The sequence below is a fragment of the Clostridium sp. BSD2780061688st1 H5 genome, from assembly GCF_005845155.1.
Taxonomy (GTDB): Bacteria; Bacillota; Clostridia; order Lachnospirales; family Lachnospiraceae; genus Claveliimonas; species Claveliimonas intestinigallinarum.
Window position 1 is genome coordinate 1 of sequence record NZ_SPGT01000012.1, and the last position, 53,105, is coordinate 53,105.

At 52.8% G+C, this 53,105-nt stretch carries 48 protein-coding genes, 1 tRNA gene and 1 other RNA gene; 4 read left to right on the forward strand and 46 right to left on the reverse strand.

Going from position 1 to position 53,105, the window contains the following annotated elements; all coding sequences use genetic code 11:
• Positions 1 to 105: 105 nt before the first annotated feature.
• Positions 106 to 1,878 (reverse strand): B12-binding domain-containing radical SAM protein, encoded by a 1,773-nt coding sequence (locus tag FGQ86_RS09030; protein ID WP_243127203.1) that lies wholly within the window; start codon positions 1,876 to 1,878, stop codon positions 106 to 108.
• Positions 1,879 to 1,964: 86 nt separating this feature from the next.
• On the opposite strand from FGQ86_RS09030, the gene ffs reads away from it, so the two are divergent.
• An RNA gene (ffs, locus tag FGQ86_RS09035) (signal recognition particle sRNA large type) lies at positions 1,965 to 2,226 on the forward strand.
• A gap of 108 nt (positions 2,227 to 2,334) precedes the next feature.
• On the opposite strand, the gene tadA is transcribed toward ffs, so the two are convergent.
• The 22 genes from tadA to FGQ86_RS09145 form a co-directional block, all read right to left on the reverse strand.
• A complete protein-coding gene (gene tadA / locus FGQ86_RS09040; RefSeq protein WP_033126175.1) occupies positions 2,335 to 2,835 on the reverse strand; it encodes a tRNA adenosine(34) deaminase TadA in 501 nt (166 codons plus the stop codon).
• A gap of 102 nt (positions 2,836 to 2,937) precedes the next feature.
• Complete coding sequence (locus FGQ86_RS09045) at positions 2,938 to 3,924, reverse strand: hypothetical protein (RefSeq protein ID WP_033126174.1); 987 nt, start codon at positions 3,922 to 3,924, stop codon at positions 2,938 to 2,940.
• Positions 3,925 to 3,999: 75 nt separating this feature from the next.
• On the reverse strand, positions 4,000 to 5,418 hold the full coding sequence (locus FGQ86_RS09050) for a deoxyguanosinetriphosphate triphosphohydrolase (protein ID WP_138303581.1): 1,419 nt from the start codon (positions 5,416 to 5,418) through the stop codon (positions 4,000 to 4,002).
• A gap of 16 nt (positions 5,419 to 5,434) precedes the next feature.
• Positions 5,435 to 6,574: a hypothetical protein gene (locus FGQ86_RS09055; RefSeq protein ID WP_138303583.1), complete on the reverse strand. Its 1,140-nt coding sequence runs from the start codon at positions 6,572 to 6,574 to the stop codon at positions 5,435 to 5,437.
• A 185-nt stretch (positions 6,575 to 6,759) separates the two neighbouring features.
• On the reverse strand, positions 6,760 to 7,386 hold the full coding sequence (locus FGQ86_RS09060) for a 4'-phosphopantetheinyl transferase superfamily protein (RefSeq protein ID WP_033126171.1): 627 nt from the start codon (positions 7,384 to 7,386) through the stop codon (positions 6,760 to 6,762).
• Positions 7,364 to 7,846: a SprT family zinc-dependent metalloprotease gene (locus tag FGQ86_RS09065; RefSeq protein ID WP_242842846.1), complete on the reverse strand. Its 483-nt coding sequence runs from the start codon at positions 7,844 to 7,846 to the stop codon at positions 7,364 to 7,366. Before FGQ86_RS09065 ends, FGQ86_RS09060 begins: the two co-directional genes overlap by 23 nt.
• A gap of 46 nt (positions 7,847 to 7,892) precedes the next feature.
• Positions 7,893 to 9,638, reverse strand: coding sequence for a glycoside hydrolase family 2 TIM barrel-domain containing protein (locus FGQ86_RS09070; RefSeq protein WP_138303585.1), 1,746 nt, complete (start codon positions 9,636 to 9,638; stop codon positions 7,893 to 7,895).
• A gap of 22 nt (positions 9,639 to 9,660) precedes the next feature.
• Positions 9,661 to 10,377: a hypothetical protein gene (locus FGQ86_RS09075; RefSeq protein WP_138303587.1), complete on the reverse strand. Its 717-nt coding sequence runs from the start codon at positions 10,375 to 10,377 to the stop codon at positions 9,661 to 9,663.
• Entirely contained in the window at positions 10,338 to 10,676 is a 339-nt protein-coding gene (locus tag FGQ86_RS09080) for a hypothetical protein (protein ID WP_138303588.1), read from the reverse strand. Before FGQ86_RS09080 ends, FGQ86_RS09075 begins: the two co-directional genes overlap by 40 nt.
• Positions 10,677 to 11,028: 352 nt before the next feature.
• Entirely contained in the window at positions 11,029 to 11,445 is a 417-nt protein-coding gene (gene atpC / locus FGQ86_RS09085) for an ATP synthase F1 subunit epsilon (protein ID WP_033126169.1), read from the reverse strand.
• A gap of 46 nt (positions 11,446 to 11,491) precedes the next feature.
• Positions 11,492 to 12,889 carry a F0F1 ATP synthase subunit beta gene (gene atpD, locus FGQ86_RS09090; protein ID WP_138303590.1) on the reverse strand — a complete coding sequence of 466 codons (1,398 nt, stop codon included), beginning with the start codon at positions 12,887 to 12,889 and terminating at the stop codon, positions 11,492 to 11,494.
• Positions 12,890 to 12,900: 11 nt separating this feature from the next.
• Positions 12,901 to 13,794 (reverse strand): ATP synthase F1 subunit gamma, encoded by an 894-nt coding sequence (gene atpG, locus FGQ86_RS09095; protein WP_033126167.1) that lies wholly within the window; start codon positions 13,792 to 13,794, stop codon positions 12,901 to 12,903.
• 12 nt (positions 13,795 to 13,806) lie between these two features.
• Positions 13,807 to 15,321 carry a F0F1 ATP synthase subunit alpha gene (gene atpA, locus FGQ86_RS09100; protein WP_138303592.1) on the reverse strand — a complete coding sequence of 505 codons (1,515 nt, stop codon included), beginning with the start codon at positions 15,319 to 15,321 and terminating at the stop codon, positions 13,807 to 13,809.
• Positions 15,318 to 15,854, reverse strand: coding sequence for an ATP synthase F1 subunit delta (gene atpH, locus FGQ86_RS09105; RefSeq protein WP_052084052.1), 537 nt, complete (start codon positions 15,852 to 15,854; stop codon positions 15,318 to 15,320). Before atpH ends, atpA begins: the two co-directional genes overlap by 4 nt.
• Positions 15,832 to 16,335, reverse strand: coding sequence for a F0F1 ATP synthase subunit B (atpF, locus tag FGQ86_RS09110; protein ID WP_138303594.1), 504 nt, complete (start codon positions 16,333 to 16,335; stop codon positions 15,832 to 15,834). The genes atpH and atpF overlap by 23 nt, the downstream gene beginning before the upstream one ends.
• A gap of 51 nt (positions 16,336 to 16,386) precedes the next feature.
• On the reverse strand, positions 16,387 to 16,614 hold the full coding sequence (atpE, locus tag FGQ86_RS09115) for an ATP synthase F0 subunit C (RefSeq protein WP_033126164.1): 228 nt from the start codon (positions 16,612 to 16,614) through the stop codon (positions 16,387 to 16,389).
• Between the two features lie 37 nt (positions 16,615 to 16,651).
• A complete protein-coding gene (locus FGQ86_RS09120) occupies positions 16,652 to 17,314 on the reverse strand; it encodes a F0F1 ATP synthase subunit A (protein WP_138303596.1) in 663 nt (220 codons plus the stop codon).
• Positions 17,315 to 17,708: 394 nt separating this feature from the next.
• A complete protein-coding gene (locus FGQ86_RS09125) occupies positions 17,709 to 18,215 on the reverse strand; it encodes a DUF2798 domain-containing protein (protein WP_138303598.1) in 507 nt (168 codons plus the stop codon).
• Positions 18,216 to 18,496: 281 nt separating this feature from the next.
• Positions 18,497 to 20,029, reverse strand: coding sequence for an FtsX-like permease family protein (locus FGQ86_RS09130; protein ID WP_138303601.1), 1,533 nt, complete (start codon positions 20,027 to 20,029; stop codon positions 18,497 to 18,499).
• Positions 19,975 to 21,723, reverse strand: coding sequence for a MerR family transcriptional regulator (locus tag FGQ86_RS09135; RefSeq protein ID WP_171031531.1), 1,749 nt, complete (start codon positions 21,721 to 21,723; stop codon positions 19,975 to 19,977). Before FGQ86_RS09135 ends, FGQ86_RS09130 begins: the two co-directional genes overlap by 55 nt.
• A 692-nt stretch (positions 21,724 to 22,415) precedes the next feature.
• Entirely contained in the window at positions 22,416 to 23,540 is a 1,125-nt protein-coding gene (locus FGQ86_RS09140; RefSeq protein WP_138303605.1) for a hypothetical protein, read from the reverse strand.
• Positions 23,541 to 23,674: 134 nt separating this feature from the next.
• Positions 23,675 to 23,747 (reverse strand) — tRNA-Lys (locus FGQ86_RS09145).
• A gap of 177 nt (positions 23,748 to 23,924) precedes the next feature.
• Here FGQ86_RS09145 and FGQ86_RS09150 point away from each other — a divergent pair.
• Positions 23,925 to 24,440 (forward strand): DUF6512 family protein, encoded by a 516-nt coding sequence (locus tag FGQ86_RS09150; RefSeq protein ID WP_138303607.1) that lies wholly within the window; start codon positions 23,925 to 23,927, stop codon positions 24,438 to 24,440.
• 186 nt (positions 24,441 to 24,626) lie between these two features.
• On the opposite strand, the gene FGQ86_RS09155 is transcribed toward FGQ86_RS09150, so the two are convergent.
• From FGQ86_RS09155 to FGQ86_RS09175, 7 genes are all read right to left on the reverse strand, one after another.
• On the reverse strand, positions 24,627 to 25,838 hold the full coding sequence (locus FGQ86_RS09155) for a DUF1002 domain-containing protein (RefSeq protein WP_243127204.1): 1,212 nt from the start codon (positions 25,836 to 25,838) through the stop codon (positions 24,627 to 24,629).
• A gap of 212 nt (positions 25,839 to 26,050) precedes the next feature.
• On the reverse strand, positions 26,051 to 26,365 hold the full coding sequence (locus FGQ86_RS09160) for a thioredoxin domain-containing protein (protein WP_033126195.1): 315 nt from the start codon (positions 26,363 to 26,365) through the stop codon (positions 26,051 to 26,053).
• A gap of 26 nt (positions 26,366 to 26,391) precedes the next feature.
• A complete protein-coding gene (locus FGQ86_RS16595; RefSeq protein WP_255349848.1) occupies positions 26,392 to 26,526 on the reverse strand; it encodes a hypothetical protein in 135 nt (44 codons plus the stop codon).
• A gap of 55 nt (positions 26,527 to 26,581) precedes the next feature.
• Entirely contained in the window at positions 26,582 to 27,265 is a 684-nt protein-coding gene (gene trmB, locus FGQ86_RS09165; RefSeq protein ID WP_138303609.1) for a tRNA (guanosine(46)-N7)-methyltransferase TrmB, read from the reverse strand.
• Between the two features lie 61 nt (positions 27,266 to 27,326).
• Positions 27,327 to 27,482 carry a hypothetical protein gene (locus tag FGQ86_RS16225; RefSeq protein ID WP_171031532.1) on the reverse strand — a complete coding sequence of 52 codons (156 nt, stop codon included), beginning with the start codon at positions 27,480 to 27,482 and terminating at the stop codon, positions 27,327 to 27,329.
• Positions 27,472 to 29,391 carry a 1,4-alpha-glucan branching protein GlgB gene (gene glgB / locus FGQ86_RS09170; RefSeq protein WP_033126157.1) on the reverse strand — a complete coding sequence of 640 codons (1,920 nt, stop codon included), beginning with the start codon at positions 29,389 to 29,391 and terminating at the stop codon, positions 27,472 to 27,474. The genes FGQ86_RS16225 and glgB overlap by 11 nt, the downstream gene beginning before the upstream one ends.
• A 124-nt stretch (positions 29,392 to 29,515) precedes the next feature.
• Positions 29,516 to 32,722 carry a hypothetical protein gene (locus FGQ86_RS09175; RefSeq protein ID WP_243127205.1) on the reverse strand — a complete coding sequence of 1,069 codons (3,207 nt, stop codon included), beginning with the start codon at positions 32,720 to 32,722 and terminating at the stop codon, positions 29,516 to 29,518.
• Between the two features lie 1,111 nt (positions 32,723 to 33,833).
• Here FGQ86_RS09175 and FGQ86_RS09180 point away from each other — a divergent pair.
• Positions 33,834 to 34,394: a biotin transporter BioY gene (locus tag FGQ86_RS09180; RefSeq protein WP_033126155.1), complete on the forward strand. Its 561-nt coding sequence runs from the start codon at positions 33,834 to 33,836 to the stop codon at positions 34,392 to 34,394.
• Between the two features lie 34 nt (positions 34,395 to 34,428).
• On the opposite strand, the gene FGQ86_RS09185 is transcribed toward FGQ86_RS09180, so the two are convergent.
• From FGQ86_RS09185 to FGQ86_RS09255, 16 genes are all read right to left on the reverse strand, one after another.
• On the reverse strand, positions 34,429 to 36,423 hold the full coding sequence (locus FGQ86_RS09185; RefSeq protein ID WP_033126154.1) for a beta-propeller domain-containing protein: 1,995 nt from the start codon (positions 36,421 to 36,423) through the stop codon (positions 34,429 to 34,431).
• A 16-nt stretch (positions 36,424 to 36,439) separates the two neighbouring features.
• Positions 36,440 to 36,922, reverse strand: a complete 483-nt coding sequence (locus FGQ86_RS09190) for an RNA polymerase sigma factor (protein WP_033126153.1) — start codon at positions 36,920 to 36,922, stop codon at positions 36,440 to 36,442.
• Positions 36,923 to 37,079: 157 nt separating this feature from the next.
• Positions 37,080 to 39,359, reverse strand: coding sequence for a hydratase (locus FGQ86_RS09195; RefSeq protein ID WP_138303613.1), 2,280 nt, complete (start codon positions 39,357 to 39,359; stop codon positions 37,080 to 37,082).
• 461 nt (positions 39,360 to 39,820) lie between these two features.
• A complete protein-coding gene (locus FGQ86_RS09200) occupies positions 39,821 to 40,915 on the reverse strand; it encodes a helix-turn-helix domain-containing protein (RefSeq protein WP_033126151.1) in 1,095 nt (364 codons plus the stop codon).
• A 4-nt stretch (positions 40,916 to 40,919) separates the two neighbouring features.
• Positions 40,920 to 41,075 (reverse strand): hypothetical protein, encoded by a 156-nt coding sequence (locus FGQ86_RS16230; RefSeq protein WP_156111852.1) that lies wholly within the window; start codon positions 41,073 to 41,075, stop codon positions 40,920 to 40,922.
• Between the two features lie 85 nt (positions 41,076 to 41,160).
• A complete protein-coding gene (locus FGQ86_RS09205; protein ID WP_033126150.1) occupies positions 41,161 to 41,592 on the reverse strand; it encodes a hypothetical protein in 432 nt (143 codons plus the stop codon).
• Between the two features lie 197 nt (positions 41,593 to 41,789).
• Entirely contained in the window at positions 41,790 to 42,902 is a 1,113-nt protein-coding gene (gene ugpC, locus FGQ86_RS09210; RefSeq protein ID WP_033126149.1) for a sn-glycerol-3-phosphate ABC transporter ATP-binding protein UgpC, read from the reverse strand.
• Positions 42,903 to 43,071: 169 nt separating this feature from the next.
• Positions 43,072 to 43,923: a 16S rRNA (cytidine(1402)-2'-O)-methyltransferase gene (gene rsmI, locus FGQ86_RS09215; RefSeq protein ID WP_033126148.1), complete on the reverse strand. Its 852-nt coding sequence runs from the start codon at positions 43,921 to 43,923 to the stop codon at positions 43,072 to 43,074.
• 9 nt (positions 43,924 to 43,932) lie between these two features.
• Positions 43,933 to 44,700 carry a tRNA1(Val) (adenine(37)-N6)-methyltransferase gene (locus FGQ86_RS09220; protein ID WP_138303615.1) on the reverse strand — a complete coding sequence of 256 codons (768 nt, stop codon included), beginning with the start codon at positions 44,698 to 44,700 and terminating at the stop codon, positions 43,933 to 43,935.
• Complete coding sequence (locus FGQ86_RS09225) at positions 44,690 to 45,601, reverse strand: stage 0 sporulation family protein (protein WP_033126146.1); 912 nt, start codon at positions 45,599 to 45,601, stop codon at positions 44,690 to 44,692. Before FGQ86_RS09225 ends, FGQ86_RS09220 begins: the two co-directional genes overlap by 11 nt.
• A 5-nt stretch (positions 45,602 to 45,606) precedes the next feature.
• Positions 45,607 to 46,596, reverse strand: coding sequence for a DNA polymerase III subunit delta' (gene holB / locus FGQ86_RS09230; protein ID WP_033126145.1), 990 nt, complete (start codon positions 46,594 to 46,596; stop codon positions 45,607 to 45,609).
• Positions 46,583 to 47,170 (reverse strand): guanylate kinase, encoded by a 588-nt coding sequence (locus FGQ86_RS09235; RefSeq protein WP_138303617.1) that lies wholly within the window; start codon positions 47,168 to 47,170, stop codon positions 46,583 to 46,585. The genes holB and FGQ86_RS09235 overlap by 14 nt, the downstream gene beginning before the upstream one ends.
• Positions 47,163 to 48,587: an aminotransferase class I/II-fold pyridoxal phosphate-dependent enzyme gene (locus tag FGQ86_RS09240; RefSeq protein WP_138303619.1), complete on the reverse strand. Its 1,425-nt coding sequence runs from the start codon at positions 48,585 to 48,587 to the stop codon at positions 47,163 to 47,165. Before FGQ86_RS09240 ends, FGQ86_RS09235 begins: the two co-directional genes overlap by 8 nt.
• 18 nt (positions 48,588 to 48,605) lie before the next feature.
• On the reverse strand, positions 48,606 to 49,955 hold the full coding sequence (locus FGQ86_RS09245; protein WP_138303621.1) for a glucose-6-phosphate isomerase: 1,350 nt from the start codon (positions 49,953 to 49,955) through the stop codon (positions 48,606 to 48,608).
• A gap of 123 nt (positions 49,956 to 50,078) precedes the next feature.
• Positions 50,079 to 51,122: a cell envelope integrity protein TolA gene (locus tag FGQ86_RS09250; protein WP_033126141.1), complete on the reverse strand. Its 1,044-nt coding sequence runs from the start codon at positions 51,120 to 51,122 to the stop codon at positions 50,079 to 50,081.
• A gap of 126 nt (positions 51,123 to 51,248) precedes the next feature.
• Positions 51,249 to 51,956: a 5'-methylthioadenosine/adenosylhomocysteine nucleosidase gene (locus FGQ86_RS09255; RefSeq protein ID WP_138303623.1), complete on the reverse strand. Its 708-nt coding sequence runs from the start codon at positions 51,954 to 51,956 to the stop codon at positions 51,249 to 51,251.
• A 453-nt stretch (positions 51,957 to 52,409) separates the two neighbouring features.
• On the opposite strand from FGQ86_RS09255, the gene FGQ86_RS16235 reads away from it, so the two are divergent.
• Positions 52,410 to 53,105: hypothetical protein (locus FGQ86_RS16235; protein WP_171031533.1), on the forward strand; the 696-nt coding region annotated here is incomplete at its 3' end.

The following is a 53,105-nucleotide window of genomic DNA, read 5'->3' on the forward strand; positions in this document are numbered from 1 at the left end:
AGTTTTCAAGGTACTGATTGCAACGAAAAGTCGTTGCCACTTTTTTACTTGACTTTCTTTAATAGTTAGTCTTATTTTTCAGCCGCTCCCTACATTGTAAACGTTTTATTTTTCAATTGCAATATGAATTCCTCTTCCGTCATTTGTGAGGGGATCCCTGTGTCTGTAGTCAAAGAGCACATACTCCCCCTTCAGGGGAAAATACTCCAGGTGGGTCATCCTGCGGAGCTGATTTTTATCTGCCCCTTCGCAGTCCTCCAGAAATCTGTGCTCCCGGGCTTCTGTCTCATAAAAGCCGCGGACCCACTGTCCGTCCGCCCGGGACTCACCCGCAAAGGCCGGCCGGCTTTTGGCGTTCTCCCGAAGATAGTAGTCAAAAATGAGCCGCTCCCTCATCTCCCCGGCATCCTCCGGCCAGTTTTCCCTGACAAAGTCAAGGAGGATCTCATAGCGGGCCGCCCGGGCGTGCTGCACCTGATCCAGCCCCTCCCGCTCATAGAAAGCCGCAAGCCTCCTGTAGAGGGCAAAGGGCGAGGGCTCCCGCAGCTCCAGCAGCTCCAGGGCTGTCCTGAACTGGCCGCTGTTATAGTAGAGCTCAGTCATCTCCTCCACCCCTTTTAGGATCAGCACATCCCCGTAGGACAGCCACCTTGTGGAGAGCACCTCATAGGGCGGGGTGTCGCGGCAGAGCAGGCCGTATGCCTCCTTCATTTTCTCCATGCGGGAGCCCTTCAGGATCTTGAGAAAGCCGAGCTGCAGCTGGTCGGGACGGAGGGCGTAGACCCTGTCAAAGGAGCGCCCGAAGCTCTCCAGATCCTCCCAGGGGAGACCGGCGATGAGATCCAGGTGCTGGTGCACGTTTCTCCCTTCCCGCACGTTTCTCACATTTTCCTCCAGGCGGGCAAGATCCATGGTCCTTCGGATTTCCCGGATGGTCTCCGGGTTGGTGGACTGGACGCCAATCTCCAGCTGGATCAGCCCGGGTCTCATGGATCGGAGCAACTCCAGTTCCTCCTCGTTCAAAAGGTCCGCCGAGACCTCAAAATGGAAATTCGTGATTCCGTTGTCATGCCGGCGGATGTATTTCCATATCTCCAAGGCGTGGTCGTGGCGGCAGTTGAAGGTCCGGTCCACGAATTTCACCTGCTCTGTCCCTGCGTCCAGGAAAAACTGAAGCTCCCGTTTCACCAGAGAAAGGCTTCGGAACCGGAGTCTCTTGTCAACAGAGGACAGGCAGTAGCTGCAGGAAAAGGGGCAGCCTCTGCTGCTCTCATAATATACGATCCTGTGCCTGAAATCTGTCATATCCTGGTAGACAAAGGGAATTTGATCCATGTCCAGAGGCTGTCTCCACGGATTATCCCGGATCTGCCCCCGGCTGTCACGCCAGGTGATGCCCTCTGCGTCCTCCAAATCTGTCCCCGGGCCCGCTTCTCTTGCTGCCCGGGCTCCCGCCAGAACCGCGAAGGTCTCTTCCCCCTCGCCCTTCATGATCCCTGTCACCTGGGGAAACTGCTCCAGCAGCCGTACCGGGTCGTAGGACACCTCCGGCCCTCCCAGCCAGATTTCCGTGTCCGGCAGCACCTTCCCAAGCTCAGGCAGAAGGGAGCGGATCATCTGGATATTCCAGATGTAGCAGGAAAAACAGAGAAGGTCCGGCCTTCTTTTATAAATGTCTTCCATAATGCGGTCCGGCTGTTGGTTGATGGTGTACTCGCCGATCTCAATTTCCACTTCGCCGGCGGCATGGCCGGCAGAACTGACAGGGCTTTTGCTCTGTCGCAATCTCGCGTCCGCATAGGCTTTCAGGCTGTACACGGCCAGGTTGGAGTGAATATATTTTGCATTGACTGCTGCTAACAATATCTTTCTCATCATGCCTGTTATTTTACTATATTCCATCGGGTTTTACAATAAATCCCGCATCCATTGACATTTTCAAAAAAACAGGGTAAAATATAGACTCGTGCAGCCGGGGCGGTAGCGGTGCCTTGTACCTGCAGTCCGCTATAGCAGGGGTGATATTGCGCGGAGGGCGAAAGCTGGCAGAGCTGCCCTTGGTAAGTGACGTTGATATCCGGGTCTCACGCGACGGAAATCCGTGAACCGTGTCAGGTCGGGAACGAAGCAGCACTAAGCGGAACCTTTCGGGTGCCGTGAGGGTGCCTGGGTTGAGTAAACTGCCAAGGTAACGTCTGTTGGCCTGGTTCGAAGCGCAATGCACGAAAAAAGCTTTCTGCCATGCTGCCGCGGGCAGGGTGGTCATATATAAACTATAAATCCATTCACATTTTTTAGGGAAAAGAGAGCAGCGTCCCATCTGCTACGGATCAGTCAATCCGCCACAGATGGGACGCTGCTCTTTTTCTCTTTTTTCTTTCTCTCCCTCAGCCCCCGGAAAAACTGCTTCATGAGGGAGCTGCACTCTTCCTCCAGCACACCAGACGTGATCTGAGCCTGATGGTTGAACCTGTCCATCTGGAGCAGATTTAGAATAGAGCCGGCGCACCCCGCCTTGGGGTTCATGCACCCGATCACCACCCGGTCCATCCGGGACTGGACAATGGCGCCCGCGCACATCTGGCAGGGCTCCAGCGTCACATACATGGTGCATCCCTCCAGCCGCCAGTCCCCCATCCTACGGCTGGCCTTGCGGATGGCCGTGATCTCCGCGTGGGCCAGAGGATTTTTGTCTGTGTTCCGCCGGTTGTAGCCCCGGCTGATGATCTTTCCCTCATATACGATCACGCAGCCGATCGGGGTCTCGTCCAGCGCGTACGCCTTCTTTGCCTGTTTAATTGCCTCTTTCATATATTTTTCATCTACACTTTGCACATTTACACACCACTTTATCCAAAATTGTACACCAGTTTTTTCATTCCAGACGTAATACTTTTAAAAAGTATTACGTCTGGAATTGAAATTGTTCCAATTGTGTCACCGCCTCACCGGGCGGCACCAGTACCCGAAGTCTTCCTCCCTGTTTGTCTCCTCTTCGGTCAGCTCCACGTCCCCCTCATCCGGCCGGACAAATCTTGGAAAACCGAAGGCCTCCGCCGCCTGCGCCTCCCGGGGATGATAGATGCCGGGCACTCCAAGCCAGCACTTTTCTCCCTCCTGTATCAGCAGAAGGTGATGATAGCTGTAGTATCCGTGGAGGAGAAAGCTGTTGTTGGCCAGCCGCCACTCGCAGCGCTTCAGCTGAGCGATATCCCTGCGCTGGATCTTGATACAGCGCAGGGATCCAATAGGCGGGTCTCCCCCGGTCCTGTTCGGGCGCTCCTGCCGGGGCATTTCCTCCGGAAGGTCTGTCTCCTCCTCCGAGGCCAGCGCTTCCGGCTCCGCCTCTTCCTGGCTGTCCGCCAAATCCATGGAGCTGTCCTCGCCGCTAGTCCCGTTTGTGTCCGGGACATTGCCATCCGGAATATCTTCATCCGGGACATCCTCTCCACTCTCCTCCAGGGAACTTCTCTTTCGCATTTCTTCCTCGTCCTGCGCAGCCTTCCGGGCCGCCAGACTGGCAAGATCCGGCTCCGGCTCGTCTCTAAAGACCTGCATCCGCTCCACCGCCACAGGCATGTCATCCCAGACGGCGGCAAATCTCCTGTGTCCTGCATTTTCCAGTATAACGCCCTCGATCAGCGGATAGTTGGACGGCCGCCCGGTGTCCTCCGGAGTAAAAGTCAGCCGGGAATTGACAGCCGGGTTCACATGGTCGATGTCTCCCTGCCAGAGCCCGATACACTGTCCTTCCTTCACATAAAAAATGTACACCTTTAGCCTTTTGTCTTCCGTGAGGTGCAGCCCTTTTCCATGAATATGCACTATCGTGGACTCATCCGTCTGCTCCACCTTCACAAAGCCCACGTTGCGGATGCGTTTTCCATCCTGATATTCATACAAATAGCGAATAAATCGTTTCAAACCTCCACTTCCATTCTTTGTCTGGTTATCACAATCTATTCGCCTGGATACCGGAAAATACCTGTTCTTCCTTTGTCAGAGGATCGCCTTCAGCTCCTGGTACAGTCTCTTGGCGTAGCTGTCTGTCATGCCGCAGATAAAATCCGTGACAAGGAGAAGCCGCAGGTACAGCTTTTCCGTATCAGTCTTTCCTCTTGCATGATAGTGGTAGGCGTCCTTGTAGTTGCTGGAAATAAAATACACAAGTCTCCTGTCAATAGAGTTTAAGGCGCTGTCGTCCTCGTCATAGTGGATGACCGCCCTCACGAAGCTGTCCATGAGATAGTCCAGTATGCCCGCCTCCACCAGCTCCATGAGATAGATCTGCCTGGTGGAAAACACACGCCGCATAGCCACGTCTCCCAGCAGCTCCATCAGCTCCTCTGCAAACGTATGGTAAAACAGGTCCGAAGAGTAGCTCCCCTCCATGATCGCCTCGTAGTTAGAGGTAAATCCGTACGTGGCGCAGGAGATGAGGAATCCCTGCACCCGGACGATCCAGTTCTTGACCGCATACTCCTCCGGATGGTCCACTCCCTTCTCCACACCCCGCCGGTACAGCTCCTCCAGCTTTCCCGCCGGGTCAAAGATGACTTTATTGTTGTTTTGAATACTTTTCAGTTTCTTCAACTCCTCCATCAGCATATGGTAGGAGATGAATCCCTTGACAAAGGCGTCCTCTATGTCCGCCGTCTTGTAGGCGATGTCGTCTGCCGCCTCCAGGATAAAGGTCAGCGGATGCCGTCTCCCGTTTGTCCCTGTCTCCCGCTCAATCCGGTGAAACAGCTCCTCATCCGCCAGATAGTAGCCGATCTTTTTCCTCTTGATATCGCCGCAGTCAGCGTCGATCCCCAGCGAGGAGACCGGATACTTCACGATGGTGTTCAGCAGGGCGTAAGTGAGGTTCATCCCATTCTCATCTACGAGAAAATGCAGCTTTGTCACAAGCCGGAAGGCCTGGGCATTTCCCTCAAAATGGTAAAAATCCTGCTTCATCTGCTCTGTCAGTACCTGCTCCACCGGCTCTCCTCTGAAGATCAGCCGGGGAAGATTTCTCTCAAACCACTCCCGTATGGCCACCTCCCCGAAATGTCCAAAGGGCGGGTTGCCGATGTCGTGGATCAGCCCGGCGCACTGCAGGATGCTGCAGATATCTTCCTTCATCTGCGGGGTAAAGGAAGGATCCTTTTTATATGTAAGAATATTTTCGCCGATATTCTGTCCCAGCGACTTGGCCAGGGAGGACACCTCCAGAGAATGAGTCAGCCGGGTTCTTATGAAATCACTCTTATCCAGCGGAAACACCTGAGTCTTGTCCTGCAGCCTCCTGAAGGAGGCACTCCCGATGATCCGGTGATAATCCTTTTCAAATTCGCTGCGCAGATCCGAAGAGCCAGGATGTCTCTGGCCACTCCCCCTGCTTCTCTTCGGAGATAAAAGCTGCTCCCAGTTCACGGTCCTCTTCCTTTCTTTAATCGAGATAAATGGGCGGCTCGTAGTCATTTCCAAGAAGAGCCTTCTTCCTCTCCTGATAGCCGAGGAAGGCCCACTCTGTCATGTCTGTCCACTGGTGGCTGCTCCTGTCATACACCTGAACGTACCCAATCCTCTTGGGATGCATGCGCACAGTATTGGACTCATACTCATGCCCTGTGTAGGGATTAACCTCTCCCTTTTCCAGATCCTCTTCCTCATCTCCGCCAGCCTGCAGCATCTCTTCTCTCGTCTCCTGGGTATACACCGGCGTCTCTGCCGCTCTTTCTTCCAGGGTCTCCTCTGCGGCCGTCTCCAGTGCCTCATCAGGAACCTCTTCCGGCTCCTCCTGAAGCTTTACATCCTCACGGGCTGCAGCCGGGGAAGTAGCCTGCCGCTCTGCCTCTGTCTGGGCGACATGCTCCTTAGGCTCTTTTCTGGTACGTCTCTGAAAGAAATCTCTCCAGCTTCCCCTTGCCTTTTTGGCCGGGCGCTCCTGAGGCGTCTCTTCCGCCGGCACTTCCTCTACTATTTCTTCTACCGTTGCTTCTGCCGCCATCTCTTCCGGCGCGGCATCTTCCGGCATTGCTTCTTCTGAAGCCGCCTCCACTGACGCCGCCGGCTCCTCTGTTTGCTCCTCTGCCACAGAAGCTTCCGTCACACGCTCTTCCGCCACGACAGCTTCTGCCGCGTCCTCCTGCTCCGGCCGGGCAGCATCCAAAGCAATCTCTTCACCCAGGAGCTCTTCCTTTTCCTCCAGGAGCTGGTCCAGACCACTGTTGAGATCCACCAGCTCACCGATGGTGATATCCCGTTCCACAGGATGACGGTGTTTCTTTCCCTTCTTCTTTTCGAGGCGCAGCAACTCGGCCTCCGTGACATGAACACTCTCCTCATCTGTGTTCTCCGGCTGCCTTGCGTCACCAAGTATATTCAGCTGAAACGGACAGCCAAGTATCTCCGCGATCATGCGCATGTCCTGCTCCTGGAAATTGTCCCTTCCAAGGCGCTGCGTAAGATTCTGCCTGGACATCTTCTTCCCCGTCCGCTCTTCTATCATTTCCGCGAGTTCTTTGATCGTCATGCCTTTCCGGCTTAAGATAATTTTGACCTGTTCTCCGAATGTAAGATCTAACATGATATTCCTCCTTATTCAATTAAATTATACTCACCCTGCACAGCTTATGGCTCTTCGTTTTGTAAACTTCAGAGTTTCTTCATAAACCTATGCTTTTCCCTCTTCTTATTTTAGCAAAACATATACTGTACGTCAATCCGGGTTTTGCTCCATAAACCTTCCCCTGTCTGCTTTGCTCCGCGCCTTTACTCCAGCAGCTCCTGATATATCTCCCCGAACTCTCCGTCTGTGCTGCACACGGCAATCCTGGCATTGATCCCCGACACTTGATACTCCCTGTAATAATATCTTTCCGGATACTGCCAGGGCTTCCTCACAAGGAAAGGACGATCTTCTCCGTCAAAGCCTATCTCAAAGCTCCTCGTATCCAGCCCCATCCCTCTGCGCACTGCCTTCATAAAGCTCTCCTTCAGTACCCACAGGCGGTAGAAAGCCTCCGCCCTCTCCCGCTCTGACGGCTGTCCCTCGACCCAGGCAGTCTCAGAGGGAAGGAAAAAACGTCGGGCCACCCGCATCCGGGCCTCCTTCACGGTCTCAATGTCGCACCCCACCTTCTCCTCCCTCTCTGTAGAAATGCTGCACAACACATAGTCCCCGGAGTGGGACAGGTTAAAGACCTGATCCGGGCCGGCCCCATATCGCTTCCGCATCTTCTCCAACAGCGCCCAGACGCCCACGCTCTGTGCCCGGTCCTGGGGAAAACGGAGTTGATCCGCCTTCTCCCTGCGGAAATCCGGCGCCTTCTCATAGTATTTCCTGTAAATTTGCTCCTCCCTGAGAGGAGAAATATCAGCTATCCACGTGTAAACCATTTAATTTCTTCTTTCTCTCCTTCCAGTCCGGCAGAAATTTTGTCATACAGCTCTTAAACCGCTGGTTGTGGCTGGGCTCAATCAGGTGGCAGAGCTCGTGCACGATCACATACTCTAGGCACTCCTCCGGACAAAAGACAAGTCTGGTATTCAGCCGGATACGCCCCGTGCTCACAGTACAGCTTCCCCACCTTGTCTTCATATCCCGCAGGGTCCAGCCGGACGCATGGACGCCCATGATCGTCTCCCACTTTTGGGCATAGCCAAGAACCTGCCTTTTCATTTTTTCTATCTGCTCCTCCGACACAGGCGGGTGCTCGCAGGTCACCCGGGTCCGCTCCAGATGCCGGCGCATCCAGCCCTCCTTCTCGTACAGGAACCGCTCCACCCGCTCCCTGGGCGTCCTAAAGGGGACTGTCACCAACACTTCACCCTGTTCCGGGCGCACATACAGATTCATATTTTTTATTTTCCGATACTCCATGCGGACTTTGATCCCATGGATATCAAATACTGCATTTTTCATTCCACTCTTTCAGCACATTCTCATCTATCTTCAGTATCTCCCTGTCATAGGTGTAAATGCCGTTTACTTCCTCCTCTACATCTGAGAGCTGGGTATAGATGGTAACGGACAGCCCTTCGCCTATATGAGAGGCAACCTCCTTTATCAGCTGGCCATAGCCCGCGCTTAGCTCCTTTTTGCTCCCGTAAATTCTGTAGCCGTAGACCTTTCCCGACATGCTGTGCTCCCTGCACCTCCAGCAGAAGCCGCCGAATTCCGTCAGCGCCTGGACGCGTTCTTCCCTCCAGAAGCGCAGCTTAAAAAAATAGTTATGTATGCTCCGGAAATCTCCGCCGCCCTGGTCAAACCATCCGCTTGCCTGGTCAATGAGCCGGGAAGGATCCATCTCCCTGGCCAGCCGCGTCACTTCCTTTGCGTCAAACTGTCCCCAGCCCTCATTGAACAGAACCCAGGTGACAATGGAGGGATGGTTCCAGAGCAGGCGGATCGTCTCCTTCATCTCCTCCACAAACTGCTGCCGTCCCTTCTCCTCCTTCCGTCCCAGAAGCCCGTAGGTACGGTCTGTCATACGGATATGAAATTTCTCCAATCCGTTTGCCAGGTAGGTGACATACCATTTCCTGTAAGGACGGCCTCCGCAGACCATGTCCTGCCACACCAGCATCCCAAGCCGGTCACAGTGATAGTACCATCTTTCCGGCTCGATCTTGATGTGCTTTCTGAGCATATTGAACCCGAGACGCTTCATTTCCCTGATGTCAAATTCCAGGGCCTCATCGCATGGCGCCGTGTACAGTCCGTCGGGCCAGTACCCCTGATCCAAAACGCCCCTCTGGAAATAGGGCCTGCCGTTGAGAAATGTCCTAGGGATACCCTCCGCATCTAAAGAAACGGAAATCTTTCTCATGGCAAAATAGCTGTCAACCCGGTCCTCCCCAAAGGTGACGCTCAGGAAATAAAGAAAGGGATCCTCCGGTGTCCAGGGATGCATCCGGGGCACCGGTATGCGGATGGGCTCATTGGCTTCCCCCTCCACCTCCCAGGGCTGCGTCTCCTCCGAAGACACAGCAACAGAAACCTGGCCCCGGTCGGCGCAGCAGACCGTGACCTCCACCATTTTCTCATCGTAGAGAGGCGTGATCTTCAGCCTGTCCACGTGCGCCTCCGGCACTTCCTCCATCCACACAGTCTGCCAGATCCCGCTCTGAGCTGTGTAGAACATGCCTCCCCTCTGCAGCTTCTGTTTTCCTCTGCTGTAGTAGGACTGATCCGTAAAATCCCGCACGCCCACGATGAGCTCATTTTCTCCCTTCCTCAGGAAATCTGTCACATCCACGGAAAAAGGCAGATAACCTCCCAGATGCTTTTTCGCCAGTCTCTTGTTGACGTAGACAGCGGCGAACTGATCCACTGCGCCAAAGTGGAGGAGCCAGCGCCTGCCCGATCTTCTCTCCACCTCTCCCGGCAGCATCCGTCTGTACCAGAGCACCTGGCTCGGATGAAGGCTCCTCTCCACCCCCGATAGGGGGGCCTCCGGGGAAAAAGGCACAAGGATACGCCCCGCGTACCGCTCCGGCCTCTTTCCTTTCCCGGTGATCACATAATCCCAGTATCCGTTCAGATTGACATAGCTCTCCCTTCGCATGGAAGGCCGTGGATATTCTGCCAGTACCTGGTCCGGGTGCTCCAGCACCTGGTCTGTCCAGCGGGTTTTCAGTTTCTTCATGTCTGCCACACCTCCGCTTCTGTCATTCCTTCAGCTTCATTAATATCTCCTCGCAGGATGCATGGGGATATTTTTGCACGATCCTGTAAATCGCCTCAATGGCCTGGGGTTCTTCCTCCAGATCTGCCGCCGTTTCTTCCAGGCTTTTATTTCTCCTGCATTTCTTTTGGATAAGCTCAATAAGGTTTAGATTTTTCCCTTCGTCTCTCCCTTTTTCTATTCCCTTTTCTATCCCGATTTCTTCTACATAATCACTCAGATTGCACATTTGCTCCAGCTCCTTTCCAAGGCTGTACTCCATCTCTATCTGGAAATCATTTTCCAGTTTTTCAATTTTATCTCCCGTTCTCAAAGACGGAGACAGAAGTACATTCAGCATCCTCGTTAGCTCCTGCCCGTCTTCCGCCCCGTCACACAAACAAATGCAGATCACTGACAGCTTGTCATAGCTGCCTGGACGATCCGGAATCCCCGGTACAATATCCTTCTTTCCGATTGAATATATGGAAATGGCATTTCCTATGTACTTTGGGGCATTCATACAAATCCATATGGAGTAAACCTTCTTTATACTGTCATAATCTGAACCTGTAAATTCCGTTCCCAATTGCGATGAAATCAGCCTGGCCCCATAAAATATTCCCCGTGTAACAAGGTTATAACCCGGATAAAATTCTTTTTGTGCTTCAATATTGATGATCAGCTTAATCTCTGTTTTTCTCCGGGCGGGAATGAGCATGTGAAGCCGTATATCAAAATAAATGGCTCCTTCATCCGGCTGCTGTCTTCGTTTGCATCTCCGACCACCTGCTCCGGCAGTCTGTTCGTCCTTCCAGGCTCCACCCGCACGTTGGACACTTCAGGCTCTCCGCATATACATGCTTTTATCTGAGATACAGACAGCTCCTGACACTCCTGCACTGTGCGCTTCAATATCCAGGCAAGGATCGTCCTGTTTGACAGCACTTTCTTACACTGGGCGTCATACTGAGACTTTCCTTCTGCCAGCGCGATATCCTCCGCAAGCATATTTCTCATAGGCAATTTCCTTTCTTCAATTATAGCGAAATTTACTACATGTCACAAGGCTGATATTCTGCTTCAGAAGCCGAAGCAAAAGAACGACCAATTCATAATCAAGCGGCTTATGAACGGCGAAATGCCATGCCGCTTAAGATAGTATTAACATAACACAATTCTGAGAAAACGTCAAGCAGCTTGCGCTGGCATGAAGTGTCGACCAGATCTACTACGCCATGCCGACTTCCACTACGCTTCGCTCCGTGTCAGTCTCGGGCGTTCGCCCTATGGAAATCAAAAAGGATGCAGCCACTTTCATGCCAGCATGAAGTGTCTGCATCCTTTCCGATTTCCGCATGGCTCATTGCCATCAGATATTCCAATGTTTATCTCGGGAGGTTTTTAGGCGGGTCATGGCGCGGGCCAGGGATGCCTGGGACAGGTAGTATTCCTGGATGCTCTGCTTCTGGCGCAGGCGCTCCTCAGCTCTCTGGCGGGCTTCCTCAGCTCGCTTTACATCAATGTCCTCAGGCCGCTCCGCCGAGTTCACAAGGACGGAAACACGGTTGTTGATGATCTCAGCAAACCCCCGGGACACAGCGGCTGTGATCCATTCGCCCTCAGGAGTCTTCAGATGGAGCTCCCCGTTTACCACTGCCACGATCATGTTTTCATGATGGGCCAGGACACTGAACTCTCCGTCCTCAATGGGAAGGATCAGGTTCTGGCATTTTCCCTCGTAAAAAACCTTATCGCTGGATATAACCTTCAAAAAAAATGTGTTCATCTAATTTCACTCCTTCTGCCGGACAAAAGGCACTGCGCGGCCGCGCTTAAGCCTGCTCAGTCTTTGCCTTCTCGATAACCTCGTCAATAGTTCCGACATTAAAGAACGCATTCTCCGGATACTCATCCATCTCGCCGTCGATGATAGCCTTAAAGCCGCGGATGGTCTCCGACAAAGGCACATATTTTCCCGGTGTTCCGGTAAATGTCTCAGCCACAGAGAAGGGCTGTGACAGGAACCTCTGGATCTTTCTGGCCCTGCTGACTGTCAGCTTATCCTCCTCTGACAGCTCCTCCATACCGAGGATAGCGATGATATCCTGCAGCTCCTTATACTTCTGGAGAATCTCCTGCACCCTTCTGGCCACTTGGTAATGCTCCTCGCCCACCACGTCAGCCTCCAGAATACGGGAGGTGGACTCCAGCGGATCTACAGCCGGATAGATACCCTGCTCCACGATCTTTCTGGAAAGAACTGTGGTGGCATCCAGATGGGAGAATGTGGTAGCCGGAGCCGGGTCTGTCAGGTCGTCCGCAGGCACGTACACAGCCTGCACAGATGTGACTGACCCGTTCTTCGTGGAGGCGATACGCTCCTGGAGAGCGCCCATCTCATTTGCCAGAGTGGGCTGATATCCCACGGCTGACGGCATACGTCCAAGAAGGGCAGACACCTCAGAACCGGCCTGTACAAAACGGAAAATATTGTCAATAAACAGCAGCACGTTCTGGTGCTCCTCGTCACGGAAATACTCAGCCATAGTAAGCCCTGTCTCCGCCACTCTCATACGGGCTCCGGGTGGTTCGTTCATCTGTCCGAACACAAGGGCCGTCTTATTCAGGACTCCTGACTCGCTCATCTCTGTCCAGAGGTCATTTCCCTCCCTGGAACGCTCGCCCACGCCGGTAAAGATAGAATATCCGCCGTGCTCCGTGGCGATGTTGTGGATCAGCTCCTGGATCAGGACTGTCTTTCCCACACCGGCGCCTCCGAACAAGCCGATCTTTCCGCCCTTTGCGTAGGGGGTCAGAAGGTCGATGACCTTGATGCCTGTCTCCAGCACCTCCACAGCCGGGCTCTGATCCTCAAAGCTGGGAGCCTTTCTGTGGATTACCCAGTGTTCTGAATCCTCCGGAATCTTCTCCTTATCGTCGATGGTTTCTCCCAGCACGTTGAAAAGTCTTCCAAGGGTCTGCTCGCCAACCGGAACCTTGATACCCTCCCCGGTGGCTGTCACCTCCATCCCTTTGTAGAGGCCGTCGCTGGAAGCAAGCATGATGCAACGCGCAACATTGTTTCCAACATGCTGAGCCACCTCCATGACACAGCGCTTTCCACCGTTGTCCACTTCCAGTGCATCCTTGATAAATGGAAGATCTTCCCTGCTATCGAACTCAACGTCTACAACAGGTCCCATGACCTGTACAATTCTTCCTTTTGTCATAGTGTTTTATCTCACTTCCTTTTCTGTGCGTTGGCACCGCCGATCACCTCTGTCAGCTCCTGGGTGATGTCCGCCTGCCTTACACGGTTATAGGTTACATTTAATTCATTCAGCATATCCGTGGCGCTGTCCGTGGCATTCTGCATTGCCTGCATACGGGAATTCTGCTCGCTGCAGTAAGACTCCACGAGGCAGCCGTAAATGATGCCGATCAGATAGTTGGGGACAATATTGTCCATGACCTTGTGGGCGGAGGGGTACAGGGTGACTGCCTCTCTGTACACGCCGGCCATGGCCGCCATCTTGTCGGACGCAAAGTTGACTCTCTGCAGAGGCAGAAGCTTGATCTGCTGCGTCTCAGCCTGGAGCGCGTTTTTCATCCGGGTGTAGATGATATAAATGTCATCCAGCTCTCCCGCCTCAAAAAGCTCCACCATCTTGACGGCGATCACTCTGGCCCGGTACAGGTTCGGATCCTGCACGGTATACTTGAATTCAGAATCCAGCTCATCCTCTCTCTTAGAGAAATACTGCCTTCCCACTTCACCCAGGACAAACATCTTGTGTTTTCCCGGCTGCCCGATCAGCTCCTCCGCCATCTTCAGCACATTGTGGTTGTATGCCCCGGCAAGACCTTTATCCGCCGTGATGACAATACATCCGACCTTCCTGTCCTTTGCCGGGATCTTCTCCCTGCGGTCAAAGAAATGGCTGTGCATATCCGGCACGTGCCGCAGGATCCGGGTGATCTCCGCCTGCATGGCGTAGAAAAAGGGCTCTGTGTCCGCCAGCTTTTTCTTCGCCTGCTTCATCTTGGAGGAGGAAATCAGGTACATGGCGTTGGTGATCTTCTTTGTCTCCTGGATGCTGGCCATCCTCTCTTTCAATTCTCTTGCATTTGCCATAATAACACCTGCTTACCTTTTCTCTTTAAATTCCTTTGCGGCATTTAAAATCTGCTCTGTCAGCTCATCATCCAGGATCTTCTTCTCCTCAATGGTCTGACAGATCTCAGGATGACTGTTCTCAAAAAATGCAAGCATATCTGTCTGGAACTGTTTTACCTTGTCTGTATCTACATCCAGCATGAGCTTGTGGGTGGCTACGCACAGTGTGATAACCTGCTCGTGAAGGCTCAGCGGATTTCCAAGAGGCTGCTTCAGAAGCTCTGTCAGGCAGCTTCCGTATTTCAGCTGGGTCTTTGTGACATCGTCCAGATCCGAGCTGAACTGGGTAAAGGACTCCAGCTCCCTGGCCTGAGCCAGGTCGATACGCACGCTTCCGGACGCCTTCTTCATAGCCTTAGTCTGGGCAGCGCCTCCCACACGGGACACAGAAAGTCCCACGTTGACAGCCGGACGCATACCGGCGTTGAAAAGGTCGCTCTCCAGGAAGATCTGTCCGTCCGTGATGGAGATCACGTTTGTCGGAATGTAGGCGGAAACATCTCCCGCCTGGGTCTCAATGATAGGCAGCGCCGTGATGGAACCGCCCCCCGCCTTCTCGCTCAGGCGGCTGCTTCTCTCCAGCAGTCTGGAGTGGAGATAGAAGACATCTCCGGGGTACGCCTCACGTCCCGGAGAGCGTCCCAGCAGCAGGGAAATGGCACGGTAGGCCACCGCATGCTTGGACAGATCGTCGTACACGATCAGCACGTCCTTTCCCTGATACATAAAATATTCCGCCAGCGCGGTTGCCGCATAGGGCACAATGTACTGCAGCGGCGCGCACTCGCTGGCCGTTGAACAGAACACCGTAGTGTAGTCCATGGCGTCGTGGGACCGCAGCGTGTTTACAAGCTGGGCCACTGTGGATGCCTTCTGTCCAATAGCCACATAGATACAGATCACATCCTTCCCCTTCTGGTTGATGATGGTGTCTGTAGCAATGGAGGTCTTGCCCGTCTGCCTGTCGCCGATGATCAGCTCACGCTGTCCACGGCCGATAGGGAACATGGAATCAATGGAGAGGATGCCTGTCTCCAGCGGCACGCTGACTGATTTTCTCTCCACAATTCCGGGCGCCTCCTCCTCCACCGGACGGTATCCGTCCGCCTTGATCTCGCCTTTTCCGTCTATAGGGGAACCGAGGGCGTCCACAACCCTTCCAATGTAACCCTCTCCCACGGGGATACCGGCTTTCTTTCCGGTACGGGCTACCTTTGTCCCCTCTCTGATATCGGAGTCGTCTCCAAACAGGATACAGCTCACTTCATTTGTCTTGATATCCTGCACCATGCCCTTCAGCCCTGTCTCCAGGGTGACGATCTCACCGTACATGGCATGGTCTATTCCATAAACGGAGGCAATTCCATCTCCAACAGAGACAACATAGCCAACTTCCTGGTCTCTGCTGATCACATCATAATTTTCTATCTCTTCCTTAATGATAGAGATAATCTCATCTGAGTTGATCGAACTCAAGTTTTTCACCTCCAGGTCAATTTTTGTTCTAATCGTTTCAGCCGTCCCTGCATGCTGTAATCATACTCCCGGCCATTCACAAGGAGAAGAAATCCGCCGATCAGCGACGGCCTCTCTTCCATCTCCCAGACCACGCCTTTCGCGTGAAATTCTCTGCGCACAAACTGCTCCATACCCTTTTTCTGTTCCTCGGTGGGCGGAACCACATAGGCCAGGTGAGCGGTTACGATGCCGGCCATCTCATTTTTATACTGATGATATGCCCTGAAAATCTCCTGCATGATGCCGGCCTTCCCGTAGTCTGTGGCCACCTTCAGGAAATTCCGTATTCTCTCGTCAAAGATCCGGTCAATGACCTTATGTTTCTGGTCTTTTGTCACGATAGGACTTTCCAAAACCGAGACAAGAGCGGGGGCCTCTGAAAATATCTCTTCCGTCCCCCCGATCACTTCCTCCGGGAGCTCCATGTCAAACAGCACCCTGGCATAGCGGATCGCCGCCATAGAGCAGTACGCAGTTTTATTTGTCTTCGCTGTCTTCATGGGGATCACCTGCTTCTTTCAGAAATTGGTCGTAGACAGCCTGGCTGCCCTTCTCGCTGCAGCTGTCCATCATGATCTTCTTTGCAGCGTCCATGGCAAGCCCCGCGACCTCTGTCTTCATCTGTCTCAGTGTCTGTTCTCTCTCAAGATCAATGGTCTCCCTGGCTGTCTTCATGATCTTTCCGGCCTCGTTGTCCGCATCCTTCAGTATGCGGTCATACTCCTTCTTAGCGTCTGCTTTGGCCTGCTCGATCATACGCCGGGACTCATCCTTTGCTCCGCTCAAGGCATCCTCATACTGACTTTTAAGCTCCATTGCCTTGGCCTGCTGGTCGTTGGCATTCTGGATACCGTCAGCGATCATCGCCCTGCGCTTCTCCATGATATTCATGATCGGACCGATCAGAAATTTGCGCAGCAGCAGATAGAGAATGACCAGGTTTATCATTTCCAGGACAAAATTAAAGTCTAAACTCAGCACTTTCTAGTACCTGCCTTTCCTGTAATCCAACTTCATGTTCTGACAATATTTCTACTGAAGGAAGAAGATCACAAGAAGGCCGATGATGAAGCCGTAGATAGCTGTTGCCTCCGCAAGGGCACATCCAAGGATCAGTGTCTTGCTGATCTTGCCCTCAGCCTCAGGCTGTCTCGCAATGGCCTCTGCTGCCTTTCCTGTTGCGATACCGATACCTACACCTGCTCCAATACCTGTAAGTACAGCGATAGCTGCTCCGATTGCAATAATTGTTCCTGACATAATCTTCAATCTCCTTTTCTTTTAATCTCTTTGCTTACTATTCCATCTCTTCATTCATAAACAGGGCAGTCAAAAATACAAACACATACGCCTGCAGAAGTCCGTCGAATATATCAAAATAGAAACTCAACGGAATAGGTACTAATAATGGAACCACCGCTTTGACCAGCTCCATTACCACAAATCCTCCCAGCATGTTGCCGAAAAGCCGCATACACAGCGACAGGGGGCGGATAAAGACCTCCATCACCATGATCGGCGCAACAAAGGGAACGGGCTTGGCAAAATGTCCAACCCAGTGTTTCAGGCCGTTTCTGTGTATGCCCGAATACTCAATGAGGAGCATACTCATAATGGCCAGCGCTGCCGTCACATTCAGATCCTTTGTGGGCGGTTTAAAGCCTACCAGTCCGATCACATTGGAAACCGCAAGGTAGAGGGCCACGGTAATCAGATAAGGGATATAGCGCCTGTTTTCTTTTCCAATGATGCCTTCAAAGAAATCCTGCGCCCATCCGACTGCTGACTCCAGCGCAAGCTGGACTTTCCCGGGATTTTCCACTTTTAAGTTTCTAACAAAGATGACAGACAGGACCGTCAGGACCGCCATGATGATCCACGTCACAACAATGGACTCATTCACGGAAATACCGCCGAAAACGGGGATCTCAAAAACCGGCGTACAATTCAGTTCTTCCATCAGTTTTTCAGTTAATTCTCCCGTATTATCCCCTTCCTTCTCTTATTTTTTTCTTGTGAATATTACTGCTAACAAATTCATTTGTCAACAAATTTTGCTTTTAGCTTTCGCCCCGGATTTTCATTGTTTTTTTATGGATTTTTTCTGCTTTTTTTCTTTCTTTCCGCACAAAATTATGTGTTTTTTGCAAGGAAAATCGCCTTATCCGCAAATGCATTTTTTTCAAGATTATTTTTTACCAATTTATCACTTTTTTAAATTTTCATTTTCGGCATTTCGATGCATTTTCCCCTGTCATATTTTTTCAACGATATGCAATACCGCTATGTTCACCCACAAATTCCGGGGGGATTTCCCTGTTTTTTACAAACTGCCGTCCCGTCGCAGCGCTCTGCTACATCTCCGGCTGTGCCGCCTCCATCAGAATACAGCCTTCCGGGAAGGCTTTTCTGAACAGGAAACGCACCAGCGGCCCAGCGATCAAAAGCTGGAAGGGCAGCGCCATGACAAAGTTCTTCGGAATGTTTGTCAGCCAGATGGAGAGCACCGGGCTCCACTGTCCTGTCCTCACGCAGGTCTCCGCCGCCCCGTAGAAGGACATGATGATAACCATGGGCACTACCATGCAGCTGGACACAGCGATGACTGTCTTCAGAGGGCTGGGAACTCCGGGCTTCACCAGATAGCGGAAGGCAAACCCCTTGGCCAGCCCCGACACAAGGAACCAGTCGCAGGCCATAGCGAACACGTAGGCGATGGGAAGGCCCATCCAGGCGTCCTTAAGGACAGACAGGGAAAGCTCTCCCTGATGGATTGCTACATTATAGATGCTCATCCACAGCACCATTGTAAAACACATCAAAACTGTATAAATCAGACTCTCTCTCTTATTCTTTGGCATATTTTTCCTCCTGTTGCTTCTATAATAATGATTCAGTGTGCTGCCAAAAATGCCTGCACATTTTTGCTGTACTATCTTATCACCCGGGCGCCGGTGCAAATAAGTGGGATTTTCAAATTCAGCAGAAAGAATATATAGTCGATCATTTCAGCTCAGATCAGACAAATTTTACACAAACGAAAGATCTTTTTTCTCTTCTTTTCACAGGAAAAACTGTCATTTTGCACAAAAACAGATCCTCCGCCACACCATCCGGCAAGGCAGAGGACCTGCGGTTTTCTCTACTCTTCATATTGTTCCAGCAGCACAAGAGGTTCTCTTCTTAAATTCCTGTACGCAAATCCTCCGATGACTGCCACAGATACTACCGCAACAGTCACAGCAGCCGGTATCACTCCGCAAAGGGGCAGGTTCACATCTGTCTCTTCCTGATCTGTTTCCCCCTGCGCCTCCTCCAGTCCGGCAGAAAGGCTGCTCTGACTGTACATAGTATTATAATCCGTCTCCTGTCCGGCCTCTTTCGAGATCAATGCGACACCCGCTGCACCGGCCACGCCTCCAGCAATAATCCCAGCCACCACCAGAAGCATCATCCCCGACATCAGAGAGAGCGCGCATCCCCTCCTTGTCATTCCCAGGCACCTCTCGATGGCCGTTCTCTGTTCCTGTCTCCCGATAAACAGGTAGCCAAAAAGCAGAAGCACCAGCACAGTCATCAGGACTCCTCCTGCCAGAAATGTATACGAGCTGATCTTTCTGTTTTCTATTCCCTCCTGCATGTCCGAATACCCATTGTCATAGAAACGTATCTTTAGGTCATCATATCCAAGCTGCTGAAATCCCTTCATATATTTCGCTATCGTGCCGTTTGGTATCTGGAAGGATGTATTGTCCGCGCGCATAGGACTGGCTTCCACGATATTTTCCGACCAGCCGCCCTCCACCAGCATCCCGGGGATGATGATCTCATTGAAGGCAATCGCATCGTCTGCAAAATCCCGTCTTGTATCCTGCGCATAGATCCCCACGATCTCACACGTCTCTTCGGCAAATGGCTGATAGAGCTGTCCATCGGCATCAATCAACGAAAAGCCCCCCGCAATCCCGCTGCCGGATGGCGGATACACATTCGCCGGAGAAACATAATTCGCATAGATCAAAGGGAGAGTGATCTTATCTCCCACCTGCAGCCCGTTCATTTTCGCAAACAGGTCAGGCACGAGACATACCGATGCCCCTTCTTTATACTCCCCCTCTGTAAACTCTCTCCCCTCTTCCACATAGGCATTTCCCTCATAAAATCCTCTGAGAAGCCTCAGATCATCTACCGGCTGTACCGGGACTGTATTGACCAAAAGATACTGCTCATCCAGCACTGCCAGCCACTGTCTGCCTTTCTCCGTCTCATAAAAGCCGTCCGTAACCTCATCGATCTTCAGCCCCTCAAAGCTGCCCGTCACCTGCTCTCCCTGTGCAGTGCACTGGGTTGAGCGAAGCTCAGAAAAGGTATATTCCGACGAAAAATCCTCATCATTTCCTGTGTCATGCCGGGTCATACCAGATACAAGACTCACAATATATGTCTTTCCCTTCTCCAGGACGGGCGGGTCAGGATTATAGTGATCACAGATCCACAGATCTCCCAGGAACAGGTTTTCATTCCCCATCAGCAGACGCTTGACCCGCACCTTGACAGGAGCCGCCTTACCGGTCCACAGCGGTTCCACCTCTGCAATGATAGAGCGATTGCCTGACTCCATCATGTAGTCAAAATCATACCCGTCCTCCGTGTTGTAAAGAACATACTCCGGCATATAGGCGCCGAAGAAAACCCGTTTCTTTGGCTTTTGGATATAATCAGCCCCCTCAAAGTCAAGCTCTTCCGGATCAATCCACCTGCCATCATAAGCAGAAGGGCAAGCGGGTAAAACGCCTGCAAAAACCGCATGTTTTTTTCTACATTTTCCAAAGCCTCCAAATAGGCGCTGTCATCAATAACAAGGGCATTTCCCTTATAGTATCCTGCCGCCCCGCTTCCGTCAGTCACTTCCATAAATCCCGCTTGATCCATTTCCCGCTTAAAGGCATCAAGATGTTTCCCGCTCTCCAGGGCAAAGCTCATCCTGGAAGGCATGTAGACAGCCCCATTTTCCTCAAACCAGCTCCGCACTGCCCGCAAAGGGCACAGCAGTGCCCCTTCGGCGGCCATGTCCCCGCTCCCGACAATTTCCATCCTCACAGTGCCGAGGGGCTCTGCCGTCAGCCCCAGAGCATCCTCTGTCTCTGTGTAGTAAAACATCTGCGCACACAGTGTATCTCCTATCTTCAGTCCATTTTCAGAAAGAAATCTGTCGTCCGCAATGCAGCAATCCTGCCGCTCCCCTTTCAGGAAAGTCTCTTCATTCATGCCCGGCTCCCACGCAAGATCCCTGTCCCTAAGCTGTGCGGCCGCAAGACAGTTTATCCCCTTTGCCTGTACATAGGTTTCCGCTTCACCCGCCGTCCCGCAAAGATCCACGCTTTCCTGAAGTTCCGAAATATAAGGGCTCTCTCTCAAAGCAGAAGCATACTGTTCTCCGATTTTCAGGCCGGAATTTACTCCTCCATTGTAGTTCCAGACCTCTCCGCGGATTGTATAAATCTGATCCAGCTCATCTCGCTGCTGCCTGCAGCTGTCAATGTTTGCCTGGTAAAAAGCCGCAAGAGAAATAGAAACTATACACACAAGAATATTCAGGGCACTTTTTTGTTTCTGCCTGCCGATATTGCGGACGATCATATGGACTGCCTGGAAAAATTTCATCCTTCCCGGCTCCATGTGCACCTCCGCTCTCTCAGCCTCCGGCGAGCAACATCTTCTGCACAAAACCAGGTATTTCTTTCCGTCTCGTATATCCGATTTTCTCAGCCGAACTGTTTTCGCTTCGTATTTTTCTCCATCCAGAAGAAATACCACTCCCTTTTCCCCTTTTATTCTCTGTATATCCAGCCCGTTCGCTTCCCCGTATTTTTCCACCTCTTTTATAATGTCTTTTGGATGTTCTGCTTTTCTTTCGACATGGAAACAGATTTCTCTCTTTTCTTCCATCCGGGCTACCTTCCTGTAGTCCTCCACGATCCTGGCGAAAACGCTTCCCTGTCTCTCCATCTCCTCCATCTGGTTCAGGCAGGCATCTACATTGAATTTCTCGTCTCCTTCCTTCCGTATTCTGTCACACATGTCCACTGCCGCTTTCAGCTGTCTCTGGCGTGCCAGAAGGAGCTCTCGCTGTCTTGCTACCGCCTCGGTAATGGTCTCCTCTTGCTCCAGTACTCTGCGTATATCTTCCAGCGGCATATCCAGCATGCGGAGCATTTTAATGATCTTCAGAGCTTCCACATCTTCTTCTGAATAAATGCGGTACGCATTTCCCTTATCACGCTCCGGATGAAGCAGTCCCGCCTTCTCATAATAGCGGATATTCTGGCGAGTGACCCCTGTCTCTTTTTCCACCTGCTGGGTGTTCACGCTCCCCACCTCCCTGTCTCTATATAAATCAATCATATCATAAAGTGTATAGCGGTCATACAGTCAAGGAAATATGCTCTCTTTTAGATTTCATTTATCTTTACTTTAGATGTTTTTTATATTTTTTTCGTTTCTTTTTGAAAGAAAACACATTTTGAACACATTTTCTCTTTATAATAAAGGACAGATAGTTGAAGAACACATCAACTATCTCCCCCCTCATAAAGTAGACGCATCGAAGGGTCCTCCCCTTCGATGCACCACACTTTACTCTCATTCCTTTAATAGTTATAAAAACAGACAGACCCGTCGGCCGCAGCGGCCGGCGGGTTTTTCCGTTGTCCCTTCCCGGCGCGGCACATCCGGGCAGGAAAGCCCGCGGCTGTGCCGCGCAGACTCTGTAGCCTTTACAGACGGTTTTTAGATTTTCTTAATCTCGCTTTAAGAAATTTTCGTGTTCTTTAAGTTTTCCTCCATACTTTGGACATATTTTCCCTCTATAATAAAGGTCAGATAGTTGAAGAACACATCAACTATCTTCCCCCCTCATTAAGTACAGATGCCAGACAACAGGCATCACACTTTACTCTCATTCCTTTAGATAACTATAACAACGACGAAAACCCGCCGGCCGAAGGGCCAGCGGGTTTTCGCTGTCTTCAGAACATATTTTCCAAAAATGATTTTCCAGATCACAGCAGGTCGATCTTCAGCACCCGGTCCACAGAAAGCCCCGGAAGATACCGGTATGGATAGGCCCCTGACTCAAAGAGGAGGTACATGGTTCCCCCGTCCATGCAGATCTGCTCCAGCATATAGGGAAGGCGTATATCCTCCAGCGCCATCTCATCCGTGAAATCACGGATCCCGTCCGACACCTGATAGGCTGCCAGCCGGGAGGGAACAATACCCATGGAATAGGACAGGAAAAGAATGTCTCCCAGAAAGGTCATGCCCTGGGCATAGGGGGAGATCTTCAGATCCTCTTCCTCCGCCACCCCCTGTCGGATCCTGGACGTGCGGTGCTCTATGGGAACGCTCTGAATATTTCCGTCATCCTGCACCTCATACTTCTTGATGGTGCTGTCCTCCTTTGTGGAATAGTAGCCCACATACAGATAAGGCGCCTGATAGGCCATAAAGGAGCTTCTTGGTATATCCAGGATGTTATTTACATGGAGGAAGCTGATGGGCTTCCAGCTCTCGGAAAAATCATACTCCTCTATGCTCTCCATGGCCAGGGCGTTCACCTGGGCAATGCCGCTGCGGCTCCCGCACACCCACAGATTATTGTTCTGGGCGTCGTAAGCAAGACTTCCCACATGGGCCTTGCCCGGCAGGACGATCTCCTTGACAAATTCGTGAATCTCCTTGTCGATCATGAAGATGACCGAATTGTGGGTCTTTGACTGGCAGTAAGCGCTGATAAAGAGATACCGCTCCGACACGGCGATCCCCTGGGGTGTCATACTCGTACAGATGGAAAAACTCTCTGCCCTGTTGTTGGTCAACGTCCGGGCAGACTCAAGGCCGGGTATCACATACGTTCCGCTGTCCGGCTCATCTGCATGGGCAAGGACAGCCTCCTCATAGAGTCCGCTGTATGGCTCCAGGCGCTCTGAAAATTCTTCCAGCGTGTACAGGGAGCTCTCTGTATTTGTGCTGACTGCATCTGTCTCCGGCTCCACCTTCCCCATCCAGCTAAAGATCGCCCCTATATATCCGGCCGGGATCAGAATGAGCACAAGGCAGACTGCCAGCACTCTTCTTTTCCATTTTGTCTTTTTCCGTTTTTTCCTGGTCTCTTTATCCTTCATGTTCAATCTGCCTTTCCATCTGACATTATTATACCTCATTCCGCACAGACTTTTCTCTGTAATGCGATAAAAAAGAGCAGAAAAAAACCGCCGACCCCAAGGCTTCTACGTCCTTAAAATCAGCGATTTTTGAATGCGCGATCAGGGGTTCGAACCCTGGACACCCTGATTAAGAGTCAGGTGCTCTGCCAGCTGAGCTAATCGCGCATCTTTTATTTTCTGTCGAGTCACTCCTCAACGCAAGAAATATTATATAACAGTTCCTCGAATAATGCAAGCAGTTTTTTTAATTTTTTCTTCTTTTTTTCTTTATGCCCGCATATATATACTTTATAACAATACAACCGGCCACATCCGGCCGGCCCGGACAAGGAGGGACAAGCATTGCTTCAGATCTGCAGACGGAGGGATTTCCTCTATATGCTCTCGGCGGCGCTCCTGGGAAGCGCCTTTCATTTCCTGTATGATTTTTCCGGCAAAAATCCTTTTGCCGCGCTCATTTCACCAGTCAACGAGTCCGTGTGGGAGCATTTAAAGCTCCTGTTTTTCCCCATCCTACTCCTGACTGTAGTGGAGTATTTCATCCGGCGTCCCAATCCCCGGGCTCTGTTCGGCGCCAGGCTGGCAGGCGTCACAGCCGGCATGGCCATCATTGTAGTTTTATACTATCTGTACACCTTTATCCTGGGGAGGGATTTCTTCGTGGCCGACATCCTCATCTTCCTGATCGGAGTCTGCTTTTCCTACGTCATCTCCGGCCACCTGCTCCGGAGCTTCCGCCAGGCTGACCCCATGCTCATTTTCCTGGGCTGGCTCCTCATCGCCCTCCTGTTCTTCTCTTTCACCTGTTTCCCGCCGGATCTTTTTCTCTTCTATCCGTCCCAGAGCGGTTCCGCCTGAGGCCTGTCTGTTTTTCACAGGAGAATACTCTGACAAAAGCAGGATTTCCCTAGCCTGCGCCGGAGAATTTCCACAGCCAACGGAACAATTGACACAATGGAGCGGGGCTGGCGACACAACAGGACACCAGTAACTGCAAAAGCAGACGTAATACTTTTAAAAAGTATTACGTCTGCTTTTGCAATATTATTCACCTGTGAAAAAATTCTTAATTCTTGTGAGCAGGCCGTCTTTGAATCCGCCCTCATTGACTGTGCTGTCAGTGATGACATCGGATCCAAGGGCCTCATCGTTTGTGTCGCTAAGAATGCCGTCGTTTGATCCCACAAAGAAGGTCTTGACGGAATTCCAGATGTTGGAGAGCACGCCGCTGTCTCCGGTCAGATTATTCAGCGTGTCCTTCAGAGCATTCACGTCGTAATCGTACTGGGAAATCTTTTCCATCAGGGCCACTACCTGGTCTCTCTGGTCATCTGTCAACGTGATATCGTTATCTTCCGCAATATTGTCAACAGCCTCTCCGATTTCCTCCGGATCAGTCAGTCCCTCATCGATGACCTCTGTCTTGACATCCTTGATGACCTCTGTGGCCTTCTCCTGGCCTACGCTGTCAGCCAGGTCGCCTGTCGTCACGAGCTCCTCCATGGCGGCTTCCTTCTGTCCCTCGTCCAGTTCCTCGCCGCTGGCTGTCTCGTAGGCCATGATAATACCTGTCAGGGCTCCGGTGCCGGACACCTCAAAGGGGCAGGCCGCGATGACATTGCAGTTCTCCATACCCGCTGTGGTCAGGGTACTGGCGATCATAGCGCTCGTCACAAAGTTCAGGTTCGCCGTCTTCACCTTGATGCCGCCGGAGTCTGTGGGCTCCACATAGGCACAGCTGTTTGTGGTAGGTCCGATCTGCTCGTCTGTGGCAATCCCCTCCATGTACTGCACCTCGTCCGCATGTGTGACGACAATAGTCTGTACTTCATCCGGAGATGTGCCAAAATACTCGTACATGGAAGCTCTCTGCTCCTCATTTAAGTTCTCGCCGAGAGTGACCACCTTTCCGCTGTCCGTGTTTCCCTCGGAGGTATCTGTATCCTCTTCTTCTGCATCTGTGTTCTCATCTGCAGCATCGTCCTTCTGCTGTTCATCCTCTGTCACAGTGCCGTCCGCGCTTCCTGTTCCCTGTCCGGTTCTGTCTGTATCTTTACTGCTCTGCCCGGTTCCGTCAGATGTGGTTCCGCCTGTCACGTCACCTCCGCTATTCGTTCCGCTCTGGGAACCCGTCTCCCCGGAAGTGCTGCCCGTTCCGTCTGTACCGCCTGTTCCTGACTCTGCGCTTCCCGCATCCTGCGAGGTGCTCCCCGTCTCTGAGGCAGACACTGCCATGGGAATGCCAGATGTCATCATTACCGCCGCCATAAGAAGTGGCAAAACTTTCTTCATTTTCATAGTCCGTTCGGTTAAAAAACCTTGTCTCCCTTTTTAATTATTTTCTGGCCGATGCAGCGCCGAAACGCGCCGACGCTAATCTTTACCGTACTCAATATAACACATTCCGGCCGGATTGTACACGAAACTTTTCTTAAAAATGGACGAAGAAAAAAGAAAGGAACTGCCCCTCAGAGCAATTCCTTCAGCCTTTTTTCCAGTATTTTCTCTCCGGTGGTGCCCTTCATGGAGGCCTCCACCGCGCCCCCTTTCACAAACAGAAACGCAGGCACAATGTCTGCCCCGCAGGCGGCCGCAAGGCGGGGATTTTCCGCCACCTCCACCTCGCAGAACTTGATCCTTCCTCTGTATTTTTTCTCCAGCTCCTCCACAATAGGCTTTGTCATGGAGCATTTCGGACACCATCTTTCGTAAAACATGACAACTACAGCCCCCTTCTCTCTCAGGACCTCTATATCAAAGCTCTCCTCTGTCAGGTGATACATCAGAACATCCTTTCCGCTCTCCTGGGTCAGCATCTGGGATTGAGTATGCGGTACACCTCTCGCATAGATCTGTGAAAGCAGTCAATGAGACGGTTTCTCTTTCTGAGCCGGTACATTGTGCAGCTCCACCTGGAGATACCTCCCGGTCTTCTCTTCCCCATATGCCAGTCTCCTTCGCAAAATCTTCTCCCTATATAGTATGCAGAAGGGTTCCGCCTATTGACTTTCCCCCTCCCGGAAGGATCTCTGCCTTCCGGCAATCAGCTTGCAGATGGGATTTCCCTTTGCAGAAAATTTTTCTTCATACTCTGTCATCACATTTCCTCTGTTCATGTCCGGGTCGCTGTGAAGATCCCAGGTGCTCATGAGCACTCTCCAGCCGGCCTCGTCCGCCTCCTCCAGAGAAAACCGGAACAGATCCTGGTTGTCAGTCTTAAACTCTACCCGGCCCTCCGGCGCCAACACCTGGTCGTACCTGACAAAAAATTCCCTGGATGTGAGTCGCCGTCTGGCATGCCTCTTCTTGGGCCAGGGATCAGAGAAATTGAGGTAAATGCCCCGCACCTCCCCCTTCTCAAACACCTCGCCGATCTGAGCCGCATCCATGCAGATGAACCGGATATTTTCCAAAGCCCGGCTGTCCGCCTCCAGCTTGTCCAGCCTCTCCACCGCCCGGAGAAGGACACTGGAATACCTCTCGATACCGATATAGTTCCGATCTGGATGCCGGGCCGCCATCTCTGTGAGGAACTGCCCTTTTCCCATGCCAATCTCTATATAGACAGGGTTGTCATTTCCAAAGACTTCCTTCCACCTGCCCTTTAACTCCTTCTCATTTTTGATCACTTTATCGTGGGCCTCCAGCACGCTCTCTGCCCGCGGTATATTTCTCAGACGCATTTTGTCTGTCTCCTTTCCTCTTTTAATCAGATAGAGAAAGCTCCCTTCCCCTGCCCTCTCATCATGACATCTCGCTCATCTCCCGGCATTGCCGCTCGATGGTCTCCGCCACGGTCGGCGCTAATCGAACGTCCTCCGGGCGTATCACACCAAAATACAGGCGGATGGATCTCTCCTTCCGCCTGTAGATCATATCATAACTCTCTCTAAAATTCAAAGATTGCCACTCCGTAGGGAGGCAGCTTGTAGGCAAATGAGTAGGGCCTTCCGTCGCACTCGGACTTCACAGCCTTGTAGACCTTGGGCCTCACCTCGCCCTTTCCGCCGTACTGCAGGTCATCACTGTTCATGATCAGCTTGTACTGCTTCCTCCTGGGAACACCCACCCGGTAGTCGTCCCTGGCCATGGGGGTGAAATTGATGACAAAGAGCAGATTCTTCTTGCCGCCTTTTCCGTGGCGCATGAAGCTGTAAATGCTCCTGTCCCTGTCGTCCGCGTTGATCCACTCGAATCCCTCCCAGGTGCTGTCCTGATCGTAGAGGGCTCTGTTCTTCCTGTACAAATGGAGCAGGTCTCTCATCCAGTTCTGGATGGCCTGGTGCTCCGGCTCCGCCAGAAGGAACCAGTCCAGCTCCCTCTTCTCGCTCCACTCCCTGAGCTGGGCGAACTCCTGCCCCATAAAGAGCAGCTTCTTGCCTGCATGTCCGATCATGAAGGCGTAGCCTGCCTTCAGGTTGGCGTACTTGTCAAATCCAAGCCCGGGCATCTTGTTCAGCATGGAGCATTTCAGATGGACTACCTCATCGTGGGAGAGAACAAGGATGTAATTCTCACTGTAGGCATAGCTCATGGCAAATGTCATCAGATTGTGGGCCCCTTTACGGAAATAGGGATCCAGCTTCATGTACTCAGTGAAATCATGCATCCAGCCCATATTCCACTTCAGGCTGAAGCCAAGGCCGTCGTCCTCCACCTTGCCCGTCACCTTGGGCCATGCGGTGGACTCCTCCGCGATCATCACCGCACCCGGATTTCTCCCCAGCACCACAGAATTCAGATGCTTGAAAAATCCGATAGCCTCTAGGTTCTTATTGCCGCCATACTTGTTGGCAACCCACTGGCCATCCTGCTTCCCGTAATCCAGATAGAGCATGGACGCCACCGCGTCTACCCGAAGCCCGTCCACATGATAATTCTCGATCCAGAAAAGGGCGTTGGATATGAGGAAGTTCTGCACCTCGTTTTTCCCGTAATCGAAAATCTTCGTACCCCAGTCCGGATGCTCTCCCTTCCTGGGATCCGCGTACTCAAATGTGGGCGTTCCATCAAAATCCGCAAGCCCGTGAGCATCCCTCGGGAAATGAGCGGGCACCCAATCCAGGATAACGCCGATCTTGTTGCGGTGCAGGTAGTTAATCATCCAGGCAAAATCCTCCGGCGTGCCGTACCGGGATGTGGGGGCAAAGTAGCCTGTCACCTGGTAGCCCCAGGAGCCGTCAAAGGGATGCTCCGCGATCCCCATGATCTCAACGTGGGTGTAGCCCATGTATTTCACATATTTCACGATCTCTTTAGCAAATTCCCGGTAATTGTAGAAGCCATCCTCATCGTCCTCTGTCAGCGGGTGTTTCTTCCAGGATCCGATATGAACCTCATAGATGGACATGGGCTCTACCGTGTGATCCCACGTCCTGCGCTTCTCCATCCACTCACTGTCCGTCCAGGAGATATGGGACAGATCCACAACTCTGGACGCCGTCCCCGGCCTCTTCTCCGCATAGTTGGCAAACGGATCCGCCTTCAGGATGTACTCGCCCTTGTAGGTCTTGATACAGTATTTGTACAGTGACATCTCCGGCAGATCCGGCACAAAGCAGGTGTAAATGCCGAGAGGCTCTCCTCTTTCCATGGGATTTGCCTCCCTGTTCCAACCGTTGAAGTCGCCCACCACGGAAACACCCTGAGCGTGGGGAGCCCAGACAGCAAAATAAACGCCCTCCTGATCTCCGTCCTTTACCCGGTGGGCGCCCAGCTTCCTGTATATCTCGTAATGGGTTCCCTGCCCGAACAGATAATGGTCAAGTTCCCCGATCTCATAAGGTTTTATGTTCTTCTTTACTGCCATGATTTCACCCTCTCATGTTCAATTTCTAATACATCTATTATACTTTATCACCCCATAAAAAGAAAGAGTTTTGAACAATCTATTTTGTCAAAACTCCTTCTTTTTTATACATTTTATACAGTTTTTAGATCTTGAAATCGTCTTCCTTCAGGATAATACGATCTGACTCGTCTGTCCCCTTCCGGAACATCCGACGGGCGAGATGCTTGACATTTGCCTTCTGGGAGTGGTCAATAGCCGCATCCATGATCTCCTTCACCTCAGCTACAGAAACAGCGTGATCCTCTCTCTGCATCACATCGATCCTGCTGTAGAGGGCCAGGATACCCATCTCATCCAGCTTGTAGCCGTTCTCCTTGGCGTAGGTCTGCCCGAAGGTAACCAGCTCGTCGTTGATAAATACCGGAAGCTCCAGCCTGGATGTAAATTTCTTCTTGAATTCCGGATTGGCTGTAAACAGTCTCTCCAGCGCTTTCTTCTGATCCTCCAGGACAAAGAGCAGTTCTCCGGTCTTCTTCTCCATCAGGATATTCAGCTCCCGGACTGTCCTTGCGTTGAGCTTTCCTGCCTTCTCGATGATGATAGCGCCGCCCCGCAGCTTCTGGATGATGTTGGGGATATCCTTCTTGTTCAGGGACTCGCCAGTCACGATAGCCACCTTGCCCTGCTTCAGGTTCCTCTGCTTCTGGATGGCCTTCACCATGTCCACAGCGAGGACTGTCTTTCCGGATCCCTTGTGGCCGATGACCAGAATGTTGCCGGTGCGGGATGTGCCGCCTCTCCTCTCTCTCCGGTCATTGTCCAGTACCTCCACGATCTGCTCGCTCATGCCCCGGACAGGAACGAAGTAGGAGAAGAGCTGCTTCTGCTCCTCCGTGAGTCCGGCCTTCAGACCGATCTCGCTGGTAGCGCTCAGGTCGTAACGTCCAGTCACCACAAATCCAGTGTCAAAGGGCACGCCGCCCTTTCCCTTCTGGATCCTTCTCTGGATCTCCTCCTCAGTGGGCTCCTCGATGACAAGCTCCTCTGTCTTTCTCGCCTGCTTGGCGGCCTCTTTCTCCGCCTTCTTCTGGGCCCTCTTCTCTTTTCTTGTCAGCTTGTGCTCAGGCTCCGCGGGAATTCCTTCCTCTTCCTCCGGCTCCTCCTCTTCATCCTCGTCGAAGAAGCCGTCATCGTAATCCTCATCGTCTATGTCGTCGTAGTCCTCATAGTCGTCTACAAGATCATCCTCGTCATAGTCGTCCTCATCATAGCCGGCTTCCTCGTAGTCATCCTCGTCATAGTCATCTTCGTCATAGCCAGCCTCGTCGTAATCATCTTCCTCGTAATCGGCCTCGTCATAGTCATCTTCCTCATAGCTGCCGGCCTCATCCGCAGGCTCCGCCGACTCCTCTTCATAGTCGTCTTCATCCTCGAAGTCTGCCTCGTCGTAATCATCCTCGTCTTCCAGATCCGCATCCTCGTAGGACTCCTCCGCAAAGGCTGCCTGGAATTCATCGTCAAAATCTGCCGGCTCATCCTTTCTGCGGGACTGTCTCTCCTCAGCCTCCAGTTCTTCCATGAGCTGTCGCAGGTCGGCTGTCATGCCGGTGACAGGATTATCCTCCTTCTCCTCCGGCTCAGTATCAGACTTCCCTGCAGGCTCATCAAGATCCTCCGGCTCATCCGCGGGCTCCTCAAAATCCGCAGCCCCGGCTGCAGGCTCCGCTGGCTCCTCTTCATAGTCGTCTTCGTCCTCATAGTCCGACTCCTCATAATCGGCCTCTTCCTGCTCCGGCTCCCGGGTCTCCTCTAAAGGCGCTTCCTCGTAATCGGCCTCCTCGGTCTCCACGATGCCGCCGGTCATCTCTGTCTCCAGCTCTGACTCAACTGTCTCTTCCTCAGCAGGTTCCTCTGCCTCCTCCTGGGGAACAGCGTTCTTCACAGCCTCCTTCAGCTCGGCTGTCACCTGTCCGGAAGCGATGCGGTCCAGAAGGGCTTCCTCCTCTTCCGCCTTCTGGCGGGCGAGGCGCTTCTCCTCGTCGGCTTTCTGCTTTGCCAGGATCCGCTCCTGCTCAGCCTGCTCCTCAGCCAACCTTCTAGCCTCCTCAGCCGCCTTCTGCTCGGCGATCCTTCTTGCCTCCTCAGCGGCTCTCTGCTGCTCCTCTATCCTTCTTGCCTCCTCCTCGCGGCGGCGCTGCGCCTCCCGCTTCTTCTCGGCAAGCTTCTCTTCATCCCGTTTCTTCTGGGCCTCGATGGCCTCGGCATTATCCTTCTGCTTTGCCTCCCAGGCCGCCAGGATCTCCTCGATCTTCATCTGGCCCGTGATGCGCATATCCTCGTCCCGCTTGGGGCTGGCCTTCTTCTCAATGTCCTCTATGTCCATGCCGCTGGCGACCTTGACGCCGTTGGCCAGAGCTTCAGCCAGGGTAGCGCCCTTGACTGTCTTACGGATAGGAGACTCCTCCTTCACTTTCCTGCGTTTTTTCCTCGGCTCCTCCGCCTCGGTCGTCTCCTCTTCAGAAGCGGCGTCCGCCTGCGCGGCCTGCTCTCTCGCTGCCCGGAGTTCATCCAGCCGGATCTCTCTTGTCTCCGCGTCGATGGTGCCGGGTGTCTCGGGAGCTCTCTGCTCAGATGGGTTCCGGGAAGGCTCCTCCTGGACTGTCTCCACTGCGTCCTCCATGCCTGTCCCGGCTTCCGGGGCCTCCTGGGCCGCAGTCTCTTCCTGCTCCTCCACAGGCGCTTCCTCCTCAGCCAGCCTGTCTCTGTGAGCGGCGTGTGTGGACGCGCCTCTCATGCTGTCGTACTTCTCCTGCTGCAGAGGAGTCAGAGGCTTGTATTTCATCTTCAGCTCCATGGCCTGATAGACATATTTTCCTTCACTGAACCAGAGGATGAGATCATCACACTCCTCCAGGCACTCTGCGGTCATGCCGGCCTCATGGTAGAGCTTTGCCAGCTCATAGGCCCATTTCTCCACATACTCCGCTTTTTTGAAATCCTCCAGTGCCTCGATCTGCTCAGACAGGGGCGCACGGCGCGCCTTCAGTATTTTATATTTTAAGATGAACTGATTGGGGTCCTTCGGCGCCAGTCTGACAAACTCTTCATAGCAGTCCGAAGCCTCATCTGTGTCATTGATCTTCAAAGCAAGTGTTCCCAGCCTGTAGACAGTCTTCCTGCTCCCCGGAGCCCTGTCATAGGCCATAAACAGCACATCCCTGCTCTTCTGATACTCCCCGTTATATTCATAAATCTCGCTTACATTGTTGAGCATGGACGCGTTTTTCACACGGCGCCAGTCGATCGTGTCAGCGATCTCCATGGCTTTCTTGTACTGCTTTTTTTCCATGTATTCAAGCATCTGCTCTGTTTTAACCCGATATTCGTATTTATCCAATATTCTCACCTCAACAAATATGTTTCTATATAACAATGTATATATTTTAACTCTTTTAGTGTATCATACAGGGTAGTCAATGTCAAAATATATCACAAAAATAGCCACTACGATCATTTTATTGGTCATAGTGGCTATCTTTTATTAAATTTTATCATATTTTATATTATCTCGGAGGATAGAATGTCGATTTTATCAAGTTCCCGCCTTTGCTCTTTCTCTTCGAACATTTATAACTCAAAGTCCGGATCAAAATCTCCAAAATCACTTATTTATATCGCCCTCATAATCATCTGTATAAAATATATCCTCAGTTATTATAATATCTATAGCCGTTGCTGTTACAGCCTCATCCCTTATTACGATAACTTTGTCTGTAACCATATTGAGCTATTCCTTCTATAACTTATATTTTACACAGCTCCCTGATATAAATTCTGATATATTATTCGATGCTTCTTTACGCATCCTCTAATATCTTTGAACTATATGTGGTATCTGTTCCGATATGTCTGCAGCTTTATCGATTATTTTTTGTACCGATATTTTGTACTCTCCGATCAACTTTCCTTATAAAACTTTATCGGTCCCTCTATTATAAAGGCTTACTCTCTGGGAACTATCTGCTGCCATACCACCGACATATGGAAAATGAAATTCTGAATTGTCCAATGGATTAAGCCTCCTTCCTTTTGATTTCCCGGTAAATACTATATATCTCACCGACATATGAAATATATAATATTTATGCTTTGAAACCCTTCCTTTTTGTTTTTAAAGCTTCCTTTCTCGTCAGAAGCTTTGTTTCGGAATGGATTTCTTTTGGATTGACTATATAATAGCACCGGGGCTTTGATTTGTCAACACTATTTGTTTTATTCATTTGAATTAATTTATAATTTTCTTATTGCAATAAATAATTCTGATATTTTTAATTTCTCCGACATATAATTGTTAACTACTATTTATTTTTAAGTTGACAATCGGTCGGTTTTTATTATATACTGCAATCAGCTTTTAACACAGCGCTGCCTTTTGTCGCAGCAGAAGGAGGATCACATCTATGTCCATAACGAACGAAAAGGCTTCATCCAGCTCCCGGTTCTCCACCCAGAGTCTGGTGCTCATCGCCCTTATGACCGCTGTCACATGTATACTGGCACCTCTGTCCATCCCCATCCCGCTCAGCCCGGTGCCGCTGACGCTGACCAATCTTGTGCTGGGATTTTCCATTTTTCTGCTGGGTTGGAAGAAGGCCACGGCCAGCTGCATCATCTATCTGCTTCTGGGCCTGTGCGGCCTCCCCGTTTTCTCCGGCTTTTCGGGGGGCGTAGGGAAATTCGCAGGTCCCACCGGCGGCTACCTGATCGGCTTTATCTTCCTCACTGTAATCGGAGGACTGATCGCCGAGCATTTCCACTGGAGGCGGAGCGCCTGCGTGGCCGGACTTGTGCTCGGCATGGCTGTGACCTACGCCTTCGGCACGGCATGGCTGTGCGTGCAGATGAACCTGGGCGTCATGGAAGGTCTTCTCATCGGCGTCATCCCCTATCTGCCGGGGGATGCGGTCAAAATCGCCCTCACGGTGATCCTTGGACCTGTCCTGAAAAAGAGAGTGCGCTGACCTTCGGGCCTGCGCACCCTCTTTTTCTTTCTCTCTACAGGATAATGTCTCCTGTCTTCTTAAAATCATCCATCCCGTAGGACTCAATGATATTTCCCTTGACCACGTAGAGCACATTTTCTATATAGAGGCCTCTGCCCGCTCTCTGACTGCTCCCGTTGACCTGCTCCTCCAGGAGGCAGGTAAATCCTTTGTCCGGGTCATATGAGAACAGGTAGTATTTTTCCTGGGCTCCCTTGTAGGCGGAAAAGCCGATGATGTTCCTGTCCGTATCTATGAGAGCTGCCCTGTAGTCGTAGAGCACATCGGCGCTGTAGACATTTTCCAGGATCAGCGTGTGCTCCTCCTTCACGTCAGCAGGGTCGCTGACATTGAACATGCTCAGCTTCACACCTCCCGTTGCCCCTGTCTCCTCGTCCGCGTCCATGCCGATTCCAAGGAGCCGCCCTTCTCCGTAGGGGTGAAGATACTCCGAGAAGCCAGGGATCTTCAGTTCTCCCAGAATCTGTGGGTTTTCCGGATCTGACAGGTCTGCCGAGAAGAGGGGATCCGTGTTACGGAAGGTGACAAAATACCCGGTGTCCCCCATCAGCCGGGCGGAGTAGACCTGCTCCCCCTTTGCCAGATTGTCGAGGCGCCCTATCTCTTTCAGGTCCGGGTCCAGTATATAGAGCCCGTTGGCGCTCTCATCCGTAGTCACCACCCGTAGATTTCCCTCATACTCGTCTATGGAAAATGAGTCGTCTATGGTGCCCGGCACAGAACCCTTGGCCACAGCCTCCAGCCTGCCCTCTTTATAAGAAATTTTACGGATGAGGGTACTGTACTCCCAGCTAAATCCGTTGTGTTCGGATGTGTTTTCATACCAGTAAATGTTTTCGTTGCTCACGTACAGCTCCCCGTATCCCGCAAAGAGAGCCTTGCTGTCAGCAATTCTGTCCGGAGCCTTTATATCCGTGGACGTCATGACCAGATACTGGCTGGGGCTGTCTGTCTCAGGCAGGTAAATGGAGCTCTCCTGGATCAGGCCGCCGCCCGCCTGGGGAACGTAGGACTCTCTGGCCTCCTGTGCCGCGAACATATCCGCGTAAAAGGTGGTAAACACGTACACGTAATCCCCCACCATGCGGGAGGACCGGTAGCTTCCGCTCTGGGTCACCTCCCCCAGCTTCCTGGGCTCCGTTCGGTCAGAGATATCGTAGGTGACAAGGGCCGTCCCGTCCGTATACTCCCCCATATCATTCACAGCGCCCGCCAGGAGCATAAGCCTTGTATCCGCCACGTAGAACTCCAGAATCTGTCTGTCCTCGCTGATCACGCCGGCCTCTTTCATTCCGCCCTCCGTGTCCACGATGGTGATTTCCCCCTCATCTGTGAGAGTGTAGATATAGCGGCCGTCAGTCTTCACCACGTCCCCCTCATCCACACCGGCCTGGCGGACGTTGGTGTCAGAGTAGCTGCCGCTGTAGGAGTCCGCGCTGCTGTCTGCCGCGGCAGAGGCGCTGTCCGCCTGGGATCTCTCCGCCACTCCGGAAGAGGAGGACGTCGCACCTCCCGACGCAGACTCAAGCCGCGCGCCTCCCCAGATGCCGGAGGGCTCTTCTATTTCTTCCTGCTTCTCCTGATACTCCTCCAGATAAGCGTAGACATCATCGTAGCTGCCTGCTGCCCGCAGCTCTCCCTCCCCTGTTTTCCCGGAGCTTTGTCCGCTCCCGGAAGCCGCAGCCCCGGAGGCTGCTTCGGAGTCTGCCTCTCCCGCTCCGCCGCTGTCTCGGACGCTGAGGGTGTAGGCAGCTCCCGCCAGGCACACCAAAGCCAGCCCCGCCGCCAGCGCCGTCACCTGCCGGCCTCGGACCGAGCGCAGGAACCGACCGGCCTTTCCCTGCTTCCTGCTCCTGCCTGCTTGCTTTTCCCTGTCGTGCTTTTCCAACTGCTCTCTCACGCGCGCAGGCTCCAGCGACTCCGGTACCCGGAGCTCTTCTGAGGCAGACCGTATCTTTTCAAGCATTTCCTGTTCTTTCTTTTCCATGCAGATCTCTCCTTTCCTACTCCTTCAGTATCAGACTCATTTTTGCCAGAGCCCTGCTCATCTTTGAGCGCACGGTGGAAGGGCTCTTCTCCAGAAGCTCCCCGATCTCCCCGCTTGTGTATCCGCCGAAAACCGACAGTCCCACGATGAGCTGCTCCTCCTCCGCCAGGATGGCGAAGGCATTTCTCACGTCCACGGCCTGGTCCCAGTCCGGGGCGCTCTCATCCTCTCCCGAGAAAAAGGACAATTCCGCCTTTTTCTGGTCTCTTTCCTGCTGCCGCCATTTCTTTCTGCACGTGTTTGCCAGAATTGTAAAAATCCAGCTCTTAAAGGACTCCTCGCTGCGCAGGGAACCGATGTGCTCATAGGCCTGTATCACCGCCTCGCTGACGGCGTCCTCCGCGTCGTGAGAGCTCTTCATCATGCAGAGTGCGAAACGGTACATGTCTGTGTACACAGTGCTGTACAGGGCAGCAAAGCCTTCTGCATCACACTTCATAGTATTTCCTCCCTCGTATCTGCCTGTCTGCTTCTTATATAGATTAGAGTCTTTGGGCAGGCCTTTTTGTTGCATGGAAAATATTTTTTTCTGTAAAATAACAGGCAGCCCCGGCCAGATTTTTTTGTCTGACACGGAGCTGCCTGTGTTCCAGCTCTTATCCTCTGTAGTAGTTGATGAGGCATCCCTTCAGGATGATCTCTCTCTCTGTATCTGTCAGGTCGCCCATAGTAAACTCCAGCTCTTTTAAGCTGTCACCCACCAGGTAGGCCTTGATCACATCGTCCTTCTCCTCCACAGCCCTGCGGATGTCCGGAACGAAAATGTAATCGCCGTTCTTAAAGCTCAGGTGCTCATGGTCTTCCTTGGTGAGGAAGGGGAGCATGCCCCAGTTGATCAGGTTGGAGCGGTATCTCTTTGTGGCGTACTCGATGGCGATATTCGCCCAGCCGCCCAGCACCTTCTGGCAGGACGCGGCCTGCTCCCTGGCGGAGCCGTCTCCCGGCTTCACCGCGAAAATGGTGCTTCCAACGCCGATATTGCCCTTGCCCACCTCCGGGTAGGTCTCCTGGATCTTTGCCATGACAGGCTTTAACTCCTCCAGGGCATTAAGCGGACACTCTCCGGCCTCGATGGCCTTCTGGGCCTTCTGGACTTCCTTGGCCCGTCCTACATAGGCGGGATCCTTCCTTGAGAGGGCAAACTCCGCCAGCCCCAGGGGGTTGGAGCGGTAGGAGGATGTCTCTCCGGAGGGGATCAGCTCGTCTGTAGTGGTGACCGGATCGTGGATCTCGGAAACCACCTTCAGGATCAGGTTCTCCGGGAGAGCCGGCATTTCCGGCCAGTCCTTGATGTTGGGGCCAAACTTGATCTTCACAGAGGGGTCTGCCACGCCGTGGCTGTCAAACACGCGGTTCGCGTAAATATTTTTGTCAAAATGATACTTGGGTCCTCTGTACTCCACATCCATGGCTGTGGCCGGTGTCAGGAAGCCCTTGTTTGCCGCTGTGGCTGCGATGGAGCGGGCGTCCATGAGGGCCACGGAAGCGATCTGTCCGCTCTGCAGCTTGGAGCCCTCCCTGTTGGGGAAGTTCCTTGTGGAGTGGCGGATGGAGAAGGCGTTGTTGGCCGGCGTGTCTCCCGCGCCAAAGCAGGGTCCGCAGAAGGCAGTCTTCACGATGGTTCCCGCCTCCATCAGGTCTGCCACCGCGCCGTTCTTCACAAGCTCCATGTAGATGGGCGTGCTGGCCGGGTAAACGCTGAAGGTGAACTCGTCCGCGCCGATGTATTTTCCGCGGATGATGTCCGCTGCGGCGCAGATATTTTCAAATCCTCCGCCCGCGCATCCGGCGATGATGCCCTGGTCCACGTAGAGCTTTCCGTCCACGATCTTGCTCTGGAGAGAGTAGTCCACCACGCCGTCCAGGCTCACCAGGGCCTTCTGCTCTACATCGTGGAGCACGTCCTTTAAGTTTGCATTGACTTCGTCAATGGTATATACGTTAGAGGGATGGAAAGGCATGGCGATCATGGGGCGGATCTCGCTCAGGTTCACGTACACCATGCCGTCGTAGTAGGTCACTGCTCCTGGCTGAAGCTCTCTATAGTCCTCCGGCCGTCCGTGGATCTCAAAGAACTCGCGAATAGTCTCATCCGTCTTCCAGATGGAGGACAGGCAGGTGGTCTCAGTGGTCATGACGTCGATGCCGATACGGAAGTCCGCGCTCAGCTTGTCCACGCCGGGGCCCACAAACTCCATTACCTTGTTGTTCACATAGCCGTTGGCAAAAGTAGCGCCGATGATGGCCAGAGCCACGTCCTGGGGGCCGACGCCCTTGATGGGCTCTCCGTCCAGGTAAATGCCGATGACGCCCGGCATCTTAATGTCGTAGGTCTTGCCCAGAAGCTGCTTTACAAGCTCCGGTCCGCCCTCGCCCATGGCCATGGTTCCCAGGGCGCCGTAGCGGGTGTGGCTGTCAGAGCCAAGGATCATCTTTCCGCCGCCGGCCAGCATTTCCCTTGCAAACTGGTGGATGACCGCCTGGTGAGGGGGCACATACACGCCACCGTACTTCTTAGCGCATGTGAGGCCGAACATGTGGTCATCCTCGTTGATGGTCCCGCCCACCGCGCACAGGGAGTTGTGGCAGTTGGTCAGCACGTAGGGAACCGGAAATTTCTCCAGTCCTGAAGCCCGGGCTGTCTGGATAATACCCACAAAAGTGATGTCGTGGGATGTGAGTTTATCGAATTTGATCTGAAGGCGCTCCATATTGCCGGAGGTGTTGTGATCCTTCAGTATATTGTATGCCATTGTCTGCGCTGCTGCTTCTTCCTGTGTCACAGCCCGGCCGGTCTTCTGCTGCACTTCGGCCGCATCTTCCATGATCTCTGTGCCGTTCACAAGATAAACGCCTTTGTCGTAGAGCTTTATCATCTTTCCATATTCCTCCTGTTTTTGATTTTACTTCGTCAGTTTATTTTATCCCGGTTCCGGGGAAAAGTCAATTTAAACGGGTGGATATATATGCGATACGCGTGAAGGCTATAAAGAAATCTGGTTAACTATAACGAAAATATTGTAAACTTTCATTATGTTATACTCTGCATACGGAACAACTGTGATACAAGGTGGTAGCCTCCCTATACTCATAAAGCAGAGGGGAGGTGGTGCAGATGGATACATATAAGCGAAAATAAATAAGCCTACCTTGTACTTGGCGGTCAGGTAGGCTTATGCCACATCTTGGAGGCTAACCACTTTCTAGGCGGTTGTTCCTTTTCTATATCTACTATATCACACTAAAATGACAGTTTCAACACCTCAAACACAAGTGGATCAGCCTCCTTCCAGGCAGGGTCCGCGTCCGTTTTGGCCGGCTGTCTCTTTGCAGCGTTTCAGCTTTCCTTCTCCTTCATCGCCCTCATGTGCTTTTCCACCATCAGGGCAATCTTAAATGTCATGGCGTCCTCAAACACCCGGACGTCCAGACCTGTCTTTTTCTGGATCTTCTCAAGACGATACACCAGGGTATTCCGGTGCACATACAGCTTTCTCGCCGTCTCCGAGATGTTCAGATTATTCTCGAAGAAGGTGTAGACCGCCGCCAGCTCCTCCTCCTCAAAGCTCTCCATGGCGTTCCCCTCGAAGACCTCGTCCAGGAACATCTCGCACAGGGAAGCCGGAAGCTGGTGTATGAGCCGGCCTATGCCCAGCACTCTGTAGGACAGCACGCGCCGCTGGGAGTAGAAGATGCGCCCCACCTCCATGGCCATATCCGCCTCCTTGTAGGAGCGGGACACGTCCTTGAGCTCCTCCACAATGGTGCCGTAGGAGACCCGGACACCGACCATGGCCTCCATGCCCAGGGTATCCACGATGACATCCGCCATGTGCTGGATATCCTCGTAGTCCTCTGTGGGCTCCAGGGCCTTCACAAGGATAATATGCCTCTCCTCGACAGAGGTGGCAAAGTCCTTGATGCCGATGGAAAAAAGGCCCTTCAGTGTCTCCAGCACCAGGTTGTCGTCCGCGTTTTTGGGCTCAACCAGGAACACGACCCTCCGCTGCAGCACCGGGATCTTCAGTCTCTTGGCCTGGTTGTAGATGTCCACCAGGAGGAGATTGTCCAGAAGAAGGCTCTGGATAAACCGATTCTTGTCCATTTTATTGCGATTCATGGAGGCCAGGCTCTCCAGATGGCTGAGGCCGAAGCGCCCCGCCATCACTGCTTTGTCGTCTGTCCCGGCCACAGCCAGTACGTAGAAATGCTCTGCGTTTTCCAGCAGGAACAGGCTCTCCTCTCCTGTGGACTCCTCCTTCCCCTGGCTGTTATATTGTTGGATCAGTTCCTCCACATCTGCCTGCCGGGGCCGCGCTTTTACGTTTGTCATGGCCAGGCACTCTGCCTTTTCATTCCATATGGAACAGTCAAAGCCTGATATTCTCTTGATCTCCTGTATCAGTTTCTGTATCGTCTGATTTGGCAGCAACTTGTCACATCCTTTCCGGGCTCTGCTCCCGTCTTTTCCATTCTTTCATCTGGCAGTCAAATACGCTGATTTCCAGATCTGTCTGAAATCTCTCAGCCAGAAAGAGTCCGCCTGCCACAGGCAGCAGAATCAGGGTAAGGTACAAAAGGATTTTCTTCATGCTAATCTCCCTCCACTTTCTCCTCACCTTCGAAACCATCCTACATTATATAGCCGTCGAACAGTGTCGATTTTCCCCTCTGGCGTCAGATTTTTTTCAATTTTTCTTTGATCCGGTCCATTCTCCGGTATATGGCTTTTTCTGTAATACCTATTATAGCAGAAATCTCTCTCGTCTCATAACCGTTTATTTTCAAATACAGGATTTCTTTTCCGACCTGGTCCAGGCCTTTAAGAACACGCTCTGTCCTCTCTGAGAAAAATCGGCTGTCCTCCATATCAAAATACTTCATGACAGCTCTCCTGTAATCCCGCATCCATCCTTCCGCCTCATAGTCCTCCCAGGGAGCCCAGTGCTCCAGGAACCGGCGCTCGGATTTGAAGATATCCCAGTCGTATTCCCGGAGCATCTGTATCTCCTCCTCGTCCATCCCCCACTGACGCAGAACCTTCTCCTCCTCTTCCTTCCGGTTTCTCCACAGCAGCTCCTCCCTGGCCTTATTGTATTCCCATTCCAACGTTGCTCTTTTTATCCCTGTGTGTCCATTATCTCTTTTTAGGTATATGTTAAAAACAATTATACATTATGTCAGAATGATAAACAATTAACAATTCGTTGCATACCGCGGCAGACAGCCAGATGGGAACCAAAAAAAGAGAGACACCCTTCCAGGCATCTCTCTTCCTTTTCACATATTCATTTCAAAGCGTCTGACTAGTTTGTGATCGTCAGCTCTGTCTCTTTGTCAAAGATATGGATCTTCTCAGCATCCAGAGCGAATTTCACTGTGTCGCCGGATCTTGCTGTTGTTCTGGGATCAACTCTTGCTGTCATGCTTGCTCCCTCATAGTCGAAGTAGAGGAGAACCTCTGCGCCGAGCATCTCGTATACACGGATCTTGGCCTCGATCACTGTGTCAGGAGAAGCTTCGATGAACATCTGCTCATCGTGAACATCCTCAGGACGGATACCGAGAACAACTGTCTTTCCATCATAGCCGCCTTCTTTGAGCGCTTTTGCTTTTGCAGGCGGAAGAGCGATTGTATGAGGTCCTGTTACAAGAGAAACTTTGTCTCCCTCAACTTTGCATGTAGCATCGATAAAGTTCATCTGCGGAGATCCGATGAATCCAGCAACGAACATATTGCAAGGATAATCGTACAGTGTCTGCGGTGTATCTACCTGCTGTACAACACCAGCGTTCATAACTACGATTCTTGTACCAAGTGTCATAGCCTCTGTCTGGTCATGTGTTACGTAGATGATGGTTGTGCCCAGTCTCTGGTGCAGCTTGGAGATCTCAACACGCATCTGTCCACGAAGTTTTGCATCCAGGTTGGAGAGAGGCTCGTCCATAAGGAATACCTTCGGGTTACGAACGATCGCACGTCCCATGGCAACACGCTGTCTCTGTCCACCGGAAAGAGCCTTTGGTTTACGATCCAGAAGAGCTTCCAGGTCAAGGATCTTGGCAGCCTCGCGAACCATCTTGTCGATCTGATCTTTCGGAACTTTTCTCAGTTTCAGACCAAATGCCATGTTATCATATACTGTCATATGCGGATACAGAGCGTAGTTCTGGAATACCATTGCGATATCGCGGTCCTTCGGCTCAACGTCGTTTACGACTCTGTCGCCGATCTTCAGCTCGCCGGATGTGATCTCCTCAAGTCCTGCGATCATACGGAGCGTGGTGGATTTTCCACATCCGGAAGGTCCTACAAAGATGATAAATTCTTTATCCTCGATCTCAAGGTTGAAATCTTTTACAGCTTCAAATCCGTTAGGATATGTTTTGTTAATGTGCTTTAATGATAAACTTGCCATTGTTTTGTTCCTCCTGTTAATGGTGCACGGCCGGAGCCGACGTTCTTTATCTGTTACCCAGTATATAAAAAAAGAAGGGATTTCGCCATGCCCAAGTTGAACAATCTTTTTTTTGATTTCTATACAACTTGACCAACGGTCCCTTCTTCTCTTCCGTCATTCTGACAGATCATTCCTCTTCTCTTTGCAGAAGCGCCTGGTAAATCTCCCTCTTGCTGACGCCTCTGTCCTTTGCCACCTTTTTCATGGCCTCTTTCCGCTCCACGCCCTGATCCGTGTAGTATGCCATGTGCTCCTCCAGGGACATCTCCTCCCACTTCTTCTGGGACTGGCGGCGCAGCTCCTCCCGGCTCTTTCCCCGGATAACAAGAACGCACTCTCCCCGGGGCTCCTGGGCTTTGTAGTAAGCGCAGGCCTCCTCCAGGGTGGACCGATAGACGGTCTCGTGCTTTTTGGTCAGCTCCCGGCAGACGGACACCTGCCGGTCTCCCAGCGCTTCCAGAAGCTCCTCCAGCGTCCGCAGGAGGCGATGGGGCGCCTCATAGATCACAATGGTCCTGGTCTCGTCCTTCAGCTCCTCCAGCACGTCCCTTCTCTCCTTTTTGTCGGAGGGGAGGAAAGCCTCAAAGGCAAACCGCCTTGTGGGCAGCCCGGATATGGTCAGGGCAGTCACGCAGGCGGCGGCTCCGGGCACGGCTGTGACCGTGATCCCCGCCTCATGGCACATTTTCACAAGCTCCTCCCCGGGATCCGAGATTCCCGGCGTGCCGGCGTCCGTGATGAGGGCGATATTTTTTCCCTCCAGGAGAAGCGCTGTGAGCTTCTTTCCTTTCTCAATCTTGTTGTATTCGTGGTAGCTGGTCATGGGAGTCCGTATCTCAAAGTGGTTCAGCAGCTTGATGCTGTTGCGGGTGTCCTCCGCGGCTATGAGATCTGCCTCCTTCAGTGTGCGCACGGCCCGGAAGGTCATATCCTCCAGGTTCCCGATGGGGGTGGCGCACAGATACAGTGTTCCTGCCATATTTCTCTCCTAATGTTTCTCCTGTCTGTCCAGACCGTACAGCTTTAACAGCTCGTCTGTGTAGGTTCCGTCTTTGTTGTACACCACCAGGGGCGGCTCCACGGTCATCCTTGGGCTCGCGTCCTTCACTCCCTCCAGGAGCACCATGTTTGGCTCCCTGTCTATGTAGGGGTGGACAAGACGCATCCGCTTCGGCTCGATCCGGTGGCGGCTCATGCCGGCGAGGATCTCGGCCAGCCGGAAGGGGCGGTGCACCATATAAAACCGGCCTTTATTTTCCAGGAGCCTGGCGCTCTCTCTTAGCACGTCCTCCAGGGTGCAGAGCACCTCGTGGCGGGCAATGTACTTGGCCTCGTTGGCATTTTTCAGGCCGTGATCTCCGATCATGTAAGGCGGGTTGACTGTGACTACGTGAAAAGAGGCGGCGCCGAAAAGGGCGGCTGCCTCTCTGATATCTCCCGTGACAATGCGGACCCTGTCCTCCAGGTGGTTGACAAGGACGCTGCGGCGGGCCATGTCCGCGCTCTCCTCCTGAATCTCCAGGCCGGTGTAGGACTCCCCCTCGTTTTTTGCCTCCAGCAGAATGGGGAGGATGCCTGTCCCGGTCCCCAGATCCAGCGCCCGCTCACCCTTTTTTACCTTTGCGAAGGCGGACAGCAGGACCGCGTCCATGCCAAAGCAGAACCGGCCCGGGGACTGGATGATCCGGTACCCCTTGATCTGCAGGTCGTCCAGGCGTTCCCCCGGCTTTAAATCCACTGTACTCTTACTTGTCATCCAGCTTCGACGCTCCGTTCTTCTCCTCCAGTGCCTTCAGCTGCGCCATCTCCTCCCTGGAGATCTTTGTGTCCTTCTTCTTCCGGCGGGGCTTGAAGCGCAGCTCCGCTGCCTTGTACTCCCGGACCTCCTTCTCATCGTTGTCCAGGGTAACGACCACCTTCACCAGCTGGCGCAGCACATTGACGGCCTGCACGTCGCCTTTCAGCTTCTCCGGCGTAGTGACTGTGTCTCCCACCGCCGGCAGACGGCTGTTCAGCTCCTCGTAGTTTTGTTCCTCATTGGTGAGGCAGCACATGAGCCTGCCGCACACGCCCGAAATCTTGCTGGGGTTGAGGGACAAATTCTGCTCCTTGGCCATCTTGATGGACACCGGGGCAAACTCTGTCAGGTATGTATGACAGCACAGCTCCCGGCCGCAGATGCCGATGCCTCCCCGGATCTTAGTCTCGTCCCGCACGCCGATCTGGCGCAGCTCGATCCTTGTGCGGAACACGCTGGCCAGGTCCTTTACCAGCTCCCGGAAGTCGATCCTTCCGTCTGCGGTGAAGTAGAACAGCACTTTATTGTTGTCAAATGTGTACTCCGCATCGATGAGCTTCATCTCCAGCCCGTGCTTGCGGATCTTCTCCTGGCAGATGCTGAAGGCCTCTTTCTCCTTCTCCCGGTTCTTCTCCTCCCGGCGGTAGTCGTCCTTGTTTGCGATGCGGATGACGGATTTGAGAGGCTGGCTGATCCTCTCCTCCTCCACCTCTCGCGGCCCGGTCACAACATTTCCGAACTCCACGCCCCTGGCGGTCTCCACGATCACATTGTCCCCATGGTGGATCTCCAGTTTTCCGGGGGAGAAGAAATAGACCTTCCCCGCCCTGCGAAATCTTACTCCAATCACCTTTGTCATATCTGTCAGTTCTCCTTTATCGTCAGCAGCAAAAGCTCCATGACAAGGTCAAAATTTACATTTGCCTTGAGGCGTGTCTTGGCCTTCTCCAGACTCTCCAGTATCAGCTCAATGCCCTCGTAGGAGCTCTTCTTTGCCCGCTCCTGGATGTAGCTGATCTGGTCTTTGAACACGACCTTGTCCATATCCTTTGTCGCCTTATATAGCAACACGTCCCTGTACCATATCATGATGATGTCCAGGTAGTCGTTGATCTCGAGTTTATAAGTGTTAATCTTCTTGATGGCCTTCGTGATCTCACTGATGTCCATCTCGTTGATGTATTTCAGAAGCTGGACCGCCTCCTCCCGGATCTCGTTAAAGTGATCCGAGCTGGCCAGCATGATCGCCCGCCCCATATTTCCCTGGGCAAAGGCTGTGCACATGTCCGCCTTGTAGTCCGGCACATGCATAGTCTCCATGAGGTACTTGCGGATCAGGGTATCCTTGATGTTACGCAGCTTCAGCATCACGCACCGGGAGGTGATGGTGGGAAGCAGGGCCTCCGCGTTCTCTGTGAGAAGAAAGATCACCGCGTAGGCAGGGGGCTCCTCGATGGTCTTGAGAAGGGCGTTCTGAGCCTGCACGGTCATCAGGTCCGCCTCCGCTATAATGTAGATCTTGTAGGGGCCCTGGTAGGGCTTGATCTGAATGTCCTCGTTGACCTGCCTGCGGATGTCGTCCACGCTGATGGTATTCGGCTTCTCGTGGGTTACCCGGATGATGTCCGGATGGTTCCCACTCTCCGCCTGGTGACAGGAGTGGCATTTATTGCAGGGATCCGGCCCCTGCTCCTCGCACAAGAGCGTAGTGGCAAACAGGTTCGCCAGCATTTTCTTGCCGGAGCCTCTCTCCCCGTTCAGGATATAGGCATGTGACACCTTGTTCTCTGTCACGGCATTGCGTATATAGTTGATAATGTCCTTGTGTCCTACTACGTCTTTAAAGCTTCCCATTGTATATTACCTCTGTGATTTCTTCTAAACAGTGTTCTTTATCTTCGTTGCGGAACCGGCGCCGTATGCCCAGCCGGCGCAGCTTTTCCTCCGAAAAGTCCTCCTCGTCCGCAAGAAAACGGCGGCACAGCTCTTTGTACTTTGGCTGCGCCTGCTGCCTCTCCCTGGCAAGCGCCCGGGAAAGCCGCTCTCCGTCCTCCACTTCTATATAGAGGGGCAGGATGTTCTCCGCCCCGTAGTATTGTACCATTTTTTCGTAGGATTCCAAAGTCCCGATCATGAGATAATTTCCCGTCTCCAGATCGATCTGTCCGTCGTCAGCTGTAAAATATTTCCACACGCCGCAGGCTGTATCGTATGCCCGGAGCTCAATGATGCGGCCCGCCCGCTCCAGCTCCTCTGTCCGCTTCTCGTCTGTGAAGAAATACTCCACCCCGTCTTTCTCCCCCTCCCGGCGGGGCCTTGTAGTGTAGGGCACCACCTGCTTCAGCTCCGGGATGCGGGACAGAAGCTCCTTGAAAATAGTGTCCTTGCCTGATGAACTTTTTCCTATTATGTAGTATATTTTACCCATTTATCCAGACCCTGATGCTTCCTTCTTCTTCCATACCTTCCAGGGAAAATCCCTGGCTTCTGCTTGTGAGCAGCAATTCCACACTCTCCCGGCTGATGCGCTCTCCCGGAACGATGAGCGGAATGCCCGGCGGATAGAGGTAGGCGTACTCTGTGGACACCAGTCCCTCGCTCTCCTCCAGGAGCACTTTTTTCACCTGTCCCTTCACAGGGCTCGTCTCCCGGGCCAACTCCTCCATCCGGGCGCTTGTGCAGACTATCTCATTCCGCGGCAGGCCGCCGGCCTGGCAGGGGACTGCTGCCGCTCTCTCCCTCGCGGATCTGTCAATCTCCTCCAGGGCGTCCCCCAGCCGGCGGAAGCCCTCCTGCGTATCCCCCACGCTTGTCATGGCCAAGGCGTAGGAGCCGGCGGCCATCTCAAGCTGCAGATGATAATCCCTAAGAAGCCACAGATACAGCTCTCTTCCGGTCATGTCCGCCCTGCCTACAGACAGGACCACCTTGGACCGGTCGTAGCGCTCTGTCTGTACAAGGGAGAGCTTTTCCAGATGTCTCAGCCGCTCTCTGAGCCTCTTAAGCTGCTCCACATAGGGGCCAAAGAGCTCCTCCCTCTTCTCCCCCAGCAGATGGATACACCTGTCGATGCCAGCCATGAGCACATAGGAGGGGCTGCTGGACTGGAGCATGTCCAGATAGCGGAAGATCCGCTCCCGATCTGCAAAGGGCCCGTCCACGTGGAGGAGGGCCGTCTGGGTCAGAGCCGGCAGCGTCTTGTGGAGACTGTGGATCACCACGTCCGCCCCCTGTCCCAGGGCGCTCTCCGGAAAATAGGGGTGGAAGCCAAAGTGGGCCCCGTGTGCCTCGTCCACGATCAGGGGAATTCCCCTCTTATGGACATCCCCGACAATGCCCCGGATGTCCGAGACGACGCCGTCATAGGTGGGGGAGACCAGGATCACCGCCTTTACCCTGGAATGTTCATTAAGCGCAGCTTTCACTGCGCTTACAGATATTTCTGTATTCAACTGAATATCCGGTCGGAAACCGGGGTACAGGTACACCGGCTCCAGCTCGTTCATATAGATGGCGTGATACACGGATTTGTGACAGTTCCGGCCCACCAGCACCTGATCTCCCTTCCGGGTGCACCCCAGGATGGCGCTTAATATCCCCGCTGTGCTTCCGTTCACGAGAAATCTCGTCTCGCCGGTCCCGTAGATCCGGGAGGCCTTCTCCTGCGCTTCCTTCAGGATCCCGTCCGGGTGGTGGAGGTCGTCAAATCCCTCGATCTCAGTGATGTCGATCCCGTAGGGAAGATCACTGCCGAAGCGCGCTGTGTTCCGCTTGTGCCCCGGCATGTGAAACCCGTAATAGTCAGAAACGCTGTATCTTTGCAGTCTGTCGTAAAGTTCAGTCATCTGATAGCCTCGTATAGCTTACAATCTCTTCAGCAGCTCTTCTCTCTCTTTTTCATAGCCCGGCTTTCCGAGGAGAGCGAACATGTTTGACTTGTAGCTCTCAACGCCCGGCTGGTTGAACGGATTGACGCCGGATACATAACCGCTGACGCCGCAGGCAAACTCGAAGAAGTAGAAGAGCTCACCCAGATAAAATTCATTCTGCTCCGGAATGTTCACCATCAGGTTCGGCACATGGCCATCTGTGTGGGCCAGGACTGTTCCGTTCATGGCGCTCTTGTTTACAAAGTCCATGCTCTTTCCCGCCAGGTAGTTCAGGCCGTCCAGATCCACCGGCTCCTCGTTAATGAGGATTTCCTCTCTGGATGTCTCCACATTCAGGACTGTCTCATACATGATGCGGCTGCCGTCCTGGATGAACTGGCCCATGGAGTGGAGGTCTGTAGTAAGATCCACGGATGCCGGGAAGATACCCTTCTGGTCTTTTCCCTCGCTCTCGCCGTAGAGCTGCTTCCACCACTCAGATACATAGTGAAGGCTCGGCTCGTAGTTCGCCAGCACCTCTACGGATTTGCCCTTTCTGTGAAGGATGTTGCGGACAGCCGCGTACTGCAGGGCGTCATTTTCCTCAAATGGCTTGTTCAGCGCCAGCTCTCTTCCTGCCGCTGCGCCCTCCATCAGCTTCTCGATGTCTGCGCCGCTGACTGCGATGGGCAGAAGTCCCACAGCTGTCAGAACGGAGAAGCGTCCTCCTACATCGTCCGGCACAACGAAGGACTCGTAGCCCTCCTCTGTAGCCAGGTTCTTCAGGGCTCCCCTTGCCTTGTCCGTGGTGGCGTAAATCCTCTTGGCCGCTTCCTCTTTGCCGTATTTCTTCTCCAGCATCTCCTTGAACACGCGGAAGGCGATGGCCGGCTCTGTGGTCGTTCCGGACTTGGAGATGATATTTACGGAGAAATCTCTGTCGCCGATCACGTCGATGAGCCCCTTCAGATAGGTGCTGCTGATGCTGTTTCCTGCATAGTAGATCTCCGGTGTCTTGCGGATCTCTTTGGATACATTGTTGTAGAAGCCGTGGCGCAGGAACTCGATGGCAGCTCTTGCTCCCAGGTAGGAGCCGCCGATACCGATGACGATCAGTACCTCGGAGTCGCTCTGAATCTTCTCTGCCGCCTTCTGGATGCGCACGAACTCTTCTTTATCGTAATCTACAGGGAGATTTACCCAGCCAATATAGTCGTTGCCGGCTCCTGTTCCGCTCACCAGGACGTCCTTGGCGTTTCCTACGATCTCTTTCATGGAGTCTATTTCATGCTCTTTGATAAATGTCATTGCCTTTGAATAGTCGAATGTAACTTTACTGCTCATGGTAAACCCTTCTTTCTCTCTTCGTTATTGTATACTTATGATACACGATACAGCTCTTAGGCAAGGCAGACAGGCCCGCTTCAGCTCATATCAAGTCTATTTTACCAGTATTACCCTTTATAATCAAGCCAAAAACTCCTCCAGTATCTCCCGGATGCGGACCTCCTTTGAGACCTCGTCCTCCTCTTTTCCGGTCCTCGTCCGGGCCGCTTTTGTCTCCCTTACAGGCCTGTCCTTTCCGCTCTGGCGTTTTTTCGCGTCAGCAGCCAGCTCTCTGGAGGCTTCCTCCTGGAAGCGCAGCCGCTGCTCTCTCTGCTCCTGAGCCGGCTCCCGGGCGGCTGTCTCCCGGACTGCTTCCTGTGCAGCTTTCTGAACCGGCTCCCAGGCCGGCTCCCTGCCTTCTGCCGCCTGCGCCTTCTCTTCCTGCGCCTCCCGCAGGTTCTGTGGCTGACCCATCTCTGACTGGCGCATTTCCGGCTGATGCATCTCCGGCCGGCTCATCTCCGGCTGGCGGATTTCAGGCTGCGGGCCCTCTGCCGGCTGCAGGATCTCCGGCTGGATCTCCCGTGCCGGCTGGATCTCCTCAGACCGGGAATTTGTGTCCGGCGGAGCCATGGCCTTCCACTCTTCCTTCACTCTGTCCGCCTGCGCCTTCTCATACCGGTGTGCGCAGACATTTTCCAGATAATCCACCATATAGTTTCTGATGACTCCAAGCTGGTACTTCTCATCGCTTGTGAGCTGGAACAGGAAGAGAAGAATGGCTCCTCCCGCTCCCGCCGCGCCGTACTGGATCACCTGGTCCGCCATGCCCCGGGACGCGTACCAGGCACCCGCGCCGGCCAGTCCAAACAGAAGGCACAGCCACACGCCCGCCTTCTCCAGGCGTCTCCAGGTGTGAAGCCTGAGCCCTCCGGCCCGGTATTCATGCAGATATTTTTCCACAAACACCTCCACGTTCTGAACCCGGTCGCTCACCATGCAGGCATGTTCAAATTTTGCCTTCACCAAGCGAACCAGGGGATGTCCGCTCTTATTCATACTGCCGGCCGCCCGGACCAGTCTCTTCAGAGAAATGCCGGCCGCAATCTTGCTGATCACCCCCACAGCCGCGGCTATCCCCATAAGGATAACCATAATATGTCTGTCCAATACCACTTCTAACATGATCTAACCCTCCTTCTTTGATTTGATTATACTCAAATCCGGAAGGGAAACCAGAAAAACCGTTCTACAGTTTCTGCCCGGAAACAGGGGATTTCCGGCGCTTTCTGGCGAGCTGTGCCGCTGCTTTTACAGACCCTTTTCCGGCAGTTTCAAAAGAAGGGCCTTCACAAGCCTTACGCTGTGGGCGATAGCCTGTTTTTCAAAGACCGGATAGTCTACAGAGGCGCTGTTGTCGGCTTTGTCAGAAATCGCTCGGATAATGACATACGAAATTCCGTTCAGGTAGGCGGCGTGGGCAATGCCCGCTCCCTCCATCTCCGTGCACAGGGGATCGAAATTGCGCTTGATCCTCTCCTTGTCCTTGGCGTCTGAGATAAACTGGTCGCCTGACACTACCCTTCCCGTAAATGTGTGGATGTCCGGGTTTGCCTCCTGGTTGGCCTCTTTTGCCAGCTCTACCAGGCGGGGATCCGCCTCAAAGGAAAACACGTCCATCCTTGGGATCTGTCCCACCGGGTCGCCGAACTTGGAGGCGTCCATGTCGTGGTACAGGGAGTCCGTGGAGATCACTATATCCCCAATGTCAATGCGGGCGTCAAGGGAACCGGCGATGCCTGTGTTGATCAGCGCGTCCACGCCGAACTCGGAGGCCAGTATCTGGGCGCACAGAGCCGCGTTGACCTTGCCGATGCCGCTGCGCACCACCACCACATTCCGGCCGCAGAGAACGCCCTTCACAAAGGTCATACCCGCGATCTCCTTTATCTCCTCCGTCTGCATTTCCTCCTTTAAGGCGGAGACCTCCTCCTCCATTGCTCCTATAATTCCAATCATTTTGCTCATCCTTTCTACCTTATAATAATCATGTCTGATCATCCTTTTTAATGCCCTTTCATTATAGCGTGGGAGAAGGTGGTTTGCAATCAGGGTTGTGACTGGATAGGATCAGAGTGTCGCGACCAGGTGGCTCAGGGCGTTGCGGCCGGGATTTCAAATGGTTGCTATAATTGCAGGGGAAGGTATTGCTTTTCTCCGTCTCCCATGGTATCGTAGACAGTACAGATAGCAGCCGCACAGCGCTGTTTTCCTGTCAATCAAGATCATCTGCCGCACATTTCAGCTGCAGATATTTTCTAGCTGCATTTATCTGAATATCTCAGTCCGCATCGGACAGATATCCAACGAATATTTTGTACATTTACGATAAAATAAAGGCAATCTGCTATCTGGTATGGTATGATAAGGATATGAAAACAGTTCCTGTGCCGCCGGAAACGGAGGGACATATTGCAGGAAGCAAACAAACTGAACACGGATCTTTCTCATCTTGAGGATCTGGCTTTCAAGTCCGCCGCGGACTACTTTGGCGATGAGCTGATCCACTGGCTGGGTATCCCGGAGAAGGCCGTCCGGTCAGCGCCCACGGAAATAGTGGAGCTGGAGACCCGACACATGTACCAGGATTTTCTCTACGAGATGGAAAACGGTCTCTGGTATCACTTTGAATTTGAGAGCGACTCAGTCTCCGTCAGCGATATGCGGCGGTTCCGGGAGTATGAGGCGTCCGCCTCCCGGCGGCTCGGCGGGCCGGTGATCACCTACGTCATCTGCTCCGACAGGGCCAAAAAGCTCCGGGACAGCATCACAGAGGGGATTAACACGTACCGGGTCCGCCTGATCCGATTAAAGGACGACAACTCAGACCAGCTCTTTTCCCGGCTTGCTGAAAATGGTGCCTCTTCTGTGTCGAGGGAAGACATCATTCCCCTGCTCCTCTCTCCCCTGATGGGAGGCAGTCTCAGACAGAAGAACCGGATCCTGCAGGCCATTCAGCTCCTGCGGGCAGCCGAGAGCTCCTTTGACCCGGAGGAGATCCAGAAGATGGAAGCGATACTCTACGCTTTTGCAGTGAAATTTTTGAAGGACGATGACCTGGAAGCAATAAAGGAGGCGATTGCCATGACAAAACTTGGACAGATGATA

Coding starts and splice junctions, on each gene's coding strand:
- FGQ86_RS09030 (WP_243127203.1), bottom strand. CDS start 1,878: ATGATGAGAAAGATATTGTTAGCAGCAGTCAATGCAAAATATATTCAC.
- FGQ86_RS09055 (WP_138303583.1), bottom strand. CDS start 6,574: ATGTTAGATCTTACATTCGGAGAACAGGTCAAAATTATCTTAAGCCGG.
- FGQ86_RS09060 (WP_033126171.1), bottom strand. CDS start 7,386: ATGGTTTACACGTGGATAGCTGATATTTCTCCTCTCAGGGAGGAGCAA.
- FGQ86_RS09065 (WP_242842846.1), bottom strand. CDS start 7,846: ATGAATCTGTATGTGCGCCCGGAACAGGGTGAAGTGTTGGTGACAGTC.
- FGQ86_RS09070 (WP_138303585.1), bottom strand. CDS start 9,638: ATGAAGAAACTGAAAACCCGCTGGACAGACCAGGTGCTGGAGCACCCG.
- FGQ86_RS09075 (WP_138303587.1), bottom strand. CDS start 10,377: ATGCTCATTCCCGCCCGGAGAAAAACAGAGATTAAGCTGATCATCAAT.
- FGQ86_RS09080 (WP_138303588.1), bottom strand. CDS start 10,676: ATGAGAAATATGCTTGCGGAGGATATCGCGCTGGCAGAAGGAAAGTCT.
- atpC (WP_033126169.1), bottom strand. CDS start 11,445: ATGAACACATTTTTTTTGAAGGTTATATCCAGCGATAAGGTTTTTTAC.
- atpD (WP_138303590.1), bottom strand. CDS start 12,889: ATGACAAAAGGAAGAATTGTACAGGTCATGGGACCTGTTGTAGACGTT.
- atpG (WP_033126167.1), bottom strand. CDS start 13,794: ATGGCAAATGCAAGAGAATTGAAAGAGAGGATGGCCAGCATCCAGGAG.
- atpH (WP_052084052.1), bottom strand. CDS start 15,854: ATGAAGACAGCGAAGACAAATAAAACTGCGTACTGCTCTATGGCGGCG.
- atpE (WP_033126164.1), bottom strand. CDS start 16,614: ATGTCAGGAACAATTATTGCAATCGGAGCAGCTATCGCTGTACTTACA.
- FGQ86_RS09120 (WP_138303596.1), bottom strand. CDS start 17,314: ATGGAAGAACTGAATTGTACGCCGGTTTTTGAGATCCCCGTTTTCGGC.
- FGQ86_RS09125 (WP_138303598.1), bottom strand. CDS start 18,215: ATGCCAAAGAATAAGAGAGAGAGTCTGATTTATACAGTTTTGATGTGT.
- FGQ86_RS09130 (WP_138303601.1), bottom strand. CDS start 20,029: ATGCCGGAGTATGTTCTTTACAACACGGAGGACGGGTATGATTTTGAC.
- FGQ86_RS09140 (WP_138303605.1), bottom strand. CDS start 23,540: ATGAAGGATAAAGAGACCAGGAAAAAACGGAAAAAGACAAAATGGAAA.
- FGQ86_RS09155 (WP_243127204.1), bottom strand. CDS start 25,838: ATGATGACATCTGGCATTCCCATGGCAGTGTCTGCCTCAGAGACGGGG.
- FGQ86_RS09160 (WP_033126195.1), bottom strand. CDS start 26,365: ATGTATCACCTGACAGAGGAGAGCTTTGATATAGAGGTCCTGAGAGAG.
- FGQ86_RS16595 (WP_255349848.1), bottom strand. CDS start 26,526: ATGGGGAAGAGAAGACCGGGAGGTATCTCCAGGTGGAGCTGCACAATG.
- trmB (WP_138303609.1), bottom strand. CDS start 27,265: ATGCGTCTGAGAAATATACCGCGGGCAGAGAGCGTGCTGGAGGCCCAC.
- glgB (WP_033126157.1), bottom strand. CDS start 29,391: ATGGCAGTAAAGAAGAACATAAAACCTTATGAGATCGGGGAACTTGAC.
- FGQ86_RS09175 (WP_243127205.1), bottom strand. CDS start 32,722: ATGGAAAAAAAGCAGTACAAGAAAGCCATGGAGATCGCTGACACGATC.
- FGQ86_RS09180 (WP_033126155.1), top strand. CDS start 33,834: ATGTCCATAACGAACGAAAAGGCTTCATCCAGCTCCCGGTTCTCCACC.
- FGQ86_RS09185 (WP_033126154.1), bottom strand. CDS start 36,423: ATGGAAAAGAAAGAACAGGAAATGCTTGAAAAGATACGGTCTGCCTCA.
- FGQ86_RS09190 (WP_033126153.1), bottom strand. CDS start 36,922: ATGAAGTGTGATGCAGAAGGCTTTGCTGCCCTGTACAGCACTGTGTAC.
- FGQ86_RS09195 (WP_138303613.1), bottom strand. CDS start 39,359: ATGATAAAGCTCTACGACAAAGGCGTTTATCTTGTGAACGGCACAGAG.
- FGQ86_RS16230 (WP_156111852.1), bottom strand. CDS start 41,075: ATGAAGAAAATCCTTTTGTACCTTACCCTGATTCTGCTGCCTGTGGCA.
- ugpC (WP_033126149.1), bottom strand. CDS start 42,902: ATGGCAAGTTTATCATTAAAGCACATTAACAAAACATATCCTAACGGA.
- rsmI (WP_033126148.1), bottom strand. CDS start 43,923: ATGGCAGGAACACTGTATCTGTGCGCCACCCCCATCGGGAACCTGGAG.
- FGQ86_RS09220 (WP_138303615.1), bottom strand. CDS start 44,700: ATGACAAGTAAGAGTACAGTGGATTTAAAGCCGGGGGAACGCCTGGAC.
- FGQ86_RS09225 (WP_033126146.1), bottom strand. CDS start 45,601: ATGACAAAGGTGATTGGAGTAAGATTTCGCAGGGCGGGGAAGGTCTAT.
- holB (WP_033126145.1), bottom strand. CDS start 46,596: ATGGGAAGCTTTAAAGACGTAGTAGGACACAAGGACATTATCAACTAT.
- FGQ86_RS09235 (WP_138303617.1), bottom strand. CDS start 47,170: ATGGGTAAAATATACTACATAATAGGAAAAAGTTCATCAGGCAAGGAC.
- FGQ86_RS09240 (WP_138303619.1), bottom strand. CDS start 48,587: ATGACTGAACTTTACGACAGACTGCAAAGATACAGCGTTTCTGACTAT.
- FGQ86_RS09245 (WP_138303621.1), bottom strand. CDS start 49,955: ATGAGCAGTAAAGTTACATTCGACTATTCAAAGGCAATGACATTTATC.
- FGQ86_RS09250 (WP_033126141.1), bottom strand. CDS start 51,122: ATGTTAGAAGTGGTATTGGACAGACATATTATGGTTATCCTTATGGGG.
- FGQ86_RS09255 (WP_138303623.1), bottom strand. CDS start 51,956: ATGATTGGAATTATAGGAGCAATGGAGGAGGAGGTCTCCGCCTTAAAG.